The organism is Thalassobellus citreus, from assembly GCF_044385915.1.
Lineage (GTDB): Bacteria > Bacteroidota > Bacteroidia > Flavobacteriales > Flavobacteriaceae > Thalassobellus > Thalassobellus citreus.
This window is the reverse complement of sequence record NZ_JBISCC010000109.1, coordinates 1-57671: the sequence shown is the minus strand read 5'-3', so window position 1 is coordinate 57671 and position 57671 is coordinate 1. Positions and strand designations below refer to the sequence as shown.

47 protein-coding genes (1 of these 47 running past the window's edge) are annotated in these 57671 nt (G+C 31.1%); 25 read left to right on the top strand and 22 right to left on the bottom strand.

The window, feature by feature from the left end:
- The 4 genes from ACH5TX_RS01760 to rpsF form a co-directional block, all read right to left on the bottom strand.
- Positions 1-392: the 5' portion of a DUF6495 family protein gene (locus tag ACH5TX_RS01760; protein WP_439337839.1), read on the bottom strand. The gene continues 76 nt to the left of window position 1, outside the view; 392 of the gene's 468 nt are visible here — the first part of the coding sequence; it begins with the start codon at positions 390-392; the stop codon falls past the left edge of the window.
- A gap of 98 nt (positions 393-490) precedes the next feature.
- Entirely contained in the window at positions 491-937 is a 447-nt protein-coding gene (rplI, locus tag ACH5TX_RS01755) for a 50S ribosomal protein L9 (RefSeq protein WP_439334673.1), read from the bottom strand.
- A gap of 13 nt (positions 938-950) precedes the next feature.
- The gene (gene rpsR / locus ACH5TX_RS01750; RefSeq protein ID WP_204244201.1) at positions 951-1250 is read right to left on the bottom strand and encodes a 30S ribosomal protein S18; all 300 of its coding nucleotides are present in this window, start codon (positions 1248-1250) and stop codon (positions 951-953) included.
- A complete protein-coding gene (gene rpsF / locus ACH5TX_RS01745) occupies positions 1250-1588 on the bottom strand; it encodes a 30S ribosomal protein S6 (protein ID WP_439337838.1) in 339 nt (112 codons plus the stop codon). Before rpsF ends, rpsR begins: the two co-directional genes overlap by 1 nt.
- Before the next feature lie 280 nt (positions 1589-1868).
- On the opposite strand from rpsF, the gene ACH5TX_RS01740 reads away from it, so the two are divergent.
- Positions 1869-2564 (top strand): LytR/AlgR family response regulator transcription factor, encoded by a 696-nt coding sequence (locus ACH5TX_RS01740; RefSeq protein WP_439337837.1) that lies wholly within the window; start codon positions 1869-1871, stop codon positions 2562-2564.
- Between the two features lie 109 nt (positions 2565-2673).
- Here ACH5TX_RS01740 and priA read toward each other — a convergent pair whose 3' ends face one another.
- The 3 genes from priA to nadC all read right to left on the bottom strand — a co-directional run bounded on the left by priA (position 2674) and on the right by nadC (position 7009).
- The gene (priA, locus tag ACH5TX_RS01735; RefSeq protein ID WP_439337836.1) at positions 2674-5127 is read right to left on the bottom strand and encodes a replication restart helicase PriA; all 2454 of its coding nucleotides are present in this window, start codon (positions 5125-5127) and stop codon (positions 2674-2676) included.
- 3 nt (positions 5128-5130) lie between these two features.
- Positions 5131-6072 (bottom strand): YihY/virulence factor BrkB family protein, encoded by a 942-nt coding sequence (locus ACH5TX_RS01730; protein WP_439337835.1) that lies wholly within the window; start codon positions 6070-6072, stop codon positions 5131-5133.
- A gap of 76 nt (positions 6073-6148) precedes the next feature.
- On the bottom strand, positions 6149-7009 hold the full coding sequence (gene nadC / locus ACH5TX_RS01725) for a carboxylating nicotinate-nucleotide diphosphorylase (RefSeq protein WP_439337834.1): 861 nt from the start codon (positions 7007-7009) through the stop codon (positions 6149-6151).
- 131 nt (positions 7010-7140) lie between these two features.
- On the opposite strand from nadC, the gene rlmH reads away from it, so the two are divergent.
- Positions 7141-7614 (top strand): 23S rRNA (pseudouridine(1915)-N(3))-methyltransferase RlmH, encoded by a 474-nt coding sequence (gene rlmH, locus ACH5TX_RS01720; protein WP_439337833.1) that lies wholly within the window; start codon positions 7141-7143, stop codon positions 7612-7614.
- A 26-nt stretch (positions 7615-7640) separates the two neighbouring features.
- On the opposite strand, the gene hpf is transcribed toward rlmH, so the two are convergent.
- Positions 7641-7940, bottom strand: a complete 300-nt coding sequence (gene hpf, locus ACH5TX_RS01715) for a ribosome hibernation-promoting factor, HPF/YfiA family (RefSeq protein WP_439337832.1) — start codon at positions 7938-7940, stop codon at positions 7641-7643.
- Between the two features lie 167 nt (positions 7941-8107).
- Between hpf and ACH5TX_RS01710 the strand changes: the two genes are divergently transcribed.
- From ACH5TX_RS01710 to ACH5TX_RS01660, 11 genes are all read left to right on the top strand, one after another.
- The gene (locus tag ACH5TX_RS01710; RefSeq protein WP_439337831.1) at positions 8108-8680 is read left to right on the top strand and encodes a non-canonical purine NTP diphosphatase; all 573 of its coding nucleotides are present in this window, start codon (positions 8108-8110) and stop codon (positions 8678-8680) included.
- Positions 8681-8751: 71 nt separating this feature from the next.
- On the top strand, positions 8752-10971 hold the full coding sequence (locus tag ACH5TX_RS01705) for a RelA/SpoT family protein (protein WP_439337830.1): 2220 nt from the start codon (positions 8752-8754) through the stop codon (positions 10969-10971).
- Between the two features lie 26 nt (positions 10972-10997).
- Positions 10998-11450, top strand: a complete 453-nt coding sequence (locus tag ACH5TX_RS01700) for a Fur family transcriptional regulator (protein WP_439337829.1) — start codon at positions 10998-11000, stop codon at positions 11448-11450.
- 11 nt (positions 11451-11461) lie between these two features.
- Positions 11462-12745, top strand: coding sequence for an adenylosuccinate synthase (locus ACH5TX_RS01695; RefSeq protein WP_439337828.1), 1284 nt, complete (start codon positions 11462-11464; stop codon positions 12743-12745).
- A gap of 138 nt (positions 12746-12883) precedes the next feature.
- On the top strand, positions 12884-15037 hold the full coding sequence (locus ACH5TX_RS01690) for an OstA-like protein (RefSeq protein ID WP_439337827.1): 2154 nt from the start codon (positions 12884-12886) through the stop codon (positions 15035-15037).
- A gap of 7 nt (positions 15038-15044) precedes the next feature.
- The gene (locus ACH5TX_RS01685) at positions 15045-16220 is read left to right on the top strand and encodes an aspartate aminotransferase family protein (protein ID WP_439337826.1); all 1176 of its coding nucleotides are present in this window, start codon (positions 15045-15047) and stop codon (positions 16218-16220) included.
- Positions 16221-16386: 166 nt separating this feature from the next.
- On the top strand, positions 16387-17775 hold the full coding sequence (locus ACH5TX_RS01680; RefSeq protein ID WP_439337825.1) for a tetratricopeptide repeat protein: 1389 nt from the start codon (positions 16387-16389) through the stop codon (positions 17773-17775).
- 52 nt (positions 17776-17827) lie between these two features.
- Positions 17828-18748 carry a polyprenyl-phosphate transporter gene (locus tag ACH5TX_RS01675; protein WP_439337824.1) on the top strand — a complete coding sequence of 307 codons (921 nt, stop codon included), beginning with the start codon at positions 17828-17830 and terminating at the stop codon, positions 18746-18748.
- A complete protein-coding gene (locus ACH5TX_RS01670) occupies positions 18748-19764 on the top strand; it encodes a DUF368 domain-containing protein (RefSeq protein WP_439337823.1) in 1017 nt (338 codons plus the stop codon). Before ACH5TX_RS01675 ends, ACH5TX_RS01670 begins: the two co-directional genes overlap by 1 nt.
- Entirely contained in the window at positions 19761-20501 is a 741-nt protein-coding gene (locus ACH5TX_RS01665) for a shikimate dehydrogenase family protein (protein WP_439337822.1), read from the top strand. The genes ACH5TX_RS01670 and ACH5TX_RS01665 overlap by 4 nt, the downstream gene beginning before the upstream one ends.
- Positions 20502-20605: 104 nt before the next feature.
- Positions 20606-22666, top strand: coding sequence for a DUF349 domain-containing protein (locus tag ACH5TX_RS01660; RefSeq protein ID WP_439337821.1), 2061 nt, complete (start codon positions 20606-20608; stop codon positions 22664-22666).
- 69 nt (positions 22667-22735) lie between these two features.
- Here the strand turns inward: ACH5TX_RS01660 and ACH5TX_RS01655 are convergent, their stop codons facing one another.
- Both ACH5TX_RS01655 and mazG read right to left on the bottom strand, forming a co-directional pair.
- Positions 22736-25249, bottom strand: coding sequence for an FIDD domain-containing protein (locus ACH5TX_RS01655; protein ID WP_439337820.1), 2514 nt, complete (start codon positions 25247-25249; stop codon positions 22736-22738).
- 412 nt (positions 25250-25661) lie between these two features.
- The gene (gene mazG, locus ACH5TX_RS01650) at positions 25662-26441 is read right to left on the bottom strand and encodes a nucleoside triphosphate pyrophosphohydrolase (protein ID WP_439337819.1); all 780 of its coding nucleotides are present in this window, start codon (positions 26439-26441) and stop codon (positions 25662-25664) included.
- Positions 26442-26640: 199 nt separating this feature from the next.
- Here mazG and ACH5TX_RS01645 point away from each other — a divergent pair, with 199 nt between their 5' ends.
- The gene (locus tag ACH5TX_RS01645; protein WP_439337818.1) at positions 26641-29094 is read left to right on the top strand and encodes an FG-GAP-like repeat-containing protein; all 2454 of its coding nucleotides are present in this window, start codon (positions 26641-26643) and stop codon (positions 29092-29094) included.
- 447 nt (positions 29095-29541) lie between these two features.
- Here the strand turns inward: ACH5TX_RS01645 and ACH5TX_RS01640 are convergent, their stop codons facing one another.
- The 6 genes from ACH5TX_RS01640 to ACH5TX_RS01615 all read right to left on the bottom strand — a co-directional run bounded on the left by ACH5TX_RS01640 (position 29542) and on the right by ACH5TX_RS01615 (position 40385).
- On the bottom strand, positions 29542-31815 hold the full coding sequence (locus ACH5TX_RS01640) for an aconitate hydratase (protein ID WP_439337817.1): 2274 nt from the start codon (positions 31813-31815) through the stop codon (positions 29542-29544).
- Between the two features lie 171 nt (positions 31816-31986).
- A complete protein-coding gene (locus ACH5TX_RS01635; RefSeq protein WP_439337816.1) occupies positions 31987-34764 on the bottom strand; it encodes a bifunctional aconitate hydratase 2/2-methylisocitrate dehydratase in 2778 nt (925 codons plus the stop codon).
- 381 nt (positions 34765-35145) lie between these two features.
- Positions 35146-36099 (bottom strand): AAA family ATPase, encoded by a 954-nt coding sequence (locus tag ACH5TX_RS01630; protein ID WP_439337815.1) that lies wholly within the window; start codon positions 36097-36099, stop codon positions 35146-35148.
- A 4-nt stretch (positions 36100-36103) separates the two neighbouring features.
- Positions 36104-37615: a peptidylprolyl isomerase gene (locus tag ACH5TX_RS01625; protein WP_439337814.1), complete on the bottom strand. Its 1512-nt coding sequence runs from the start codon at positions 37613-37615 to the stop codon at positions 36104-36106.
- Complete coding sequence (locus tag ACH5TX_RS01620; RefSeq protein ID WP_439337813.1) at positions 37578-38429, bottom strand: peptidyl-prolyl cis-trans isomerase; 852 nt, start codon at positions 38427-38429, stop codon at positions 37578-37580. Before ACH5TX_RS01620 ends, ACH5TX_RS01625 begins: the two co-directional genes overlap by 38 nt.
- Positions 38430-40385 carry a peptidylprolyl isomerase gene (locus ACH5TX_RS01615; protein WP_439337812.1) on the bottom strand — a complete coding sequence of 652 codons (1956 nt, stop codon included), beginning with the start codon at positions 40383-40385 and terminating at the stop codon, positions 38430-38432.
- A gap of 135 nt (positions 40386-40520) precedes the next feature.
- On the opposite strand from ACH5TX_RS01615, the gene ACH5TX_RS01610 reads away from it, so the two are divergent.
- The 5 genes from ACH5TX_RS01610 to ACH5TX_RS01590 all read left to right on the top strand — a co-directional run bounded on the left by ACH5TX_RS01610 (position 40521) and on the right by ACH5TX_RS01590 (position 45740).
- The gene (locus tag ACH5TX_RS01610) at positions 40521-40757 is read left to right on the top strand and encodes a hypothetical protein (RefSeq protein WP_439337811.1); all 237 of its coding nucleotides are present in this window, start codon (positions 40521-40523) and stop codon (positions 40755-40757) included.
- A 133-nt stretch (positions 40758-40890) separates the two neighbouring features.
- Positions 40891-42327 carry a DUF1593 domain-containing protein gene (locus tag ACH5TX_RS01605; RefSeq protein WP_439337810.1) on the top strand — a complete coding sequence of 479 codons (1437 nt, stop codon included), beginning with the start codon at positions 40891-40893 and terminating at the stop codon, positions 42325-42327.
- A gap of 158 nt (positions 42328-42485) precedes the next feature.
- Positions 42486-43100: a fumarylacetoacetate hydrolase family protein gene (locus ACH5TX_RS01600; protein WP_439337809.1), complete on the top strand. Its 615-nt coding sequence runs from the start codon at positions 42486-42488 to the stop codon at positions 43098-43100.
- Between the two features lie 56 nt (positions 43101-43156).
- Entirely contained in the window at positions 43157-45076 is a 1920-nt protein-coding gene (locus tag ACH5TX_RS01595; RefSeq protein ID WP_439337808.1) for a DUF294 nucleotidyltransferase-like domain-containing protein, read from the top strand.
- 1 nt (position 45077) lies between these two features.
- Entirely contained in the window at positions 45078-45740 is a 663-nt protein-coding gene (locus ACH5TX_RS01590) for a 3'-5' exonuclease (protein ID WP_439337807.1), read from the top strand.
- Between the two features lie 47 nt (positions 45741-45787).
- Here the strand turns inward: ACH5TX_RS01590 and ACH5TX_RS01585 are convergent, their stop codons facing one another.
- From ACH5TX_RS01585 to ACH5TX_RS01570, 4 genes are all read right to left on the bottom strand, one after another.
- Positions 45788-46261 carry an OsmC family protein gene (locus ACH5TX_RS01585; protein ID WP_439337806.1) on the bottom strand — a complete coding sequence of 158 codons (474 nt, stop codon included), beginning with the start codon at positions 46259-46261 and terminating at the stop codon, positions 45788-45790.
- Between the two features lie 95 nt (positions 46262-46356).
- Positions 46357-48264, bottom strand: coding sequence for an acetate--CoA ligase (acs, locus tag ACH5TX_RS01580; protein ID WP_439337805.1), 1908 nt, complete (start codon positions 48262-48264; stop codon positions 46357-46359).
- 223 nt (positions 48265-48487) lie between these two features.
- Complete coding sequence (locus ACH5TX_RS01575) at positions 48488-50212, bottom strand: sodium:solute symporter family protein (RefSeq protein ID WP_439337804.1); 1725 nt, start codon at positions 50210-50212, stop codon at positions 48488-48490.
- Positions 50202-50456, bottom strand: coding sequence for a DUF4212 domain-containing protein (locus ACH5TX_RS01570; RefSeq protein WP_439337803.1), 255 nt, complete (start codon positions 50454-50456; stop codon positions 50202-50204). The genes ACH5TX_RS01575 and ACH5TX_RS01570 overlap by 11 nt, the downstream gene beginning before the upstream one ends.
- Positions 50457-50723: 267 nt before the next feature.
- Between ACH5TX_RS01570 and ACH5TX_RS01565 the strand changes: the two genes are divergently transcribed.
- The 4 genes from ACH5TX_RS01565 (at position 50724) to mnmL (ending at position 54525) form a co-directional block, all read left to right on the top strand.
- Positions 50724-51812 (top strand): heparan-alpha-glucosaminide N-acetyltransferase domain-containing protein, encoded by a 1089-nt coding sequence (locus ACH5TX_RS01565; protein WP_439337802.1) that lies wholly within the window; start codon positions 50724-50726, stop codon positions 51810-51812.
- 104 nt (positions 51813-51916) lie between these two features.
- Positions 51917-52711: a carbonic anhydrase gene (locus ACH5TX_RS01560; protein ID WP_439337801.1), complete on the top strand. Its 795-nt coding sequence runs from the start codon at positions 51917-51919 to the stop codon at positions 52709-52711.
- 16 nt (positions 52712-52727) lie between these two features.
- A complete protein-coding gene (locus ACH5TX_RS01555; protein WP_439337800.1) occupies positions 52728-53408 on the top strand; it encodes an HAD family hydrolase in 681 nt (226 codons plus the stop codon).
- A 175-nt stretch (positions 53409-53583) separates the two neighbouring features.
- A complete protein-coding gene (mnmL, locus tag ACH5TX_RS01550) occupies positions 53584-54525 on the top strand; it encodes a tRNA modification radical SAM protein MnmL/YtqA (protein ID WP_439337799.1) in 942 nt (313 codons plus the stop codon).
- A gap of 29 nt (positions 54526-54554) precedes the next feature.
- Here the strand turns inward: mnmL and ACH5TX_RS01545 are convergent, their stop codons facing one another.
- Positions 54555-55394, bottom strand: coding sequence for a hypothetical protein (locus ACH5TX_RS01545; RefSeq protein WP_439337798.1), 840 nt, complete (start codon positions 55392-55394; stop codon positions 54555-54557).
- 151 nt (positions 55395-55545) lie between these two features.
- Between ACH5TX_RS01545 and ACH5TX_RS01540 the strand changes: the two genes are divergently transcribed.
- Both ACH5TX_RS01540 and ACH5TX_RS01535 read left to right on the top strand, forming a co-directional pair.
- Positions 55546-56349 carry a helix-turn-helix domain-containing protein gene (locus ACH5TX_RS01540; protein WP_439337797.1) on the top strand — a complete coding sequence of 268 codons (804 nt, stop codon included), beginning with the start codon at positions 55546-55548 and terminating at the stop codon, positions 56347-56349.
- Between the two features lie 83 nt (positions 56350-56432).
- Positions 56433-56978, top strand: a complete 546-nt coding sequence (locus ACH5TX_RS01535; RefSeq protein WP_439337796.1) for a cupin domain-containing protein — start codon at positions 56433-56435, stop codon at positions 56976-56978.
- A gap of 84 nt (positions 56979-57062) precedes the next feature.
- Here the strand turns inward: ACH5TX_RS01535 and ACH5TX_RS01530 are convergent.
- Positions 57063-57671, bottom strand: a 609-nt coding sequence (locus tag ACH5TX_RS01530; protein WP_439337795.1) for a phosphoribosylaminoimidazolesuccinocarboxamide synthase, incomplete at its 5' end; no start/stop codon positions are given.

Here is a 57671-nt window from a genome sequence, read left to right as displayed (position 1 = left end):
TTATCTAAATTTTTATCATCGGTATAATCTTTATCGGCTTGTAAAAACTCAACACTATCATCCATCAAATTTTCACGTAACCAATTATAACCTTCATTTGTAGTAATATCTATGTCATTTTTTACGTTTACAACAATAGCATTCATTTTTTCTTCACCTAAACGAAATAAATACATGTGTTTTGGTGCAAAATGTTCTAAATATTCTGCTTTATTTAATGCACCTTCCCAAATTAAATCGCTAAAAACGTCGAGTTCCATTTCAGCCATTTCTGGTTTATTTTCTTTTAAGTTAGCCCACTCATCAGCAGTTATAGATTGTGTTGCCAAAAAGTTTATAAACTCTTGGTGCAATTCTTCAAATTGTTCTTTTGTAAGTCTACTATATTTCATTAAAAATTTGATTTACATTTCCGTAAAAACAGAAACCGTATAAATTTAATAAAAAAAGCCCCAACTAAGTTGAGGCTTTTATACTAAAATATTTGATATTAGCTTGCTTGTGCAATAACCTCAAATTCTAAATCTACAGATACAGATCTGTGTAAACGTACTACGGCAGTATATTTACCTAAACGTTTAACAGTTGTAACTGTGATGAATTTTTTATCAATAGCTTGACCTTCTTTTTCTAAAGCGGCAGCAACATCAATGTTGTTTACAGAACCAAATAATTTGTCTCCTGCACCTACTTTAGCAGCTATCTTAATTTCTAATGCTTTTAAAGCTTCAGCAATCTTGTTAGCATCATCAACTATTTTCTTTTCTTTAAAAGCTCTTTGCTTTAAGTTTTCTGCTAATACTTTCTTAGCAGACACTGTAGCTAATATAGCTTGTCCTTGAGGAATTAAAAAGTTTCTACCATAACCGTTCTTAACTGTTACAACATCGTCTTTAAATCCTAAATTTTCAACGTCTTGTTTTAATATAAGTTCCATTGTTATCGGTATTTTATTTTAATAAATCTGCTACATAAGGCATTAAAGCTAAGTGACGTGCTCTTTTTACAGCAACAGCAACTTTTCTTTGATACTTTAATGATGTACCTGTTAAACGTCTTGGTAAAATTTTACCTTGCTCGTTTATAAAGCGCATTAAAAAATCTGGATCTTTGTAATCAACATACTTGATTCCAGACTTTTGAAACATACAATATTTCTTAGCCTTATTAGTATCGATGTTAAGCGGAGTTAAATATCTAATTTCTCCGTCTTTTTTTCCTTTAGATTGTTGTTCTATTGATGACATAATTAAGCTTTTTGTTTAAGTTTAACTCTTCTTCTCTCTGCCCATGAAATAGCATGCTTATCTAACGATACTGTTAAATAACGCATAAAACGCTCATCACGTTTAAACTCTACTTCTAATTGGTTAATTACATCTCCAGGTACAGTGTACTCAAATAAATGGTAAAAACCACTTTTTTTGTTTTGAATAGGGTAAGCTAACTTTTTTAGTCCCCAATCCTCTTTTGATACCATCTTAGCGCCGTTAGAAACAAGAAAATCTTCGTATTTCTTTACTGTTTCCTTTATCTGATCTTCAGATAAAACGGGATTTAAGATGAAAACAGTTTCATAATGATTCATAAAAATCGTGTTTATTGTTAAAAATTGGGTGCAAAAGTAGCAAATACATATATATAAAACAACAATATATTCACCTTAATTTTTATCCATTTCACATTGTTAATATTTTATAATAAAATAATTATCAATATATATAGTTAAACAATATATTTGACTTGTTATACAAACCATTTACATGTGTTAAAATTTTGTTAATTAATGCATTTAAACGATGATTTTTGGTTTTTAGCCGAATTTTTTGTACTATTGTCGATATCTTAACCGAAATAATATAAATGTTATGACTTTAAACTGTGTAGTAGTAGACGATTCAGCAATACAACGTCTCTCTATTGTTAAGCTTGTGGAGAACCACCCATCTCTTAACTTAATAGCTGAGTATAGTAGTGCTATAGAAACAAAGAATGGTTTAAATACGCATCAAGTTGATTTAATTTTTTTAGACATTGAAATGCCAGTGCTAAATGGATTTGAACTTTTAGACGTATTAAACAACAAACCCCAAATTATTTTTGTAACCGGTAAAACCGAATATGCTTTTAAAGCATTTAATTACGATGCTACCGATTACTTACACAAACCAATTACAAGAGAACGTTTCAATACCTCTGTAGACAAAGCTTTAGAACAACACAAATTGACTTTAGACTTTAACGAAGAAGAAGGTGAACATATTTTTGTAAAAAGTAATCTTAAAAAACGTAAAGTTTACATTAAAGATATTAAATGGATTGAAGCACTTGGCGATTATGTAAAATTAGTAACCGAAGAAAATAGCTTAGTAGTTTTATCTACTATGAAATCTTTTGAAGCTGAATTACCTGAAGGCAAGTTTTTAAGAATCCACAAATCTTATATTGTAAACCTTGATAAAATTGACAGGTTTAATAGTAAAAATGTTGAAGTTGGTACTTATGAAATTCCTTTGAGTAGAAATAAGAAAACCCAACTAGTTGATGCTTTAAATAATATTTAGAAGCTTAGCTTTATTAAACTGAACTTGTTTCAGTTTCTCTTATACTTGATAAGATCCCGATTTTTACAAGGACTAGTTCAATTACGAAATTGAATAAATTTCTATTTCACTAGAAGTTATCGACATTTAAAATTACTTTAACTGACCGAAAATCTTTTACACTAAAGAAGCTGTTGTTTATTTTAACGATAGCTTCTTTTGTTTTTGATAAAGATTGCTTTTTAGGAATCTTTACCAATATGTTTTTATGAAACTGATTTCTAATTCTGGCTACAGGTGGCGACTCTGGTCCTAAAACCAAATCTCCAAAAACCTGTCGCAACGATTTAGCAAACCAAATAGAAGCCGTTTCTACCCTATTATAGTCTTTATGTTTTAAAGTAATTTTTATCTGTTTGTAAATTGGGGGATATTTAAAGTTATAACGATCATTCATTTGCTCGTTAAACATATCTACATAATTATTGGTAGATACTTGCTGTAATATATTATGATACGGATTATACGTTTGTATTAAAACCTTACCGCGTTCTTCGGTACGTCCTGCCCTACCCGCAACTTGCAACATGAGTTGAAAACTTCGTTCGTGTGCTCTAAAATCAGGAAAGTTCAACATATTATCGGCATTCATAATACCAACAAGCTTCACATTTCTAAAATCTAAGCCTTTGGTAAGCATTTGTGTTCCAACCAAAATATCAATCTCTTGCTGCTCTAATGCTGTAATAATTTTTTCGTAACCATATTTTCCACGTGTGGTATCTAAATCCATTCTTGCAACATTATGTTCTGGGAACAACAATTTTACCTCTGCTTCTATTTGCTCGGTGCCAAAACCTTTACTATCTATTTCACTACTTCCGCAAGCTTTACACGTTTTTAACATCGCTTCTACATACCCACAATAATGACAACGCAATTGATGCCTGTATTGATGATAGGTTAAACTCACATCACAATTAGGACACTGCGGAGACAAGCCACACGTATTACACTCTACTATAGGAGAAAACCCGCGTCTGTTTTGAAACAATATAATTTGATGCCCTTCTGCTAAAGTTTCAGTCATTTCTAAAATAAGCCGATCACTAAAATGCCCTTTCATGAGCTTTTTTTTCTGTTTCTCTTTAATATCTACCAATTCAATGTCTGGCATTAACACATCATTAAAGCGATGCATTAATTCAACAAAACCATATTTATTTTGTTTGGCATTAAAATAACTTTCTAAACTAGGTGTTGCCGATCCTAAAAGAATTTTTGCTTCGTGCATATAAGCTAATACAACCGCAGTATCTCTAGCATGATAACGAGGTGCTGGATCAAATTGCTTGAAGGATTGTTCATGTTCCTCGTCTACTATAATCAATCCTAAATTATCAAAAGGTAAAAATATAGAAGAACGTGCGCCTAATACTATTTTCGCTTTCGCGGAATGATCTAAAACGTTATTCCAAACCTCAACACGTTCATGCGTTGAATATTTAGAATGAAAAACCGCTACTTGTTCTCCAAAATAATTTTGAAGTCTAGTGACTAATTGTGTGGTAAGCGCAATTTCTGGTAACAAATACAAAACTTGCTTACCAGTACTTAAAACTTCTTCTATCAATTTTACATACACTTCGGTTTTACCAGATGAAGTAACACCATGCAACAACGAAACATTATGAGTTTTAAAAGATTCTTTTATTTCTTTTAATGCGGTTTCTTGATATGCATTAAGGTGTTTTGTATCCTCATTATCGTCTCCTGAATATTGTACACGGTCTGTTTGAATATGATATTCTTCAAAAACACCTTTATCTATTAATGTTTTTATAATGGATGTAGATGCATTACTTTCTGTTGATAAATCGGAAACTTTTACAGGTTTCTTTGTTGTTGCGGATACAGAAAACAAGGTCATAACTACCTGTTTCTGCTTAGGCGCTCTACTTAAATCATCTAACAATTGTTTAAGCGCTGTTTCTGAAGAAAAATTAGAATGTAATTTAACATACCTAACCAACTTAGGTTTATATTTTTCATACACCTCTTCTTCAACCGAAATTGCTTCTTTTTCTATCAAACGCTTAATAACAGGAAGCACATTCTTTTTATCAAGAATATTAGATATATCATGAATTTTTAATGATGACTGATGTTGCAAAGCTTCATAAACCAAAAACTCATCATCTTTTAAAACAGACTCATCTATAATATTAACACTATTCTTAGTAACTATTGTTTCACTTTCTAAAATAAAACCACTTGGTAAAGCAGCTCGCATAACATCGCCCAAAGTACACATGTAATAACTCGCTATCCACTGCCATAATTGTAATTGCTTAGCATTTACAATAGGTGTTTCATCTAAAATTTGTTGAATATCTTTAGATTCGTATGCCGTTGGTGCATCATTATGTATACTAAAAACAATGCCTGTATATATTTTAGATTTCCCAAAAGGTACCGCAACACGCATTCCTTGTTTTAAAAATTCAGCTTCAGAGGCTGTTATACCATAAGTAAATAGCTTTTTAAGCGGAACAGGGATAATTACATCTATAAAATACTGCATAAACTAACACCTTTTACGTAGTTTATTCAAAGATGCATTTAATTCGTAACCTAACAATAAAATATTAGCATTAAGCCACAAATAAAACAACAAAACTAAAAGCGCTCCAATAGATCCGTATAGCTTATTATACTGACCAAAATTTTCAATATAAACGCCAAATAAATATGAAGTTACTATAATAAGACAAGTGGTAAATAAAGCACCCACTGAAAAGAAATTAGAAAGCCTCCCTTCTTTTGTTCCAAAATAATACAATGTTGCTGTTGCCAAATATACCATCATTACAAAAAAGACGTATTTAGCAATATCTGTCCAAATAATACTCTGCGAACCTGTTTCATAACCTCGTGTTTCTAAAGCATCAATAACCCCTTCAACAACATAAATTTGAAAATATCCTAAAACCGCTATAGTAATAATAAGTAGGAACGCTAATATTAATGCAATCCCCAACGCATATAAATATTGCTTAATAACATTACGGGGTAATTGCTCATGATACGAATTTTCAAACCCAGAAAACACAGCATTAACACCATTTGCCATTAATGCTATTGATAAAACAAAAACGGAGGACAACAAGCCGCCTCTTTGAGAATTTTCAATGTTTTCAAAAATATTATGAAAGAAAAATTCGGAAGTAGTTGGTGGCAAAAAAGACTCCAAAAAGTCCATGAATTCTTTCTGAAAATTATCTATTGGTATTTCTGGAATAATTATTAAAACAAATAACAAAAAAGGAAACAAAGCCATGAAAAAGCTAAACGCAATAGCACTTGCTCTTGTAGTTAATGCACCTCTTACAATACCTGTTATATAAAGCTCTAACAAATCGTAAAACGACAACCCTTCAAGACCTGGTAATTTAAATTGTTTAAAAAACCGCACTAAGATATTAATTACAGGAATTTTATCTAGTTTGTCTTCAATAGGTTTTGTCATTAATAATTTGCTTTAAATTTATAGCAAAGTTATCAAAATAAAGAAGAATACAATTACTTACTACTTGTAAAACTAATTATTTTACTGCTTTTAAACTTAAGTCCATATTATGTACAGAATGCGTTAAAGCTCCTGATGAAATGTAGTTTACACCACATTCGGCATAATGACGTATAGTAGCTTCATTAATATTTCCTGAAGATTCGGTAAGACATTTATTACCTATCATTTTAACAGCTTTTCTTGTGTCTTCGTAATCAAAATTATCAATTAAAATTCTATAAACACCATCACTTTTCAAAATCTCTTCTACTTCAGCCAAATCTCTAGCTTCAACCATAATATCTAGATTTTTACCAGTTTCTTTTAAATAGGCTTTAGCCATATCTATCGCTTTTGTAATACCTCCAGCAAAATCTATATGATTATCTTTTAACATTATCATATCATATAAAGCAAATCTATGATTTTCACCTCCGCCAAGTTTAACAGCCCATTTTTCTAACACTCGAATACCTGGAGTTGTTTTACGCGTATCTAAAATTCTTGTTTTTGTACCTTCTAATAGATCTACAAACATTCTAGTTTTTGTAGCAATAGCACTCATACGTTGCATAGCATTCAAAACTGTTCGTTCTGCCTTTAAAATAGATTGGGAAGGTCCTTCAACATACATAACAATATCTCCAAAAGTCACTTCTGAACCATCTTCAATCAGCACATCTAATTTTAATCTTTTATCTACGTAAGCAAATACTTTTTTAGCAAAATTAACGCCACCTATAATCCCTTTATCTTTAACTAAAAGTTTAGCTCTTCCTCTTGCATTTTCAGGTATACAAGCTAATGAACTATGATCGCCGTCTCCTACATCTTCTCTAATTGCATTTGCAATTATCATTTTTATTTCGCTATCAAATTGTTCTTGTGTAATCATATTGTTTGGTTAGTTTGTTTTTAACAAAAATAAGAAATTGATTTACTTTTATAAATTTAAACTTATGAATTTCACAAATTATCACTATTTAAATTCATTTTTAACAAATATAAAATGCTAATTTTGCTATTATGACTATCAAATTACTCGCCATTGGCAAAACAGACAACAAAGAACTTTTGGCTTTAATTACTGAATACCAAAAGCGCTTAGGTTTTTATATTAATTTCTCTTTAGACATTATTCCTGATATAAAAAACGTAAAAAACTTAAGCGAAGCACAACAAAAGCAAAAAGAAGGTGAACTTATTTTAAAAAAGCTGAATAATACTGATATTTTAATTTTACTAGATGAAAACGGCAAACAATTAGATTCTGTTGGATTTTCGGCTTACTTACAAAAACATATGAATTCAGGTATCAAACAACTTGTTTTTGTTATTGGAGGACCTTATGGTTTTTCTGAAGACATTTATAAAAAAGCAAATGGGAAAATATCATTGTCTAAAATGACATTTTCCCATCAAATGGTTAGACTTTTTATTATAGAACAACTTTATAGAGGGTTTACTATTTTAAAAAACGAACCTTATCATCACAGGTAAAAAAAACACATTTTTAAGCTATTTAATTAATGTGTTTTATAAACTTGCTTACGCTTTTTTAATTGACGCTCTAAATCACTAATAGTTTCTCTTACTGACACTTCAAAATTACGCTCGTTAGAAGTTGCAAAAATTCTAGGTCCAGGAAGGCTTAATTCTATATTACAAATTTTACCTGCTTCATGCTCTTGTCCTTCTTGTTTAAAATGAACCGTTGCATTTATTAAAAATTCATATCTATTAAATAATTTATCTAATTTTTCTTCAGTGAAAGCTGAAAGTGTTTCACTTACATCTACGCCTACATATTCAAAATTTACAGTCATATTCAATTCTTTTTTTAGGTTAATAATTCTATCCTAAGATACAAAATTTAAAACAAATCTAAATAACAAAAATCATAAAATGGTTGTAAATTTTTCATTAGAAATTTAGCACTACCTTATTATTATAAATGATTATAATAGTACTTTTGCTTGATACATTTTATATTATGAAACTCGTTTTTGCAACAAACAACCTTAACAAACTTAAAGAAGTTCAATCTTTAATACCTAACTATATAAAACTTTTAAGCTTAAAAGACATTGGTTGCTTTGAAGATATTCCTGAAACACAAAAAACAATAGAAGGCAATGCTATTCAAAAAGCACAATATGTAAAAGAGCATTATGGTTACAATTGTTTTGCTGACGATACCGGTCTTGAAGTTGAAGCTCTAAATGGTGATCCTGGTGTTTATTCTGCACGTTATGCTGGAGAAAAACGCGATGCAAGTGAAAATATGGATTTGTTACTTAAAAACTTAAATGATTTAGACAATAGAAATGCCCAATTTAAAACTGTTGTTAGTTTAATAATAAACGACAAACAACATAATTTTACAGGTATTTGCGAAGGTGAAATAACGACTAATAAAAGCGGTAAAAAAGGTTTTGGCTACGACCCTATTTTTAAACCTAACGGCTACGAACAAACATTTGCCGAAATGGATTTGAGCCTAAAAAACAGTATCGGGCATCGCGGTAAAGCAATCACTCTACTTGTAGAATTTCTGAATTCATAAATCTTAAAAAAAATAACAACAAAAACTAAAATCCTGTTGGTTGTTAATTTTCTTTATGTTATTTTTAATTTATGACAGAGGATGATATAGAAAAAGAAAACGCAGCCATAACAAAAGCTTACAAAGAGTTATTAAAAGTTAGTTATACAACACTTACTGATGATGATAAAAAACTAATTAGAAAAGCTTTTGACACAGCCTTAGATGGCCATAAAAATCAACGCAGAAAATCTGGAGAAGCTTATATTTTCCACCCTATAGCGGTGGCAAAAATTGTAGCACAAGAAATTGGTTTAGATGCCACTTCTATAGCATCAGCATTACTTCATGATGTGGTTGAAGACAGTCCTGATTATGAAATTGAAGATATTGAAAAACTGTTTGGTAAGTCCGTTGCAACTATAGTTGGAGGACTTACCAAAATCTCATCATTAAGTAAAGAAAAAGACATGGATGTGTCTTTACAGGCTGAAAATTTCAGAAAAATGCTACTGACTCTTAATGATGATGTACGTGTTATTATTATTAAAATAGCCGATAGACTCCATAATATGCAAACTATGGATTCTATGCGCCCCGATAAGCAAGAAAAAATAGCATCGGAGACCTTATATATATACGCACCTTTAGCTCATAGAATAGGTCTTTATAATATAAAAACCGAATTAGAAGATTTAGCGCTTAGATATACTGAACCGGAAGTTTATTTCGATATTCTAAACAAGACAAAAGAAAGCAAAGAAGAACAAGATAAATACATTGAACAATTTAGCGATGTTATAAAAATTTCTTTAGATAAAGAACATTTTAATTACACTATTAAAGGACGCCCAAAATCAATTTTTTCAATAAGAAAGAAAATGATGAAACAAGGTGTTTCTTTTGATGAAGTCTATGATAAATTTGCAATTAGAATTATTTATAAAAGTGATGCTGCTAACGAAAAGTTTTTGGCTTGGAAAATCTATTCTATTGTAACAGACCATTTTAGACCTAACCCTATTAGACTTCGCGATTGGATCTCATCTCCAAAAGGCACGGGTTACGAAGCGTTACACATAACTGTAATGGGACCAAAAGGACGTTGGGTAGAAGTCCAAATACGTAGTGAGCGCATGAACGAAATTGCAGAAAAAGGCTATGCGGCACATTATAAATACAAACAAGAAAACGAAAAAGAAGATAATTTAGAAGGCTGGATAAACAGGCTACAAGAAGCTTTAGAAAACCCAGAAACAAATGCTGTAGATTTTGTTGAACAGTTTAAACTCAATTTATATTCAAAAGAAATATTTGTATTCACCCCTAATGGAGATTTAAAATCACTACCCAAAGGTGCTACTTCGTTAGATTTTGCCTTTAGTATTCATACAGAAGTTGGTATGAAAACTCGTGGCGCAAAAGTAAACGGTAAACTCGTTCCGCTAAGTCACGAGCTAAAAAGCGGCGATCAAGTAGACATATTAACCTCAGAAAGTGCAAAACCAAATGCCAATTGGCTAGATTATGCAACAACAGCAAGAGCAAGAACTAAAATTAAATCTGCTTTAAAAGAAGATAAAAAACGCATTGGAGAAGAAGGTAAAGAAATTTTAAGAAGAAAATTAAAACAACTTAAAATTACTTTAAATGAAAACTCTATTAACGAACTTGTTAATTATTTTAAACTCAATACCAGTTTAGATTTATTTTACAGGGTGGGACTTGGTACTATAGACAATACCATGATAAAAGACTATGCTTCCTCTAGGAATAATGCTTTAATGAGTTTTATTAAAAATAAAATAACTAGAAAAGCAAATGTTAAAAAAGAAGATTTAGAAAAAGATGAAATAACCGCAAAGTATGACTCGCTAGTATTTGGTAAAGAGGAAGAGAAATTAGATTATAAACTATCAAATTGTTGTAATCCTATTCCAGGTGATGGTGTTTTTGGTTTTTTAACAGTAACTGAAGGTATTAAAGTTCATAAAAAAAATTGTCCAAATGCCTTAACTTTACAATCTAACTATGCATATAGAATCATGCTTGCTAAATGGGTAGACTCTTCTCAACAAGAATTTGCCGCAAAAATTGCAATTACAGGAATTGACCATATTGGATTAGTAAATGATATTACTAAAATTATTTCTGGTAATATGCATGTGAATATGAAGAGCTTAAGTTTTGATAGTGATGACGGTTTATTCTCAGGAAAAATCAGTGTTGTTGTTAAAAATAAAACGCTTGTAAAAAAGCTAATTGAGAAGCTAAAAAAAATTAATGGTATAGATAAGGTTACTAGACTGTAAAAAAAGTGTAAATTTGCGACGAAATTATGAATGCAAAGACAGATACAAAAAATCAAGACATAGTAAAAAGTGTATTCACTAACTTTTTAGAAAACAACGGGCACCGAAAAACACCTGAACGTTACGCTATACTACAAGAAATTTACAATAGCACAGAGCATTTTGATATAGAATCGCTATATCTTAACATGAAAAACAAAAAATATCGTGTGTCTCGTGCAACTTTATACAACACTATAGAATTACTTTTAGAATGTGGTTTGGTAAGAAAACATCAATTTGGACAAAACCAAGCTCATTACGAAAAATCATATTTTGATAGACAACATGATCACGTGATACTAACCGATACAGGTGAAGTTATTGAGTTTTGTGATCCAAGAATTCAATCTATCAAAAAAACAATCGAAGAAGTTTTCGATATCGAAATTAACAATCATTCACTTTATTTCTACGGAAATAGAAAATCAACCAATTAACTAATTTTACAATGGCAGTAGATTTACTACTAGGATTACAATGGGGAGACGAAGGCAAAGGAAAAATTGTTGACGTACTTACCACTAACTACAATATTATTGCACGTTTTCAAGGAGGCCCAAACGCAGGACACACCCTTGTATTTAACGGAAAAAAACATGTTTTACATACCATTCCTTCAGGAATTTTCCACGAAGGCAAAACCAACTTAGTTGGAAATGGTGTGGTTATAGATCCTGTTATTTTTAAAGCTGAGTTAGACAAACTTGAAGAGCAAGATGTAGATTACAGAAAATCTTTAGTTATTTCTCGTAAAGCACATATTATTTTACCAACACACCGTTTACTTGATGCTGCTAGTGAAGCTTCAAAAGGTAAAGCAAAAATTGGTTCTACTTTAAAAGGTATAGGACCAACTTATATGGATAAAACCGGTAGAAATGGTATTCGTGTAGGCGATTTAGAATTAGCCGATTGGAAAGAACGCTATAGATCTTTAGCTGATAAGCATGAATCTATGATTGCGTTTTACGATGTAGATATTGAATATGATTTAAAAGAACTTGAAGCAGAATTCTTTAAAGCTATCGACGTTTTAAAATCGTTAAAGTTTATTGATTCTGAAGAATATGTGTATCAAGCACAAAAAACTGGAAAAACCATTCTTGCTGAAGGTGCTCAAGGATCATTATTAGATATTGATTTTGGAACCTACCCTTTTGTAACATCAAGTAATACAACAGCAGCAGGTGCTTGTACTGGTTTAGGAGTCGCTCCTAACCAAATAGGCGATGTTTTTGGTATCTTTAAAGCATATACAACTCGTGTGGGTTCTGGCCCATTCCCTACCGAATTATTTGATAAAGACGGACAAGAAATGGCTCGTATTGGTAACGAGTTTGGAGCAACAACAGGAAGACCTCGTCGTTGTGGTTGGTTAGATTTAGTAGCTTTAAAATACGCTTGTCAAGTTAATGGTGTAACACAATTAATGATGATGAAGGGTGACGTACTTTCTGGTTTTGAAACCTTAAAAGTATGTACTGCATACAAATATAAAGGAGAAGTTATAGAACACTTCCCTTATAATATTGAGCCAGAAAATGTAGAGCCAGTTTATACAGAATTTAATGGTTGGTCTGAAGATTTAACAGGTATGTCTGAAACATCTCAATTACCAAAAGCCTTAAATGAGTATATTGAGTTTTTAGAAAAAGAATTAGAAACGCCTATTACTATTGTATCTGTTGGACCAGACAGAAAACAAACTATTTTTAGACAACAATTAGTTTAAGAAATAAACTATTAAATATATTTAAACGCTCCAAATCATTTTTGGAGCGTTTTTTGTTTCAAACAAAATCACAAAAAAAAGCCAACAGATAATTAAACATCATATTAATCGTTATTTTTGTCACAAATCTTTTATATTTTGAATAGACTACCATCTATATTTTTTATAATATTATTTTGTTTTGTTTCAGTAACAAACATACAAGCTCAAGAAAAGAAGCAGATAAAAATTGAATATGCAGGTACAACAACCATTGATGAAGAAAAAGCTCCTGGTGCTATCACAATGACACGTGATGATTCGCAACAAGTTCACATAAAACATGGAAGCATTGATCTTTGGTGTGATAAAGCTATCCAATACAGAAAAGAAAAATTTATTGAGGCTTATGGTCATGTACGAATGATAGAAGGCGACACGATCAATATGACCTCAAAATATTTAGAATATAGTGGTGAAACGGAATTAGCGTTTGCTAGTGGCGAAGTAGTGTTAAAAGATCCAAATTCTACTATTACATCCGATACATTATATTATGACAAATTAAAACAACAATCCTTTTATAAAAATGGAGGAACGGTTGTTAAAGATTCATCAGGTACTATTACTAGTAAAATAGGTCGTTATTATATGAATCTTAAAAAGTATCAATTTGTAGAAAATGTGGTTCTTGTAAATAAAGACGTTACAATAAATTCTAACTTTTTCGATTTTTATTCAGAAACAGGTCTCGCCTTTTTATTTGGTCCATCAACAATTACAACAGAAACAAGTAAAACCTATTGCGAAAAAGGGTTTTATGATACCGAAAACAAAGTAGGCTATGCACTTAAAAATGCAAAAATAGATTATGATGATAGAGAAATTTTAGGCGATAGTTTATATTTTGACAATAATATTAATTTTGCCTCTGCTACCAACAACATAAAAGTAACAGATACTTTAAACCATAGTATTATAAAAGGACATTACGCTGAAGTTTTTAAAGAAAAAGACTCGCTTTTTATTACTAAACGAGCTTTAGCCATAACAGTTCAAGAAAATGATTCTATTTATATGCATGCCAATAAAATTATGGTAACAGGTAAACCAGAACATCGAATTGTAAAAGCGTATTATAATGCTAAACTTTATAAATCAGATATAAGTGCAAAGGCAGATTCTATTCATGCCGATCAAAAAACAGGATTAACACAATTAATTAATTTAGATCGTTTTGACTCTAGTGATGCCTTTTCTACAAAACGCAAACCCATTCTTTGGAATATAAAAAGCCAAATGACTGGAGACACAATACATCTAATTTCAAATCCAAAAACAGAAAAGCTAGATTCACTTTTGGTATACAACAATGCTTTTATTATAAACAAAGATACCCTGAGTGATAATGGTTATAGTCAAATTTATGGTATACACTTAAAAGGTTGGTTTAACAAAGAAAACACCTTACGAAAAATAAATATTAATAAAAATGCTGAATCTATTTTTTACCTTAGAAATGATAAAGATGAACTTATCGGGATAGATAAAGCTAAATCTGGAAGTATCTCCATGTTATTTGAAAATGGAGATATTGAAGAATACAATAGAATTAATCAAGCTGATGGAAAAACATATCCACAATCGCAATACCCTGAAAAAGAACAATTCCTAAAAGGTTTTGATTGGAGAGAAGATGAACGCCCACTAAGTGTTGAAGATTTATTTAAAGATGATAAACCTTTAGTTTTACCTATAATAAAAGGGCTAGATGATTATATTCCTCAAGATGCGTTTTTTGATAATGATTTACTTGAACGTATAGAATTAGCTCATAAAAACACTTCAATTTTTAACTATAGTAATATTATTACTAAAAAAGAAAATAACGCTACAAATTTATTAAAATCCAAGAATGAGATTGATAATGCTATTTGGGATAAAAGAAATGTTATTGTAAAACCAAATACCGTTATATCACCAAATGGCACTAAAACTGCTGATAAAATCTCATGTAAAACGACAGCTATAAACCCACATTTTTTTCAAACAATTTCTAAATTAAAAGGAGAGTTTAAATTAAATTTATGGTTAAAAGGAAAAGGTAATATAAATATTGCTCTTCAAGAGTTTGGTAACGATTTTACTCGTTACAAGAAAACCAAAATAAAATTAACCTCCAAATGGGTTCAACATACTATTAGTTGTCATAAAGAAATCGATGGAAATAAAATTCGAGTTGTAATCTATTTAACTAAACCAACTCAAAACATTGACATCTGGAATATTGAATTGTTTGAAGTGTTAGATTAAAAAAACAATGAAACAAGACTTCTTAAAATACCAAGCACAAACATCACCACACCCTTTAGCAATGGAAGTTTCACATGCCAAAGGAAGTTATATTTACAACACAAAAAACGAAGCATATCTTGATTTTGTTGCTGGCGTATCTGCTTGTCCACTAGGTCATAATCACCCAAAAGTAGTTAATGCTATTAAAGATCAGCTAGATAAATACATGCACGTCATGGTTTATGGTGAATATGCTCAAAAACCAGCTGTAGAACTAGCTAAACTATTAGCAGAAAACCTTCCTGATTCATTAAACAAAACCTATTTAACCAATTCTGGAACTGAAGCTATTGAAGGTGCTTTAAAATTAGCTAAACGCGCTACTGGACGAAGCGAAATCATTGCTGCAAACAAAGCTTATCATGGTAATACGATGGGGTCTTTAAGTATTATGGGACATGAAGAACGTAAACAAGCCTTTAGACCTTTACTTCCTGATGTTAAATTCATAGAATTCAATAACGAATACGATTTAAAACAAATTACAACAAAAACAGCATGTGTTATTTTAGAAACCATACAAGGTGGTGCTGGTTTTATTGTTCCTAAAAATGACTATTTAAAAAAAGTAAGACAACAATGTGATAAAGTTGGAGCCCTTTTAATTTTAGATGAAATTCAACCAGGGTTTGGTAGAACTGGAAACCTTTTTGGTTTTCAAAATTATAATTGTATTCCAGATATTTTAGTAACAGGTAAAGCTTTAGGTGGCGGTATGCCTATTGGAGCCTTTACAGCTTCTAGTAGCTTAATGGATTTACTTCAAGACAATCCTAAATTAGGACACATAACGACATTTGGAGGACATCCTGTTATTGCTGCTTCGGCTTTAGCAACGTTAAAAGAAATTACAACTAGTAATTTAATGCAGCAAGCCTTAGAAAAGGAACAACTATTTAGAAAACTTTTAGTACATCCTTTAATAAAAGAAATAAGAGGAGTTGGTCTTATGCTTGCAATCATTACACCTTCAGAATCTATAACAAATAGAATAGTTTTAGAAAGTCAAGACCAAGGTTTAATATTATTTTGGTTACTTTTTGAGCCTAAAGCTGTAAGAATCACACCGCCTTTAACCATATCAAACGATGAAATAGCTAAAGGTTGTGCTATAATTATTAATATTTTGAATAATATTTAGAATTAACAAAACTCTCCCATAGTTCTAAAAATCAACTAATAACACAAAAATCGGAACACTAAAAATCCAACTGTTCATTACTTTGTTGAAAACATTTATCTAATTAATCCCATAAAACAGAATAGAATCTTAAATTTATTCAGGTAGAAACCTTACAAATGTGCTTATGGAGTTTAGTCATAACGACAATAACAACTTGCCGCTTACTAAGTTTGAATCGATGTTAAAAACGAATCGTGTTTTATTCTTCGATTCAGAAGAATTTGAAAACATCATTCATCATTATCTAAATCAAGGTAAAATAGCATTAGCAAAAAAAGCTATAAAACTAGGTTTAGACCAACACCCTACCTCCATTAATTTAAGACTTTTTAAAGTAGAAATACATGTTTTTGAAGATAAACTTATTGAAGCCGACTCTCTTTTAAACGAGCTTTATAGTTTAGACCCCATGAATGAAGAAATTTTTATTCAAAAGGCAAATATTCTATCTAAAAAAGATGAGCACTTACAGGCTATTGAGGTTTTAAAAACAGCAATCGAACTTACGGAAGATGTTGTTGATTTATATTCTCTAATTGGTATGGAATATTTATTTCTAGACCAATTTGAAGATGCTAAAACATATTTCATGAAATGCTTAGAGAAAGATTTAGAAGATTACTCCGCGCTTTATAATATTATTTATTGCTTTGAATTTTTAAATCAGAATGAATCTGCTATAGAATATTTAAACCTATTTTTAGATAAAAATCCGTATTGTGAAGTAGCATGGCATCAATTAGGAAAACAATATTTTAATTTAAAAGAATATGAAAAAGCATTAACATCGTTTGATTTTGCTATTATTTCTGACGATACTTTTATTGGCGCCTATCTAGAACGTGGTAAAGTTCTTGAAAAATTAAAACGCTACGAAGAAGCTATAGAAAATTACAGTATTACTTTAAAATTAGATGACCCCACATCATTTGCGTTATTACATATAGGCTCTTGCTATGAAAAATTAAATAATGATGAGCTAGCGCTTCAGTATTATGATAGAACGGTACATGAAGACCCTTTACTAGATAAAGGTTGGATTGCAATCACTAAATATTATAACAAAAAAAAGAATTACAAAAAAGCTCTATACTATATTAATAAAGCTATAAATATTGATACTGAAAATGTTATATATTGGAAGCTATTCTCCCAAATTAATCAACGTTTAAACTTTTATGAAGAAGCTGAGCGCGGATTTAAAAAAACATTAGAACTAGGCAATTACGAATTAAACACATGGCTATCTCGAGGCGATTTATTAATTAAACTAGGTGAGCCAGAAGCCGCAGCTATTAATTTTGAACAAGCTTTAGAGTTTCACCCAGAAAGTGCCGAAGTAGTATATCGCTTAGCTGGATTGTATTTTTCTTTAAATGAAAATGACAAAGGCATATTTCATTTAAAAAATGGCTTAAAATATAATGAAGAATACGCTTTTATTATTGAAGAACTTTTTCCTGAAGTTTCTAACAAAATACTTGTTAAAAATCTACTAAAAACAAATCTATAATTAAACATCGTGTTAAAATACATATCTTTGATTTTCTTATAAAAATCAAAACATGCAAAGACGCTTTAAAGATTATTTAACTATTTCAATAAAAGGAGTCGCTATGGGAGCTGCTGATGCTGTACCTGGTGTTTCTGGTGGTACTATAGCTTTCATTTCTGGTATTTATGAAGAATTAATTTCTACAATTAGTAACGTAAAACCATCTCTTTTTAAAACACTTTTTAGTGAAGGCATAAAACCTTTTTGGAAAGCGCTAAACGGAAATTTTATTTTATCACTTCTAAGTGGTATTATCATTAGCTATATATCATTTATGAGGCTTGCCAAATATTTATTAGAAAACCATCCTGTTTTAATTTGGTCCTTCTTTTTTGGTCTTATAATAGCGAGTATTTATTTTGTTGGAAAACAAATTACCAAATGGAATATAACAGTTATTATAGCGTTAATTATTGGAGCCATTAGTGCTCATTACATTACATCCCTTCCTGCTCTAGCAAACAATGAAAGTTCTTTACACTTATTTATAGCTGGAGCTATTGCTATTTGCGCTATGATTTTACCTGGGATTTCTGGCTCTTTTATTCTCATCATTCTTGGTGCTTACAAAACCTTAAGTAATGCTTTTCATGATTTTGATATAAAAAAAATAATCATTTTTGCTACTGGTGCTGCCGTTGGTTTATTAAGTTTTAGTCATTTATTAAAATGGCTTTTTAAAAACTACCATAATGTCACTTTAGCAATACTTACAGGCTTTATTTTTGGCTCACTAAATAAAGTTTGGCCGTGGAAAAACACCTTATCCTGGTATACAGATTCAAAAGGTATAAAAACACCTTTATCACAAGAAAGCATCTCACCATTTGCTTTTAATGGAGATAATCAAATCGTTTTTGCAATAAGCTTAATGGTTATTGGATTTTTAACTATTTTTATTTTAGAAAGATTAGGCACTAAGAAACAGTAATGCAAGAAACCAGAACTTTAACCGATAAACTTTTTCTTATTCTAAAAGGATTAGGTATGGGGGCTGCGAATAAAGTTCCTGGGGTATCTGGTGGTGTTGTTGCATTTGTTGCTGGTTTTTATGAGGAATTTATTTATTCGTTAAAAAAGATTAACGGAAAAGCTTTTATGCTACTTATTAATGGGCGCTTTAAAAGCTTTTACAACTATATTAACGGACGCTTCTTAGGGTTGCTTTTCTTAGGTATGATAGTGAGTTACTTTAGCATTTCTAAAGTTTTAGATTATCTTATAATACATTATGAACTCTATGTTTGGAGTGTGTTTTTCGGAATGATTATAGGTTCTATTTATTATATAAATAAAGATTTTAAAGATTGGAATTATAAAACATCCTTTTCTCTAGCTATTGGAATTGCGCTAGGAATAAGTATTAGTTTTTTAAATCCTGCCACAGAAAACGACAACCTATGGTTTGTGTTTTTTTGTGGTATAATTAGTGTGTCTGGTATGACTCTTCCTGGTTTTTCAGGATCTTTCATTCTTATTCTTTTAGGAAACTATGTGCTGCTTCTAGTCGATTCTGTTAATGCTTTATACGATACTGCTTATGAAATTCTAGGAGGTGATTTTAGCTTTATTGAAAATACAGAACGTATAAGAATGCTAAAAGTTCTTATTGTCTTCACTCTAGGATCAATAACAGGGTTAGTTACTTTTTCACATGTACTAAGTTATATTTTAAAGCATTATAAAAGTATTACGCTTTCGGCTATTATAGGCTTTATAGTTGGCTCTTTAGGTGTTGTTTGGCCATGGAAAAAAACTATTTTCAAAATACATGAAAATGGTAGCTTTTTACTAGATTCAACAGGAAAAAAAATTATACAAAATTACGAACGCTACATCCCTGAATTAAATACAGAAACGTATTATGCTATTGCCTTTGTCTTTTTAGGAATTGCGATTGTTTTAGCATTAGAAATTTACGGGCAAAAAACAAGAATAAACAAATGAACAAATTAGGACTTTTAGGAAAAAATATATCATACTCATTTTCAAGATCATATTTTAAACAGAAATTTGAAGATGAAAATATTGAAAACACCACTTATGAAAATTTTGATATTGAATCTATTGATTTATTTCCGTCAATTGTAAAAAACACAGCAAACCTAAAAGGCCTAAACGTTACCATTCCTTATAAACAAGATGTCATGCTGTTTCTAGATAAGGTAAACAAAAAAGCTAAAGCTATTGGAGCCGTTAACACCATAAAAATCACAAAAAAAGGAAAATTAGTTGGTTATAATACAGATTGCTATGGATTTTCAAAATCTCTTGAACCATTGTTAAAACCACATCATAAAAAAGCTTTAATACTAGGTACAGGTGGCGCTAGTAAAGCTGTCGCCTATAGTTTAAAAAAACTAAAAATAGATTACAAATATGTTTCAAGAAAACAATCTGAAAGTATTAGCTATACCTATGAAACCCTAACAGAAACTGTTATTAAAGAACACCAAATAATAATAAACTGTACGCCTTTGGGTACCTTTCCTAATATTGACAATTGCCCAGACATTCCATATAACGGTATTACAAGTCATCACATTTTATTCGATTTAATTTATAATCCAGAAGAAACTACATTTCTAAAGCATGGAAGAGAACAAGGTGCTGTAATAGAAAACGGATTAAATATGCTAAAATTACAAGCTGAAAAAGCTTGGTCTATTTGGAACTTAGAGTAAAACTCTTTTTTATTTTATTAAAAGCCTCCTTCTCTTTTGTAAATAGTATACTTGTTAGTATCTTTAATGCGAAAGTAATTTGATGAACCTAAACATTTTTAAAAATGTCTGATAGTAATAAACTGCAAAAAGCAGAAGGAGTAGAAGAAACAGAAAACAATACAAACAAGTTAAACAATGATAACTTAGTTGACAACTCTTCAATTGAAACAGAAAAAACTCAAGAAGAAAATCCTGAAGTTGAAGAAACAACCATTGTTAATGAAGATGCTGTAGCAGATAATCATCAAGAATCTATAGAGCCTACAAAAGAAGAAACAGAACCTTGTGTTGAAGTTGCTTCTAATGTAACGCCATCAGATTCTGACGATGAAAAAGTTATTAATGAAATTGAAGAATCTAATGCAGAAGATGCAGAAGATGAAGGCAATAAAGAACGACATACTATTGAAGTAAAAGAGTATGATAACATGTCGTTAGAAGCCCTAGCCATCGAGTTAGAAAAACTGCTTAAAAACGAAAAAATTCAAGCTATAAAATCTCATGTAGATGGTATTAACAACGAATTTAAAACAAAATTCCAAGCGTTACTTGATGAGAAAAAAGAAGAATTTTTAAATGAAGGTGGTAATGAAATTGACTTTTTCTACTCGTCACCCATTCAAAAAAGATTTAAAGAAGCTTATAAAGATTATAGAACAAAACTAAACGACCATTATAAAAGTTTAGAAAAAAATCTAAAGCAAAATTTAGCCGATAAACTTCAAATTATAGAAGAATTAAAAGGGCTTTTAAACCTTGAAGAGAATATAAACACTACTTATAAGCACTTTAAAGAATTACAAGAACGTTGGAGAAATACAGGGCCTATTCCTAGAGACAAATACAATAATGCATGGAATAGTTACCACCACCATGTAGAAATGTTTTACGACTTTTTACATTTAAATAGAGACTTACGCGATTTAGATTTTAAACATAACTTAGAGAAAAAGACTAAAATTATTGAACGTGCTGAAGAGTTAGCACAAGACGATAATGTTATGCGCGCGTTTAGAGAGCTACAAGAACTTCATAAAATGTGGAAAGAAGAACTTGGACCTGTTGGAAGAGAGCATAGAGAAAAAATATGGGATCGTTTTAAAGCTGCTACTAAAATAATTAATGATAAACGTCAAGTTTATTATCAAGAAATTGACAAAGTTTACGAAAAAAATCTAGAGCACAAACTTGAAATAATAGCAAATATTGATGCTTTAAATGCTCAAGAAACCAATTCTCACGGTGGCTGGCAAAATAAAATAAAAGCTATTGAAGCGCTTAGAAATCAGTTTTTTAATGCTGGTAAAGTTCCTATAAAAGTAAACGAAGCTACTTGGGCTAAGTTTAAAGATGCTGTTAGAGTTTTTAATAGACAAAAAAACAGTTTTTATAAAGGACTTAAAAAAGACCAATACACCAATCTTCAGAAAAAACTAGAACTTATAAAAATAGCTGAAGACAATAAAGACAGTGAAGACTTTGAAGTAACCACTGCTTTAATGAAAAAAATACAAAGCGATTGGAAAAAAATTGGTCATGTACCTCGTAAAGATAGCGACAAAATATGGAAACAATTTAAAGGTGCTTGTAATTCTTATTTTGATAAACTTCATGCCAAAAGAAATGAAGCAAACAAAGAAGATTTAGAGATGTTTAATAAAAAATCTGTACTTCTTGATACTATTAAAGAGCTGAAACCTTCTGGAGATAAAGACAAAGATATTGAAGCTATAAAAGAACAGATTAATAATTGGAAAGCATTAGGAAGAGTACCTAATGACAAACGTTATATTGAAGGTAAATTCCAGAAGACTATAGACGGTTTATTGTCTAATTTAAAAATGGAAAAAAATGAAGTTGAAATGATTAAGTTTGAAAACAAACTTGACAGCATGAACACTTCTGAAGATAATAGAGATTTAGATAATGAACGCTCTTTTATTCGTAAAAAGATAGATGAAGTAAAAGGTCAAATAAATCAATTAGAAAACAACTTACAGTTTTTTACTAATGTTAAAGATGATAATCCGCTTGTAAAAGAAGTACATAGTAACATAAAAATTCATAAAGAATCTTTAGAACTATGGAAGAGCAAACTAAAAAAGATTAAAGAACTTTATTAATATTCTTTAATATAAAAACAAAAATAGCTTGGTATAAAATTACCAAGCTATTTTTGTTTTTAATACATTCTATCTAACCAAACTAAAATGCCCTCGATATATTCTAATTTCTCCTGTTAACTCAACTAATTCTGCCAAAAACCAATAATCTGAATCTGGTAATAATTGGCCATTAAAAGTACCATCCCAAGCACCGTTTTTAGACGTTAATTGCTTAATTAATTTACCATAACGATTGTAGATTTTAACTTTTGAAGCATTTGTATAGTCTGTTCCTAACCCCTTAATTTGCCAAGTATCGTTAACACCATCATTATTAGGAGTGAAAAATTTAGGGAATCCTAAAATAAAAACTTCTATATATTCTATACCACAGCCATTTTTATCCTGTATATAAACAATGTGAGATCCTGCTAATACGTTTTCAAAAAAAGATTCATCTTGATAAGGCCCACCAATATTATCTAAAGCAAATTCATAATCACCTATACCTAAATTATTGTTTTTATTATTAATTTTAATACTATTATTATCTGTTAATTCAATAATTTCTATATCATTACTTTCAATTCTAGCTATACTCGATTCTTCAACATTATATACAATAGGAAACGATTTACAACTAAAATTTGAAGTTGCAACAACCTCATAAGAACCACCTGAATCTATTGTTAATTCTGGTAAATTGCCAACAACCACTCCTGCACTATCCTTCCACTCATAAGTATAATTAGGATTAGATGTAAACAATGTAACGTCATCTCCATCAGAACAAAGCACTTTTGATTGTCCTACCTCAAATTCTGGTTTTGGATGTACTGCTAATTGTAAATGAGCCCCAATTCCAAAACAATCTCCATTATCATCACTTTCAACACGCACATATAGTGTTTGTAAAAAAGCATCTTTGTTTTCATAAACACCTAATATTTCATTTTGTTCTAATTGTGCATCATTTAAGTTTTCAAAATAATGAATGCTTAAATTTTCTCCTAAAGGAAGTTTATCAAGAAATGTTTGAGTAGCTTCTGTTAAATCGAACTCATAAAATCCATCAATATCATTATCTTCATCACAATAAGACAATATTTCAGAAAAATTAGAAGGTAAAGATGTTGTAGAAACTTCCAATGTAACTTCTGAAATAGCATAACAACCATCATTATTTTCAACACGAGCAAAAATTATGTTTGAAGTTACATTATTAAAAGGTATTGAAGTATCAATAGTATTTGAAGTTCCATTATATGCTTCATTAAAATCTGTATAGTATGATATATCTAATCCTGCCGAACTATTATTTGTTATAATATCATTTGCTTCATTCAAATTAAAATCAGTATATCCATCTGGATTACCATCTACATCACAATTTTTAAAAGTAATTGAAGGCTGTATCACAGGTATTTGATAAACGGATGCTACCACAGGTATTCGTTCATCATTTATACAGCCATTAAATGATGCTGAAACATAATAGGTTGTTGTTGCATTTAAAGTTGGTGTTATATATACCGAACCAGTAGCTATTGATGTACCTCCAGAAGGTGAATCAAACCATAACACATCGCCTTGTGAAACTGTTGCTTCTATAGTTATTGAACCACTACCACATATTGAATTTGATTTCGTGCTAACAATTGAAGTATTAATAGCTGTTACTTTGGTAAATGCTGAAATATTTAAAACAGGGTCTCCTGGTATTCCTCCATATTCAACAATATATCCTTTAGGATGGTACAACCCTGGAGGATCTCCTCCTACTCTTAAATCATTCCAAGCACCTTTAATTCCTATTGATGGGTCTGTTATATGCGCATAATCTTCGCCTCCATTAGCATCATTTGGCTCATTGTGATTCCAATTAGCATAATTAAGAGTAGAACCTGTTACTTTTCCATTCCAAAAAATAGTACCAGACTCTGGGCCCGTTACCCATTTCCACACGCCTTCTGTTTCCTCATCTGTCCCTCCAATCCAACCAGCTCCTGCTGCTTGTTCTCCTGTTAATTGAGCTTCTTCTGCAGAAGTAATGGTTACTAAATACCCCTTTAAACCAAAATAAGTTCTGTTTTCTGCTGCAGTTCTAGCCGCAGACCATGTAATACCGTAATCTGATACATATTCGTAATAATGATCTGTCTTAGGTAAATAGTTGGCATCACCAATAGTTATTGAAAATGTTTTGTTGTTCGGACTATTACTAGTGCTTTGGAAAACTACATTTTTTACCGCAGCTATTAAATCTACATAACTAACGGTTGCAGATGCTAAACCTGTTAAAGTTAATTTACCTTCTGAACTGTTCCATGAAGTTGTTATGTTTGGGTGTGCTCCTGCAAGCGATAAAGAATCTTCTCCTTGCACATAACCTGTAGAAATTTGTACATAAAGCGCTGCTATTTCTGTATCATCAGGATCGTCAATATTAAAATCGGTTACAATGTTAATCTGAGTTTTAGGACAATATAGCTGATCTCCTGTAGCTGTTAAAGTTGGTGCTATATTTTGAGACCAACAAAAACTATTTATAAGTAAAAAAAACACAATATAAAATATTGTGAATTCAGATTTATTATACATTGAATTTTAATAACTATTAATCAAATAAATATAAGACTAATTTTAATTTATTAATAAGTTAACAGTTAAAAATCTGTTCTTTAAGGTTTAAAAGCTTTTAAATCCCTCCCTTTTTAAAATTTGAAAATCACAGATTTTCCAATTCCTTATTTCGGCAATCGCTTTGCCTCTTCCCAATTTTTGAAATTTGAAAATCACAGATTTTCCAATTCCCTATTTAGGCAATCGCTTTGCTTCTTCCCTATTTTTGAAATTTGAAAATCGCAGATTTTCCAATTCCCTATTTAGGCAACCGCTTTGCTTCTTCTCTATTTTGAAATTTGAAAATCACAGATTTTCTAATTCCCTATTTAGGCAATCGCTTTGCTTCTTCTCTATTTTGAAATTTGAAAATCACAGATTTTCTAATTCCCTATTTAGGTAATCGCTTTGCCTCTTCCCAAAACACGTCCATTTGAGCGAGGGTCATGTCTTTTAATGGCTTGTTCATGGCTTTTGCTTTTTCTTCTAGGTACTGGAAACGTTTTGAGAATTTTTTATTAGTACGTTCTAATGCGTTTTCTGGATTTATATTTAAAAATCTTGCATAGTTTACCATAGAAAATAAAACATCGCCAAATTCGCTTTCCATAGCATCATCATCGCCTTTTTCTACTTCTACTTTAAATTCATTTAGTTCTTCTTCTACTTTTTCCCAAACCTGTTCTGGTTGTTCCCAATCAAACCCTACTCCTGCTACTTTTTCTTGAATTCTATTGGCTTTCACCAAGGCTGGCAAACTTTTTGGCACACCTTCTAAAACACTTGTCTTCCCTTCTTTTAATTTTAAATTTTCCCAATTTCTTTTTACATCATCTTCATTTTCCACCTTAACATCGCTATAAATATGTGGATGTCTATGAATTAACTTTTCGCAAATACCATTGCACACATCGGCAATATCAAAATCCTTAGTTTCACTTCCTATTTTAGAATAGAACACAATGTGTAATAACACATCGCCTAATTCCTTTTTAACCTCTTCTAAATCCTTATCTAAAATAGCATCACCAAGTTCATAAGTTTCTTCTATGGTTAAATGACGTAAGGTTTCCATAGTTTGTTTTTTATCCCACGGACATTGCTCGCGCAACTCATCCATGATGGTTAACAATCTATCAAATGCCTTTAGTTGTTCTGCTCTGGAATTCATTTTTAATGTTTTTGTAAAAATACAGTTTTGATTTATTTGAATTGAAAATTACTTTTAAATTTCTCAATTTACAAACACACTTGACTTTGTCAGAAAAAATAGCTAACTTCGTTTAACGTATGATATAAATCATTAAAACGATTTCATATCAACTTCATTACCAATTATATAACCACGTAGAACATCATAACAAATCAAAATGAAAGTAAGATTTTTTTATTTATTTATTTTTTTTTTAAGCTTTAAAGTATTTGCTCAAATTGGGTTTCAAGATCATATCATAATAGATAACTCCTTTGCTGCTGATGCTCCAATGTCTGTTTATGCTGCTGACATAGATGGAGATGGAGATATGGATATGATTTCTGCATCTTTCAATGATAGTAAAATAGCTTGGTATGAGAATATTGATGGACTTGGTAGTTTTAGTCTACCAAAAACTATTTCCTTAATTGCTAATGGAGCTTTGGTTGTATTTGCTAGTGACTTTGATGGAGACGGTGATATGGATGTGCTTTCTGCTTCTTCAAGTGATAATAAAATAGCTTGGTATGAAAATACTGATGGCTTGGGGGATTTTGGAGCACAACAAATCATTTCTTCAACTGCTTATGCAGTAAATTCTGTTTTCGCTAGTGATTTGGACGGCGACGGCGATAAGGATGTACTTTCTGCTACTTTAGGTGATAATAAAATAGCTTGGTATGAAAACACTGATGGCTTGGGGAATTTTGGAGCACAACAAATTATTATTTCAACTGCTTATGGAGCAAAGTCTGTTTTCGCTAGTGATTTAGATGGTGATGGTGATATGGATGTGCTTTCTGCATCCTCAAATGACAATAAAATAGCTTGGTATGAAAACACTAATGGGCTTGGTAGTTTCGGGCTTCAAAAAACTATTAATACTAATTCAAAAGGTGCAAATTCTGTTATCGCTAGTGATTTGGATGGAGATGGTGATATGGATGTAATATCTTCCTCTGATTCAATAAATTCTAATGATGAGATAATTTGGTATAAAAACATTGATGGATTTGGACTTTTTGAAATACAACAAACTGTATTGACAAATACTAAAAGACCACTTTCCATTTTTGCAGTAGATATTGATAATGATGGTGATAATGATTTGCTTTCGGCCACTTCATGGGGAGGTGCAATAGCTTGGTATGAAAATATTGATAGCCTTGGTGGGTTTGGTACTGAACAAATTATTTCATTTGACAGTGCTAATTCAGTATTTGCATCCGATATAGATAATGATGGTGATATGGATTTAGTTTCTGCTTCATCAAGTGATGATAAAGTAGCTTGGTTTAAAAACACTAATGGACTTGGTGATTTTGTTATTCAACAGATTCTAACACAAAATGCTGATGAACCCAGTTCTGTTTTATCCTATGATATTGATGGAGATGGAGATTTAGATGTAGTTTCAGCTTCCATAATTGATGATAAAATAGCTTGGTATGAAAATACAGATGGTTTAGGTAATTTTGGGACACAGAAAATTATAACTTCTTCTGCTAATGGCCCAAGTTCTATTAATGTCAGCGACATTGATGGAGATGGTGATATGGATGTGATTTCAGCTACCATATACACTAATGAAATTGCTTGGTATGAAAATACAGATGGTTTAGGCAATTTTAGCTCAAAAAAAACAATTACTACAAACGTATATACCCCTCAATCAGTTTGCACATCTGATTTAGACAATGATGGTGATTTAGATGTTATCTATGCATCTTTTGGAGATAGTAAAATAGCATGGCATGAAAACACAGATGGTTTAGGCAATTTCAGTGCTCAAAAAATTATTACTACAAGTGCAATTCAAGTAATATCAATATTTCTTGTAGATATAGATGGAGATAATGATGTAGATGTGATTTCTGCTTCTGCGGGTAATGGTACAATAGCATGGCATGAAAATATTGATGGGCTAGGAAATTTTAGTAATCAGAAAAATGTTTTTACAGACGGTTTTGATGCTTATTCGATATACGCTAGCGATTTAGATGGTGATGGCGACAATGACATAATTGCCTCTATTTCTTATGATTATAAAATTGTATGGTTCGAAAACACAAATGGACAAGGAAATTTTGGCACATCACAATTAATTACATCAGAAGTAGATGGAGCCCCTAAAGTTTACGCCATTGATTTAGATAGTGATGGAGATATGGATATACTTTCAGCCTCTTTAAATGACAATAAAATTGCATGGTATGAAAACTTGAATACTAAAGGAGAGTTTGGACCACAGCAAATTATTACAACAAATGCAAATGGTGCACGGTTTGTTTATGCCGCTGATATTGATGGAGATCAAGACATTGATGTCCTTTCTGCTTCAAAAAATGACTCAAAAATTGCTTGGTATGAAAATACATCTACACTATCAACTAATGAAAATATATTATTAAATTTTTATGTTTTTCCAAATCCAACTAAAGGTATTTTCAATATTAAATCTAGATCAACTGTATTTAAATTAGATATTTATAACATGTTTGGGCAATTTATTTCCACAAGTTATAATAAAAACACCATTGATATTAGGCATTTAAATTCAGGTTTGTACTTAGTTAAGATAATAGACAAAATGGGAGAACATGGAATTATTAAAATCATCAAAATCTAAAATACAATTGATAACAAAGTATATAAAAAATTGCTGTTTTTAGCTTAACCAATGTCAGTTGCTTTGTTTGCTTGCTTCAGATTTTCCTTCGGAAAATCCTCGTATACAAACACGCAAATTTCCATATACGTAACCGTTAAACGAACCTCTTCAAAATAATACAACTTTTATTAAAAAAATGATAAGCCAGCAAATAAGCGCGTTAAGGATTGCAGTGAAAAGCCCACGACGACGCTAGGAACGAGGACTTGTAATGGAAAGCCTGACCTTGGTCCTGAACTAAATTCAGGATAATGGTAACACTCAAAATATAATTCTAGAAATTAAAAAACCCAGCAAAAGTGCTGGGTTTTCATATAGATTCTCGTCTTCACGGGAATGACAATTTTAACGGAAATCTCAAGGCAAGGCCTAGAGAAATTTCTTTCCGCATAGATTTACTTCGAATTAAGAAGCAGCATTCTCTTTTTTAATTAAGTTTAATGCAGAACCTTCGTTATACCAATCTATTTGAGATTGATTGTATGTGTGGTTTACTTCAATAACATCTTTAGAACCATTTGCATGAACAAACTCTATGTTTAAAGTTTTTCCTGGACCAAAGGCATCTAAATCTAAAAAGTTAATGGTATCATCCTCTTGAATTTTATCGTAATCGGCTTCATTAACAAAGGTTAAACCAAGCATACCTTGTTTTTTAAGGTTTGTTTCGTGAATACGAGCAAACGATTTTACAATAACTGCAACCACACCTATATGTCTTGGTTCCATAGCCGCATGCTCTCGAGAAGAGCCTTCGCCGTAATTATGATCGCCAACCACTATAGACGGAATTCCGGCAGCTTTATAAGCCCTTGCTGTATCTGGTACACCTCCAAAATCGCCAGTTAATTGATTTTTAACAAAGTTTGTTTTTTTACCAAAGGCATTCACAGCTCCAATTAAACAATTGTTTGAAATATTATCTAAATGACCACGGAAACGTAACCAAGGTCCAGCCATAGAAATATGGTCTGTCGTACATTTTCCATAAGCTTTTATTAATAATTTAGCACCTGTAATGGAGTTTCCAATAGGTTCGAAAGGTGTTAACAATTGTAATCTTTCAGAATCATCGGCTACTTTTACTTGTACATGACTTCCGTCTGCTTCTGGTGCTAAATAGCCATTATCTTTAACTTCAAAACCTTTTGGAGGTAATTCCCATCCTGTTGGCTCATCGAACATCACTTTTTCCCCATTTTCATTAATTAAGCTATCTGTCATGGGATTAAAATCTAAACGACCTGCAATAGCAATAGCCGCTGTAATTTCTGGTGATGCTACAAAGGCATGCGTATTGGGGTTACCATCGGCACGCTTTGCAAAGTTTCTATTAAAAGAATGTACTATACTATTTTTTGGTGCGTTTTTAGGATCGCTATAACGCGCCCATTGCCCAATACATGGTCCGCAAGCATTGGTAAATATTTTAGCATCTAATTTTTCAAACACTTGAATAATACCATCGCGATCTGCTGTGTAACGTACTTGCTCTGAACCTGGATTAATCCCTAATTCTGATTTCATTTTAATGCCTTTATCTAAAGCTTGCTGCGCTATGGATGAGGCACGAGATAAATCTTCGTAAGAGGAATTGGTACAAGACCCTATTAACCCCCACTCTACTGTAATTGGCCAATCGTTAGATTTTGCTTTTTCATTCATATCTTTACCAACAGAAGTCGATAAATCTGGCGTAAAAGGACCGTTTAATAACGGGGTTAGTTCCGATAAATTGATTTCAATAACTTCATCAAAATATTGCTCTGGATTTGCGTATACTTCAGCATCACCTGTTAGGTATTCTTTTACTGTGTTTGCAGCGTCTGCGACATCCGCTCTATCTGTAGCTCGTAAATAACGTTCCATAGAATCATCATACCCAAAAGTAGATGTGGTTGCCCCAATTTCAGCTCCCATATTACAAATGGTTCCTTTACCTGTACAAGACATAGAAGTTGCGCCTTCTCCAAAATATTCAACAATAGCATCGGTTCCTCCTTTTACAGTAAGAATTTCGGCTACTTTTAAAATCACATCTTTTGGTGCAGTCCATCCAGATAATTTACCTGCTAACTTAACACCTATTAATTTAGGAAATTTCAATTCCCAAGCCATACCTGCCATTACATCTACAGCATCGGCACCTCCTACTCCAATAGCAACCATACCTAATCCACCAGCATTTACGGTATGCGAATCGGTACCAATCATCATACCTCCTGGGAATGCATAATTCTCTAAAACAACTTGGTGAATAATACCTGCGCCTGGTTTCCAGAAACCAATACCGTATTTATTAGACACGGACTCTAAAAAATTAAAGACTTCGCTACTAACACTATTTGCATTTTTTAAATCGGCAACAGCCCCTTCTTTTGCTTGAATTAAATGATCGCAATGTACCGTTGTAGGAACAGCTACTTTACTTTTTCCTGCTTGCATAAATTGCAATAACGCCATTTGTGCTGTTGCATCTTGACAAGCAATACGGTCTGGAGCAAAATCTACATAATCCTTACCTCTTGTAAAGGCTTTTGTAGATTCACCATCCCAAAGGTGAGAATATAATATCTTTTCAGAAAGTGTTAGTGGTTTGCCTACAACTTCTCGAGCTTTATCAACACGTTCTGCTATTTTGGTGTAAACACCTTTAATCATATCAATATCAAATGCCATATTATTTATTTTAATTATTCTTAGTTTTTTTAGTGCATGTAAGATACAAAAATAAGTACAGCATTTAAAGACAGAAGGTTGATCGATATGTTAAGATAATTTAATTTCTGTGCAAAAAAAAAGTCCGAATCTAAGATTCGGACTTTTAAAATATTATAAAATAACAAGAAGTTACATTACTAATTGTTTTTGAGATGGTTTAAACTTAGTTAACACAATACCATCAACAGCTTTTTCATATTCTTCCATAGTAGGAGTTCTTCCTAAAATGGTAGATAATACAACTACTGGTGTAGATGATAATAAAGACTCACCTTTTTTCTCACCAGAATCTTTAACAACACGTCCTTGGAATAAACGCGTTGAAGTAGCCATTACAGTATCACCTGGTTCTGCTTTTTCTTGATTACCCATACATAAGTTACATCCTGGGCGTTCTAAGTATAGCATGTTTTCATATTTAGTACGCGCTAATCCTTTTGGAGCACTGTCATCAAACTCAAAACCTGAATATTTTTGAAGTACTTCCCAATCGCCTTCAGCTTTTAACTCATCAACAATATTATACGTTGGAGGTGCTACAACAAGAGGTGCATTAAATTCAACTTTACCTTCTTGTTCCTCAATATTCTTTAATATTTGAGCTAAAATTTTCATATCTCCTTTATGAACCATACAAGATCCTACAAAGCCTAAATCTACTTTTTTAGTACCACCATAATACGATAATGGCCTAATAGTATCGTGTGTATAACGTTTAGAAACATCGTCATTATTTACATCTGGATCGGCAATCATTGGTTCAGCTATTTCATCTAAATCAATAACAACGTCTGCATAGTAATTAGCATTTGCATCTGGTCTTAAAGCTGGTTTTTCACCAGACTTCAATTCACTTATTCTAGTATTTGCTTTATCAACAAGACCTTTTAGTACTTGAGTTTCGTTATCCATACCCTTATCAATCATGATTTGGATACGGTCTCTAGAAATCTCTAATGATTCGATTAACGTTTCATCTTCTGAAATACAAATAGAAGCTTTCGCTTTCATTTCTGCAGTCCAATCTGTAAATGTAAAGGCTTGATCTGAAGTTAATGTTCCAATGTGAACCTCAATAATTCTTCCTTGGAATACGTTTTCTCCACCAAACTGTTTTAACATTTGTTGTTGTGTAGCATGTACCACATCACGGAAATCCATGTAAGACTTCATATTACCTTTAAACGTTACTTTAACCGATTCTGGAATTGGCATAGTAGCCTCACCTGTTGCTAATGCTAAAGCAACGGTTCCTGAATCTGCTCCAAAAGCAACACCTTTAGACATACGTGTATGAGAATCTCCACCAATAATGATGTCCCAATCTCCAACAGTAATATCATTCAATACTTTGTGAATAACATCGGTCATAGCGTGGTATTGACCTTTTGGATCACGCGCTGTAATTAATCCGAAGTCATTCATAAACTTCATTAATCTAGGAATATTAGCCTTAGACTTATCGTCCCAAACTGAAGCCGTATGACATCCAGATTGGTATGCACCATCAACAATAGGAGAAATAACCTTAGCAGCCATCATTTCTAATTCCTGAGACGTCATTAAACCTGTAGTATCTTGAGAACCCACAATGTTTACTTCCACTCTTACATCAGAACCTGCATGCAATGTTTTTCCTGGTGTATTACCAACGGCATTTTTATTGAATATTTTCTCTACTGCTGTTAAACCTTGTCCTTCAATAGAAATTTCTTTTGAATTAGCATACACTTGAGGAATCTCAATTCCTAAAATTCTAGCAGCAATTGTTTGTAATTTTTTACCGAAGACAACAGCATAAGATCCACCTGCTTTGATAAACTCCATTTTTTGTGGCGTTAATGCTGCAGAAATATCTTTTAATTCCTTATCTCCGTTATATAATTTTTTAGTTTTTGTGTTTATTGTAAGTACAGTACCTGTTTCAACAGAATATGTTTGCTCTAAAACTGGCTCTCCATCTGCATCAAAAATAGTGTTACCATCAGCATCTTTTTGTTTTACCCAGTTTTTTAAATCAATACCAATACCACCTGTTACTCCTACAGTTGTTAAGAAAATAGGTGAAATTCCGTTTGTTCCTGCAATTACAGGAGCTATATTTATAAATGGTACATAAGGGCTACCTGGTATACCTGTCCATAAAGCCACATTATTTACACCAGACATTCTTGACGAACCAACACCCATGGTACCTTTTTCTGCAATTAGCATCACACGCTTGTCTGGATGCTTTTCTTTCAATGCTGAAAGTTCGTTTTGCATTTCTTTATTGTGTTCGAATAAACACTGACCATGTAACTCACGATCTGATCTAGAATGTGCATCACCACCTGGAGACAATAAATCTGTTGAAATATCTCCTACTCCTGCAATAAAAGTAACGACTTCAATCTCTTCATCAATCTCTGGTAATTTTGTAAAAAATTCTGCTTGTGCGTAACTTTCTATAAGTTCTTTTGCTATTTCACTTCCGTTATTATAAGCTGCTTCTAAACGCTCTATATCTGCTTCGTATAAAAACACTTGTGTTTTTAAAACTGTAGCTGCTTGTTTAGCAATTGAAGCATCTTCTCCTAAAGCTAAATCAAGTAACACACCAATAGAAGGTCCACCCTTCATATGCGATAATTGTTCAAAAGCAAAAGCCATTGAAATTTCTTCTACAACAGATTCTCCAAGAATAATCTCTTTTAAAAATGCTGCTTTTACACCTGCAGCACTTGTTGTTCCTGGCAAGGTATTATAAATAAAAAACTTTAAAGAATCTTCTCTGTATGGATTAGAAGTATCTTTAATTTGAGCGATAATTTCGCTTAACAAATCGCCACCATCAATTGGCTTTGGATTAAGACCTTGAACTTTTCGTTCTTCAATCTCCTTGATGTAATCTTTATAGGTGTTCATATGAGATATATTTCAATATTAAATTAATTTGAGTAAGTAATAATAGCTAATTCATGAGATGTGAGAACAACACAATCTGTAATTAGAATTTTTGCTTAAACAAATTTATATGCGTTAAAAATTAAATTTTAAAAAGCGACGCAAAATACAAAATTAATGCAAAGATTTAAAAATATTAAAAAGAATACACAAAGGTTCTATATGAAATTATTATAGTGGTATTAAAAAATAAAATGACTAATCATTTATCATGAATTTAATACTAAAACTGAGGATTTAATAAGTTAGCTACAATAAAGCTTATTAATAAGTCAAGAATATCAAAAATTTATTATTGACTTTTATAATTGACAATAAAAATTTTATGAATAAGATAACTCTTTAAAATAGACTCTTAATAATATCTTCTTCAGAAACGCCTTCTGCCTCTGCTTTATAGTTTTTTATAATTCTGTGTCTAAGAATACTCTGAGCTACAGCTTGTACATTTTCAATATCTGGAGAAAATTTGCCATGTATTGCTGCATGCGTTTTTGCTGCCAAAATTAAGTTTTGTGACGCTCTTGGACCTGCTCCCCAATCAATATAAGTTTTTACTAAATCTGGAGCTGCATCACTATTTGGTCTTGTTTTTCCAACCATAGCAACGGCATATTCAATAACATTATCGGCTACTGGAATACGACGAATTAAATGCTGAAACTCTACAATTTCTTTTGCCGCAAATAATGCATTTACTTTTGCTGGCGCATCATTTGTTGTTGCTTTAACAACTTGTACTTCTTCTTCAAAAGAAGGATAATCTAAATTAATAGCAAACATAAAACGGTCTAACTGTGCTTCCGGTAACGGATATGTTCCTTCTTGCTCAATAGGGTTTTGCGTTGCTAAAACAAAATATGGTAATTCTAATTTATAATTATGTCCGGCTACTGTTACAGATCGCTCTTGCATAGCTTCCAATAAAGCTGCTTGTGTTTTTGGAGGTGTTCTGTTAATCTCGTCAGCTAAAATAATATTTGCAAAAATGGGCCCTTTTATAAATTTAAAATGACGGTCTTCATCTAAAATCTCACTTCCTAAAATATCACTAGGCATTAAATCTGGTGTAAACTGAATACGTTTAAAATCTAGACCTAAAGCTTGCGCAATGGTATTTACCATTAAAGTTTTAGCCAATCCTGGTACTCCAATAAGTAAAGAATGGCCTCCAGAAAATATAGAAATTAATATTTGATTTACAACTTCGTCTTGACCAATTATAACTTTTGCTATTTCGGTTTTTAAATCTTTATATTGCTTAACAAAATTTTCTATAGCAGCTACATCAGACATAACATTACTTTTTTAACCAGTTACTAGAAAATTCGCAATTTCTATACTCACCACTTACTTTAATATAAGTGTCTAATATTTTTTTCTTTTGCCATTCTTCAATGGTCTTTATCCTTTTTTCATCAAGAGCTAGACCTTTAATTTTTAAATAATCGCGCGCATAATCAGCCTCATGATCATCTATTCTATCTGTAACCATTAAAATTTTATACTTCTTATTTCCTTTTCTATCTTGTTCGGTTTGAATAAGACTAACCTCTCCATCTTTTAAATTTTGAATTTGGGAATATAATTCAGTTTCCATTTTAGTTAATTCAAAATTGTAATCTTGTGTACTAGGATTTATTAATTGTCCGCCATCTCCTTTAGTCTCTTTTTCATCACTAGCTTCTTTAGCCGCATCAGCAAAAGTAATATCGCCACTTACAATACGTTCTCTTATTTTATTAAGACGCTCTTTTGCTTCTTTTTCTGCTTCTATAGAAACTTTTGGCATCAAAAGAACATGACTAACCACATATTGTTGTCCTAATATTTTTTCTAAATGAATAATATGAAATCCATAATCTGTTTCAAAAGGATCAGACACTTCGCCTTCTTGAAGTGAAAAAGCTACCTGTCTAAATTCCTTAACCATTTTTGGTTTTTTTCTATCTAATATGTAATGGTAACCTGATTGTTTTATACCAGGATCTTCTCCATACAAAACAACTTTAGAACGAAAACTGGCACCATTTTCAACGACATCTTTTTTAAACCCCTTTAATCTATCTATAACCTTTTGCTTTTCTTCAGCAGACACTTTTGGTTCTGTAACAATTTGAGCAACTTTAAGTTCAGTTCCAAACCTTGGTCTTTCATCTTTAGGTATTTTATTAAAAAAGTCTCTTACTTCCTCTGGAGTAACTTCTACTTCTTCAACAATTTTAGCTTGCATTTTTTGTGCTAAATAATTACCTTTATTAACCTCAAACATTTCATCTCTTAAAGTCTTTTCATCTTCTTTTTTATATAACTTTAAAAGTCTATCCATATTACCATTCACTTGTTGTAAAAACTGTTGAATTTGGTAATCTACATTTTGACGAATTTCAGCATCGGAAACTGGTAAACTATCTTGAATAGCATGGTGTGCATATAGTTTATCTTCTAAAAGCTTACCAAATAATTCGCAGTCAGTTATGTTTTTTGCATCATATCCACTAGCTTCTAATTGCAATCTGTTTTTTTCTACATCAGAGTCTAAAACTATAAAATCGCCTACAACAGCAGCAACACCATCAACTTTAACAGCTCTATATGTTCTAATTGAATCTACTATTTTAGCATTAACAACAGCAGACAAAGAATCTACAGGTTTATCATTAGCTACATGAAGTGTATCTACCTTAACCTCCTTTGCATCTTCTATAATTTCCTGAGCAGACATAGCATTTACAACTAGTAATGATATGCTTAATAGTAATAGGTTTTTCAAATTAATTGTAAATTTCAAATTGTTTATTTTTAACAGCATCCTTAGTAATATCTTTTTCTAATTTTCTAATAAGTTCTAGCTTTCGCTTATTAATAACGATTTGATCTATCGTTGGCTTTACATACTCTAGAGGAGCCGTATCATTTCGTAACAAAACATCATTAATTTGCATCAAATATACTCCTAATGAATCTTTGAGTTGTACAAAATTAGATTTTTTTAACAGTTGATTTTTATTTTCGGCATTTAAAGCAGGTATTTTATCAATTACCTGATTAATTCGTATCCAAATAGAATCATTCAATGAATATGATTTAAACTGAATAGAAATAGAATCTAACTCCTTTTTATCTTCTTCATTAAACGATTTAAACTTCTTTTCAATATTCTTAAAATCAATAATATTCTCATCTACATGAATATATCGAAACTTTATAAGTTCTTCATTTAATTTAAACGCTTCTTTATTACCATTATAATAATCTTCGGCTTCTTGGATATTTACAATAGTATCTATACTTCTTCTTACCAAAGCATCTAGATAAGCTTTGGTATACAAATCGTTTTTATATTGGTCTACTAATTTATTAAAAGTTTGTTGCTTTGTTTCACTTAAATTAAGCAATGCTCCATCTAAAAACAGTTGCTGAGTGGCCCATTTATTAATAAAATTTTGAACTAAAAGCATACTGTCTTGTGATACTGTACCTTCAGGCACTATATCTTTTATATCTTCTTGATATAAATAAACATTATTAACTCTAGCCACTGGAACTCCTTCATCCGTTTTTTTTAAAAACTCGCAGGATGTTACAATAATAAGTAATAACAGAATGAGGGATTTTAAACGCACTTATTGGTTTTTTATTTGAGATTTCACCTTGTTTAAAGTCTCTTGATTAATAACTATTTTATATTTATTTGCTAAATCTTTAAGCCATTTTTCTTCTTTATATGCTTGATAATCTGAAATAACAGCGCCTTTTGCTTCGTCAAACGTTTTTTGTGTTTCTGGCAATATTTCTTTTACTTGAACGACTACAAAAGCATTATTATGAGTATATATTTTTGAAATTCCTTTTTCGAACAAAAACTCTTTTGGAAGCGCTTGATGAGTGTCATCCATAGTACCACTGGTAAAAATTACATCTACTTTATCATTACTGTTAACTAAAGATTTTATCTGATCTAAAGCCATGCCTTCTACTAATAACTTAGAAACTTTTTTAAGTGTTTTTTGTTTTGTTGAAGATGCTACTATCGCTTCAACTCTTTTAGGTAATGTATAATTACTTTTATAATTATTGTAATATTCTTGAACTTCAATAGTATCTGTTTTGGCAGAATTCCAGATGGTATTTTCCATTAAATCAAATAGTAACAAACCGTCTCTATATTCTTCTACAATATGAGCAAATTCTTCATTTTCATTTTCTAAATTATCTTCTTGATATTTAACTAAATTTTCATTTAAAAACGCTTCATATTGCTTTGAAACAATAGCATCAAAACTTAATTTAGCATCTACATCTCGTTGTTTTCTTAATAAAAATGCTCCAAAATCGTTGTAGTTAAATTGTTTGTCTCCAATTTTAATTAAAGGTGTTCTAGCATTAAAATCATTTGGAAGTTCCCAAGCTCTTTTAAAATAATCATCATTTAAAATAGATGAAAAATATTTTAATGCTGGTTGCTCAGTTGTAACATTATATTTTTCTTTTAATGAATTATACAACGCTTCATCAATTAATTTCGCTCTTGCATCACGCTTCACTTTTTGTTCTAACTCTAGTTTTATAACTTGAAATGAAGGAATAAGTTTTTTATTGTAAAGTTTAACTATATGCCAACCAAATTTAGTTTTAAATGGCTCAGAAACGTCTCCTTCATTATTTAATGCAAAAGCTACATCTTCAAATTCTTGAACACCAATTTGACCTCTTGAAAAAGGTGATAGCATACCTCCTTTTGAAGCCGTTGCTTTATCATCTGAAAACTGTTTAGCTAAGGCTTCAAAATCTTCACCTTGTTGTAACTTTTTATAAATATCTTGAATTCTATTCTCGGGTTTTTCTGCTAAAGAATCAGCCTCGTTTTTAGCAACCATTATATGAGCTACAGTTCGTTCGCCTAGAGATTTTCTTTTATCTTGAACATTTATAATATGGTAACCAAACCTAGTTCTAAAAGGTTGCGATATTTCTCCTACTGGCGTATTAAACGCAGCTGTTTCAAACTTATAAACCATTTTAAAACCTGAAAAATAACCTAATTCTTCTCCATAAACAGTTTTTCCGTTATGAACTTCTCTTCTAACAACCTCGAAACCTTCTTTTAAAGCTCTATTTCGTAATTTTATAATATTATTATAAGCTACCAAAGTATCTTTTGGACTTGCACTTTCATCAATTTTTATTAAAATATGATTAGCCTTTACATCGTAAGAAATTCTTTGATAAGCCTCCTCTATTAAAGCTTCAGTTACCTCTGTATCTGTAACAAAACTTTTAGCTAATTGTTTTCTATAATTTGATAATTCTCTAAGATAAGTTGGCTTTTTATCAAACTCTAAGGCCCTTGCCTCTTTTAACTTCAACTTATAATTAGTAAAAAGTTTTAAATATTCATCAACATCTTTTTGCGACTCATCTTGAACTAAATCTAAATTTTTATTATAAACTCTTATAAATTCTGAAGAATAAACAGCATTATCTCCAACAGTAAAAAGTACATCTCCTTGTGTAGTTTGAGCAGTAACTTTAGTAAAAAAAAGAATAAATAAAAATAATGAAAGTGACTTTAGTTGCATATGAAATTTTAATTTAATGGTTTTGACAAAAATACTAATATTAACCTATAATACAAGTTGCTTTAACAAACGCGTTAAAAACAAAATTATTTCGCATTTTAAACTATATTTGACTTGTTAATTTTCATTAAAAACATGAGACAATTAAAACTTATTTGGGATTTTCGCGGACCTGATTCGCTAAAAATTGCTGAACACCATGAAATTCATTTAAAAGAATATATAGCTATAAAAAAAACAGAGTTAAACATTACTGGTTTTAAACAACTCACACCTTTGCATAGTATTGCTTTTATGGTTGTTAATGATAATGAAATGAAACCTATACGAGATGCCTTAAAACCACATAGAGGACAAATATTTTCTAATTAGTTGAATCGAAATGTTTTATCAAACTTTTAACTTACCTTAAATTAGAAGGTGAATTCTTTTCTAATTTAAAATTTTATGTATTTTTACACTAACGCAACCGTTTGCTCTAATATAAAGAGGAATAAAAACCGCCATGCAATTACTTAAAAAAATCATCTACCTAAGCATTACTTTAATGTTATTTACAAATGTTATTTCATCACAAACAAAGCAAAAAAACAGAGTTATTATATTATCTGACATTGAAGCAGATCCAGATGACACACAATCCTTCGTTCGTTTATTTCTATACTCGAATCAAATAGACATTAAAGGTATTGTAGCTACAACCTCTTGTTGGCATCAAAACATGATAAACCCTACTTCTATAGAAAAAATTATTAGTGCCTATGATAAAATACAACCTAACCTATTAAAACATGAAGCTGATTTTCCTGCTGCACAAGATTTACTGTCTGCTCTAAAAGATGGTTTACCTGTTTATGGTATGAAAGGGGTTGGTAAAGGGAAAGATTCTGAAGGTTCTGAATGGATTATAAAAATCCTAGAAGAAAAAGATGATCGACCATTATGGATTTCAGTTTGGGGAGGTGTAAATACTTTAGCACAATCATTATATAAAATTAAGAAAACAAAAAGTAAAAGAGAAGCTAAAAGACTTATTTCAAAACTTAGAGTTTATACTATTTCTGATCAAGATGATAGTGGTATTTGGATACGGAATAATTTTCCCGAATTGTTTTATATAATAAGTCCTGGCGATGAATATAAAAATGCTACATGGACAGGTATTAACACATACATAAAAGGTATAGATAACACCACTATTAGTAATTCATGGCTAGAAAATAATATTCAACAAGATCACGGGCCGCTAGGAGCTATATATCCTGATGTAGCTTGGGGAGTTGAAGGTGATACTCCTGCATTTTTATCATTAATACCTAATGGATTAAACGAACCTGAACACCCAGAATGGGGAGCTTGGGGTGGACGTTATGAATTATATAAGCCAGATTTTTCTAAAACTGAAGATGGTAGCTCTATAGTACCAATTGAGCCTGAAACTAGAAAAATATGGACGAATGCCAATGATAATTATACGCCTTTTATACAAAAAGAATATGGCCGTACCATAGGTAGAGACACGCTTACATTTAACGACTTTAAAGCTACTTTATGGCGCTGGAGAGACGACTTTCAAAATGATTTTTCAGCACGTATGGATTGGTGTATAAAAAACTATGAAGACGCCAACCATCCTCCTGTACCTGTATTAATGCACCCCGAACAAATAACAGTAAAATCTGGTGAAGGTGTTAGTTTAGATGCTTTTGATTCCACAGATCCTGATGGTGATAATTTAAGCTTTTTATGGTTTAATTATGTTGAAGCTAGTTCTTATAAAAAAGAAATAAAAATAACAGCTCCAAATATCCATTCCGCTTACATTACAGCTCCTAAAGTTGATAAAAAAGAAACCATTCATTTCATTTTAAAATTAACAGACAAAGGAATCCCTAAACTATCAAGATACAAACGTGTAATTATAACTGTATTACCGAAATAGGTTGAAATTCATTTAAAATCACAATTTTCTTTCTTTACTTAAAATAATCACATATTTAATTCTTGGAAATATTTTACATGAAGAAGTTAAATATAGAACAATTATAACCATCATAATTTATTAAATTTACATTCTTAATTATAACTAAATAAAATAGAATGAAAATACTAGCTATAGGCAAAAACTATGTAACTAATAAAGAAGACATTAGCGCTAATAAAAGCGGAAAACAAATTATATTTTCTAAACCAGAATCTAGTCTTGTAAAAAACAATAACGATGTTATTTACCCAAGTTTTACTAACCAATTAAACTACGAAGTTGAATTAGTTATTAAAATAGGAAAGAAAGGAAAAGACATTACTCTCGCTGATGCAGCATCATACATTTCAGAAATTGGAGTAGGTATTGATTATACTGCCAAAGATGTATTTAATGCTTGTAGAGAAACAAAAGGCCCTTGGGATTTAGGCAAAGGATTTGATGGAGCAGCGCCTTTATCTAATTTTAAACCAGTTTCAAACTTTCCTGAACTTGATAATATCAATTTCAATTTACTTATTAACGGTGAAGAAAAACAGGTTGGAAATACGGCTTTTATGATTTATAACTTCAACGAAATTATTGCCTTTACATCTCAATACATGACCTTAGAACCTGGCGACTTAATTTTTACAGGAACACCTGCTGTTGGAGCTGGAGAGATTCATAAAGGAGACCACTTACAAGCAGCTATTGAAGGTGAATTGCTTTTAGATTTTAAAATGATTTAATAAATCATTCATAATTATTGGCTGTTATTTAAATTTAAAATAATAAAAATAAACCCTTGAAAAATTCTATAGCAGAACGTGTTAACGATTTTTTAAAAAGCTACCCCCCTTTCAATCTTTTAAAAAACAAAGATTTATTAGAAATTTCTACCCAAGTTTCTATTATCTATTTAGAAAAAGGAGACTCACTATTTAAAAAAGGTGATGGTTTTAACAATCATTTTTATATGGTTAGAAATGGAGGTATTGCCTTAATGCATTCTACTAAAAATAATGTTCAAGACATTATAAATATTAGTGATGCGGGCGATGTTTTTGGTGTAAGACCGCTTATTGCTAAAGAAAACTACAAACTAAGTGCTGTAGCTAACGAAGAGTCTATAGTTTATGCAATACCTATTAGCACCTTTGAAAAGGTTACTAATAATAACGCTAAGGTTTATAAGTTTTTAATAACAGCTTTTGCAACCAATGCTTACGACCCGTATACTGCTGAAGAAACAGGAAAAATATTTGGAGATTATCTACCTAATAATTCTCAAGACATTGTAAACTTTCAAACTGCTAACTATACAAAACATCCTATTACTTGTAAAATTGATTCATCTTTAAAAGATGCAGCAATTAAAATGAGTGTTAATAAAATTGGCTGTATTATTGTTGTTGACGATAGTAAAAACCCTGTTGGTATTATTACAAATAGTGATATAAAAAACAAGATTGCTACTGGGTTATTCCCTATTGAAACACCGGTTAGTAACATTATGAATTCGCCTGTTATAACTAGCAAAAAGAATTTAACTGTTGCCGATGGACAGCTTCAAATGATTAAACATAGCATTGGTCATTTATGCATTACAAAAGATGGTACTGTAAATTCTAAACTAATTGGTGTTTTAACCCATCATGATGTTTTGGTTACCTTAGGAAACAATCCTTCTGTTATTTTAAAAGAAATAAAACGAGCAAAACGGACTAAAAAACTTAGAGTAGCAAGGTTAAAAGCCAAAACATTAATTAAAAGTTATTTAGAACAGAATATTCCTTTATCTCATATTGTTAAATTAATTTCACAAATTAATGATGCCGTAACCGTTCGTGCTGTAGAAATTGCTTTAAAAAAAATGCCTACACCACCGCCTGTACCATTTTCATGGATGGCCATTGGTAGTCAAGGTAGAAAAGAACAATTGCTTTTTACAGATCAGGACAATGCTATTGTGTTTGAAGATGTAGATGAAGACAAATATGAAAAAACTCAAGCCTACTTTTTAGAATTGGCGAAGCATGTAACCAAATCGTTAAATAAAATAGGTTTTGAATATTGTGAAGCCGATATGATGGCGAGTAATAAAGAATGGTGTAAATCTATTTCAGAATGGAAATCACAATTTAGTAGTTGGATTTTAAATCCAGATGACAAAGCTATATTACTATCCTCTATCTTTTTTGATTTTAATTGTGTTTATGGTAATAAAGATTTAATTGAAGAGTTATCTAATTCTATTTTTAAAGCTCTTGATGAAACCTCTTTGTTTTTTAAATTCTTAGGAAGAGATGCTCTTAAAAACCCCTCACCTCTTGGACTTTTTAAGCAATTTGTATTTGAAAAAAACAATGAAGAAAAAGATCTTTTCAATATAAAAAGTAGAGCGCTCATGCCTTTAATTGACGCTGCTAGACTACTCATTTTAAGTAAAAAAATAAAAGGTATTAACAACACATCGCTTCGTTACGAAAAGTTAGCAGAATTAGAACCTAACAATAAGGAACTTTACGAATCGTGTTCTTATGCTTTTAAAGCCTTATCTAAATTTAAAACCAAACAAGGCTTACTTCATAATAATTCAGGGAAATTCATAAAAATAGAAACACTAACTAAAGAAGAACAATTAAAATTAAGGCGCTGCTTTAAACCTATAAGAGAAATTCAAGAAACCTTAAAGTTAAGATTCGATTTAAAAAACTTTATATAATATGAATTTTAATTGGCCTTTTAAAAAGCAAAAAGAATACCCCGATTTTTGGCTGGAATATCTTAATTATTTTAAGCATAAAAATAATGAAGATATTACCACATCGCGCTTTATAGCGTTTGATACTGAAACTACAGGTTTTGATAAAAAAGAAGATCGGGTTTTATCTATTGGAGCTGTATCTTTTATTGGAAAAACAATTGATGTAAACAAGAACCTAGAACTTTATTTAGAACAAGATGTTTTTAAAGCTGAAACCGTTAAAATACACGGTTTAATGAAAAAAGGAAAACTAAATAAAGTATCCGAGTTAAAGGCTATAAAAACCTTTTTGGCTTACATTAAAAATGATGTTTTAATTGCACATCATGCCAATTTTGATAGAACTATGATAAACGAAATGTTATTAAGACATGGTTTAGGAAAATTAAAAAACAAGTTTATAGACACCGGCGTTTTATACAAAAAATCATTACATATTATTTATCAAGATAACACGAAACCTTATACTTTAGACTATCTATGTAAGGAACTTAATGTGCCTACCGAAGATAGACATACTGCCACTGGAGACGCACTTATTACAGCATTTGTTTTTTTTAAAATTTTATCGCGACTTGATAAAAAGAAGCATTTAAGCTGGGGATATTTGTTGAATAGATAGTAATTTTCTTTTTTAAATAAGCTTTAAGAAGTATATAAAAAGTTACTTTATTTATCTTCAACTAAAACCTGAGCATTATGGGTAATAGGAAAATTACAAGAATTAGCAATAAAACACAAACTATTCGCTTTTTCGTGTAAACTTAAAGCTAGTTGCTTTTTTGTTTCATCTTTTATTGTAATTATTGGGTTTAAAATTGCCTTAGTAAAATGCCCACTACCTGATGCTTCTACTTCTAAAATAGCTTCAGCATTATCGGTATAAGACAAAACCTCAATACTGTTTTGCGAACACACATATAAATAAGACATCATATGACAAGAAGCTAATGCTGAAAGTAATAGATCTTCTGGGTTATAAAGCTCACTATCTCCTCTAAACATTTTTGCAGCCGACACCTTTAAGTCTGCAGTTTTATTATCTATTTTAACAACATGAGCTCTACTAAATGTTCTTGAATTAGTAGTTGTTTCATTCTTTGATGCTTCCCAATTTACCTGAGCTTTAAAAGTATGATTCATAAAACATTTTTTATTTATATAATTATTAATTAAAGAAAAACCGTATCACCACTAATTTATGGTAATACGGTTTAATATTTAATTGGTTTAATAACCTATTTTACATTATCTATAATTTCCTGAACTACTTCCGGATTTAAAAGTGTACTCGTATCACCTAAATTACTAGTATCATTACAAGCAATTTTTCGTAAAATACGACGCATAATTTTTCCTGAACGTGTTTTTGGTAGACCACTTGTAAACTGAATTTTATCTAATTTAGCAATAGGCCCTATATGTTCTGTAATAATTTGGTTAATTTCTTTACGTACATTATTATGGTCTCTAGTTTCACCAACATCTTTTAAAATAACATAACCGTATAATGCATTTCCTTTGATATCGTGAGGGAAACCTACAATAGCAGATTCTGCAACTGCTGGATGCTCGTTAATAGCATCTTCAATTGGTGCTGTTCCTAAATTATGTCCTGAAACAATAATAACATCATCTACACGACCTGTAATCCTGTAATATCCAACCTCATCGCGTAATGCACCATCACCTGTGAAATATTTATTTTCATAAGCTGAAAAATACGTGTCCTTATAACGTTGATGATTCCCCCAAATAGTTCGTGCCATACTTGGCCATGGGAACTTAATACATAAACGTCCGTCTACTTGATTACCTTTTAATTCTTTTCCGTTTTCGTCCATTAACGCTGGTTGTATACCTATAAAAGGTAAAGTTGCATAGGTTGGTTTTGTTGGTGTTACAAACGGAATTGGGCTAATCATTATACCGCCTGTTTCTGTTTGCCACCAAGTATCTACAATAGGACTTTTATTTTTCCCAATATTATCATTATACCAGTGCCACGCTTCCTCATTAATAGGTTCTCCTACAGAGCCTAATACTTTAAGTGATGACAAATCATATTTATCTACCAACTCCAATCCTTGTTTTGCTAAAGCTCTAATAGCGGTTGGTGCTGTGTAAAACTGATTTACTTTATGCTTTTCTACAACTTCCCAAAAACGTCCGAAATCTGGATAACTTGGCACCCCTTCAAACATCACGGTAGTAGCTCCGTTTGCTAAAGGTCCGTATAAAATATAACTATGTCCTGTAATCCAACCAATATCGGCAGTACACCAATACACATCATTTTCTCTGTATTGAAATACGTTTTTGAAAGTATAGGCTGTATACACCATATAACCTCCTGTTGTATGTACCATACCTTTTGGCTTTCCTGTAGAACCTGATGTATATAAAATAAACAATGGATCTTCAGCATTCATTGTTTCTGCGTCGCACTCTATAGAAGCATTATCTAAAAGCGGTTGCAACCATTGGTCTCGACCCGCTTCCATATTAATTTCTGTGTTAATTCGTTTTGCTACTAAAACAGATTGTACACCATCGCAACTTTCTAGTGCTTCATCTACAATACCTTTTAAATCGATAGTTTTTGCTCCTCTGTATGAACCATCAGATGTAATAACCATTTTACAATCGGAATCATTTATTCTAGTAGATAATGCTGTTGCAGAAAAACCTGCAAATACCACTGAATGTATAGCTCCTATTCTCGCACAAGCTAAAACAGAAACTGCCAATTCTGGAATCATTGGTAAATAGATACAAACACGATCTCCTTTTTCTATACCTTGATCTTTTAACACATTAGCAAACTGATTAACACGCTCGTGCAATTGCTTATATGTAATATGTTCTGCAGGATCTTTAGGATCGTTAGGTTCAAACAAAATGGCTGTTTTATTAGCACGTGTTGCTAAATGCCTATCAATACAGTTTTCTGTTATGTTTAATTCTGCTCCTTCAAACCATTTTACTTCTGGTTTTGAAAAATCCCAACTTAAAACATTATCCCATTTTTTTCGCCACATAAAATGTTCTTCGGCTACTTCTTCCCAAAAATTTTCTGGTTCTCTAACCGATTTTCTATAGACTTGATAGTATTCTTCTAAGTGTTTTATGTGATAATTACTCATGGTTTTATTTTGAAGTTTTTGTTGGTATTATGAATTTGTGTTCTAAAATAGTAAAATAATAATTTAATGTCGCCCTTTTTGGTGGAGAACATTAAGCTATTGATAATTACTGTTAACAGCGGTTAGCCCCGCGTTAGGGATTGACGTGAAAAGCCCACAGCGAGGTACGAGGGAGGACTTGCAACAGAAAGCCCGACCCTTGTGGTAACGCCCAAATTAAGCATTAATGTGTTGCCTCTCCTGCTCCACTTGGTATTCTTATGTTTTCTACAATTTCTTGTACGTCTTGTGGCGGATCTGGTGTGAATTTCATAATAACGATAGATACTATAAAATTTAAAACCATGGCAACAGTACCGAATCCTTCGGGAGAAATACCAAACCACCATTCGCTTTTGTCTGGTACAACATCATCAAACCAGCCTAATCTATATTTCACCATATATAACAACATGGCTACAATACCTACAACCATACCAGCTATAGCGCCTTCTTTATTCATTTTTTTGTAAAAAATTCCTAAAATAATGGCAGGAAAAAAGGATGCTGCGGCTAAACCAAAGGCTAAAGCAACTGTTGCTGCCACAAAGCCTGGTGGATTAATTCCGAAATAACCTGCAACACATACTGCTACTACTGCCGATAAACGTGCAGCTACTAGTTCTCCTTTTTCTGAAATATTAGGATTTACTATTTTCTTAATTAAATCATGAGAAACTGATGATGAAATTACTAATAATAATCCTGCTGCTGTTGATAAAGCTGCTGCCAATGCTCCTGCCGCTACTAAAGCTATTACCCAATTTGGTAGTTTTGCTATTTCAGGATTAGCCAAAACCATAATGTCTTTATCTATTTTTAATTCATTAACAGATTCATCGGCTACATACTGAATGATACCATCATTATTTTTATCGTTAAACACAATTAAACCCGTAGTTTCCCATTTTTTAAACCATTCTGGCATGTTAGCATAGGGTTGGTTAGAAACCGTTTCAATCATGTTTGTTCTAGCAAAAACAGATACTGCTGGAGCAGCTGTATACAAAATAACGATAAGTAATAATGCTAAGCCTGCCGATTTACGAGCATCTTTAACTTTCTTAACTGTAAAGAAACGCACAATAACATGTGGTAAACCTGCTGTACCAACCATTAAGGCAAATGTAATTGCAAAAATATCTATAGTAGATTTAGAACCTTCTGTATATTCAGCAAAACCAAGATCGGTACTTAAGCCATCTAATTTATCTAGTAAATAAGTACCTGAACCATCTGCCAATGTACTACCAAATCCTAATTGAGGTATTGGGTTTCCTGTCATTTGAATAGATATAAAAATAACGGGTACCATAAAAGCGAAAATTAATACACAGTATTGCGCTACTTGCGTATATGTGATACCTTTCATACCACCTAATACAGCATAAAATAATACAATTAACATACCTATAATAACACCTGTATTAATATCGACCTCTAAGAAACGAGAAAACACAAGTCCTACACCTCTCATTTGTCCTGCAACATACGTAAACGATACTAAAAGTGCACAAATAACACCTACTAGACGTGCGGTGTTAGAATAGTAACGATCTCCTATAAAATCGGGCACTGTAAATTTTCCAAACTTTCTTAAATATGGTGCTAATAATAATGCTAAAAGCACATAACCTCCTGTCCATCCCATAAGATACACAGCACCATCATAGCCATCAAAAGAAATGATTCCTGCCATAGAAATAAATGACGCAGCACTCATCCAATCGGCAGCTGTTGCCATTCCGTTAGCTAAAGGTGAAACACCACCTCCTGCAACATAAAATTCTTTGGTAGATCCTGCTCGGGTCCAGATAGCGATACCTATATAAATTGCAAATGTAACGCCTACTAAAATGTACGTCCAATTTTGCACACCTATGCCTTCAACTAATAAACTATGCATCATATCCGTATTTTTTATCAAGTTTATTCATTAAACGAACGTATACAAATATGAGAACAACAAAGACATACATAGAACCTTGTTGCGCAAACCAGAAACCTAGTTTAAACCCTCCAATTCTAATAGTGTTTAATGTGTCTTTAAATAAAATTCCTGCTCCGAAAGAGACTACAAACCATATTGCTAAAAGTATGAGAACATACCTTATGTTTTCTTTCCAATAGGCTTTTGCATTGCTTTTTGTCATTTTGGTAATTAGTTTAGTTGGTTATTCTAAAATTTAGTTTTGTAAATTTTCTATAATTTTAATAAATATTTTATCAAAAACTATCAAAAATCATATTTATAATATTAAAAAACACGTATAAGGTGGCTAATATAATATTAAAAATAATATATACTGTCATGTGCCTACATGTACTAAAATAAAATAATGTAGAGGTTTTAAACCTATATATTATTATAGCTATTTTAAATTTTAAAAGTATCTTTATCTCAACCAAACCAAATTGTATTGCATACCAACCGTTTATATTTTATTGATGCCGTAAGAGCATTTGCCATCTTAATGATGCTTCAGGGACACTTTATTGACACACTTATTGACCCTATTTACAAAGACACATCTAACACTGCTTTTCTTATATGGTCTTACTTTAGAGGTATTACAGCTCCTGTATTTTTTACTATTTCTGGTTTAATATTTACATATTTACTGCTAAGAGCTCATGCTAAAGGCAATGACCAACCCAGAATAAAAAAAGGACTCTTTAGGGGCTTACTACTTATTATTATTGGTTATAGTCTCAGGGTTAATTTAATGAGTTGGTTTTATGGACATTTTAATTCTTATTTTTTAGTAGTTGACGTATTGCAATGTATTGGCCTCTCTTTAATCATTTTAGTTTGTTTACATGTTCTATTAAAAAAATACAGCTACTTATTTTCCTGTGTCCTTTTAGTAATTGGATGTCTTTCCTTTTTGTCTGAACCCTTATACAGAAATTTAGTTATAGATAATTTACCGCTTATTATTGCCAACTATATGACCAAAATAAACGGCTCTGTTTTCACCATTTTACCTTGGCTAGGCTATTCTGCTTTTGGAGCTTTTATTTCTACCGTGTTTTTTAGACATGTGCATCGTAATCGTTTTAAAATAGTTACCATAGTTTCCTTTTTTACAATGGGGCTTTTACTTATGTTTTGTTCTACATGGTTTCTTTTAAAACTAAATAAATATACAGGTATTGAATTATTAAAATTAAGTGCCGATTATAATTACCTATTTACCCGATTTGGAAATGTGCTAATTCTCTTTGGTATTTTTTATTCTTTCGAAAAGTTTTTAAAACAATCTATTATTTCTAGAATAGGAGAAAAAACACTCTCCATTTACGTTATACACTTTATTATTCTTTTTGGAAGTTATACGGGGTATGGCTTAAAACGATTTTTAAATCAATCATTATCGCCTATTGAAGCAATTATTGGAGCTTTACTTTTTATAGCTACAGTCTGTTTTATTTCTTTTTATTATGTAAAAACAAATCATTTTGTTTACAATCTAGCCAGAAAACTAACAGATAAATTCAAAAAATAACACATTCACTAAAATATAAATAGCTAAGCTAACTTTTGTCAGTTTTCTTAGATCTTGCAATTACTATTTTTGATGTCTTAAAAAACATCTTCAATATTATTTATATGAATAGTAAAATCAACCTATTAGTGATATTTTGCTTCTTAATAACAGCTGTTTCATGCAAAAATGAAAAAAAAGAACATCTTGCTAATAATGCACAACACGAAACCGCAAAACACTGGAGTTACTCTGGAGAAACATCTCCCGAACATTGGCTAGAAATTGAAAAAAACTCAGATTGTGATGGCAACCATCAATCTCCTATTAACATTATACATAAAAACACAAATCAAGTAGCTTCAAAGGGCGATTTAAAAATATTATACACTCCAACAACACGTATTAGCGAAGTTGAAAACAATGGGCATTCTATACAGTTTGATTTTGAAACTGGCGACTCTATTAATTATAAAAATGAAACCTTTTACTTAAAGCAAATTCATTTTCACGAACCCTCAGAGCACAAAATAAACGGAATTATATACCCTATTGAAATGCATTTAGTACATGTAAGCAAAACGGGAAACATTACTGTTTTAGGCATTTTTGGAGAAGAAGGAGAAGACAGTCAGTTATTCGAATTCTTTGAAAGCTTTTTACCTCTTGAAAATGGCGCTACAAAAAAAATAAATCACAATATAGATCTATCTAGCTTATTTTTAAATGAAAAACATTATTACTCTTATGGTGGTTCGTTAACCACACCGCCTTGTACTGAAGGTGTTAATTGGATTGTATTTAAAGAACCAGTTATTCTATCTGTAACAGAAGTTTTGAAATTAAAAAACAATATGCCTATTAACAACTATCGCAATGAACAACCATTAAACGATAGAGAAGTTAAATTAAATTATTAACCTATATATTAATACCATGACCTACAAAGCAGTCATTTTCGATTTAGACGGAACATTAGTAAACCCTCTTGAAGACCTAGCAAATGCTATGAATAAAGCTCTTGAAATCTATAATTATCCTAAGCATAGTTATGAAGCCTATCAAGATTTTATTGGCAACGGCATTAGAAGTCTCGTTGCAAAAGCCTTACCAGAAATGTATCGTGATGAAGCACAAATTAAAAGAAGTACCGAATCTATGATAGAAATTTATCGTAACCATATTACCGATAAAACAAAACCTTACGATGGGATTATAGACTTATTAGAACACTTAAAATCTCAAAAACTTAAACTTAATGTATTATCTAATAAGGAACATAATCTTACAAAAAAAGTAGTCAAGACATTGCTACCACACTATTTTGAATATGTAGAAGGATTAAGCAAAGAAGCACACAAAAAACCAAACCCAATTAAAGCCCTTGAAATAAGTAAAAACTTAGGCATAAAACCCGAAGAAATTATTTATGTAGGCGATACCGGTATCGATATGGAAACGGCAAATAATGCCAATATGTTTGCTGTAGGCGTTTCTTGGGGTTTTAGAACAAAAAAGGAATTAATTGATAATGGAGCAAAACTCGTTATAAACCTTCCTTGGGAATTAAATGCTGTTTTAAAAAAGGCTGACATCATGGAGGAAGCTTTATTTTGAATTTTACCCCCTGCACAAACTAACTTTTGTCAATTTTCTTAGGCTTTACTATTAGTATTTTTGATGTCTAAAAAAATCAGATTCTGATGGTTATCATCAATTAATAATTATAGAAACGAATAACCAATAAATAACAGAAGGTTAAGCTAAACTATTCAAATTTTAAAGTTAATTAATGTTCGGTAACAATAACAAACGCTACAATGATTATAGTTCTTTTATTAAGAATAAATTTTCAGAACGTGTTCAAAAAATATCCTTAGACACAGGTTTTACTTGTCCGAACAGAGATGGCACAAAAGGTGTTGGCGGGTGTACCTATTGCAATAACAATACATTTAATCCTAAATATTGTAAACCAAGTAAAAGTATTAGTGAACAGTTAGATAGTGGTATTGCGTTTTTTTCTAAGAAATACAAAACACAACAATACCTAGCTTATTTTCAAGCATATACTAATACGTATGCCGATATCAATTTGGTAAAAGAATTATACCTAGAAGCAATTAATCATCCTAAAGTAATAGGGTTAGTAATAGGTACCAGACCAGATTGTATTAACGATGATCTTATTAGTTTTTTATCTGAATTATCTAATACCTACTATATTTCTTTAGAATTTGGTGTTGAAAGCACTTTAGATAGCACCTTAAAAATGGTGAACCGCTGCCATACGTTTAAAGAAACTGTTGATGCTTACCAACTCTCTAAAGACAAAGGAATACACTTGGGCGCTCATATGATTATTGGGTTACCAGGAGAAAGTAAAGACGACATTTTAAATCATGCTATCAAACTTTCAAAATTACCAATAAACACATTAAAACTACACCAATTACAAGTTGTAAAGCATACCATGATGGCTATTCAATTAAAAGAAAAACCTGAAATGTTTAGCTTGTATTCTGCAGAAGCTTATATTGATTTAGTGACTGATTTTATTGCGCTTTTAAGGCCTGAAATTATTATTGAACGCTTTATTAGCGAATCTCCTGCTCATTTATTAATTGCTCCAAAATGGAATGGTCTTAAGAATTTTGAGATCGTAGCTAAAATTGATAAAAAACTCATTGAAAAAGATTTATGGCAAGGGAAACATTATATTGAAAAACCATAATGCTTTAGTACTAATTACTATTTTAAAATTTACTTTTTTTCTAGTTCAAATCGCTTTATTCTAACAGCCATCTCTTTAAACAGTTTTGGAGTAGTTTCAGTATTAAATTTCTTAGTATCAAGATTTCGGTAAACCAATCTACTTTTTGTTTCTGCGGTTAGATTAATTGATTGAATAGTGTCTACAAGAATATTCTTAAGTCCAATAGGTTGTCTATCTTTATTCCAGCATTGCATATTTTTAATTGGCACTTCAATTCTCAACCACCTATCAGACAGTTCTCTTTTAAGTGTTACATTCATAGCCAATGTATTTTTACTTTTAGTATAAATCTGAATATCAAAATTAAATAATCCATTATCCCAATTCTCTATTTGGGTATCTGATAACAAATGTCCATAAACAGATTTTATTTTTTCTAAATTTGGAATGCTACTCAAATCAGAATCATAATATATATCTAGAATTATTTTGTTTAATGAAGCAATTGTAATGTTATTTTCTATAGGCTTTAATACATAACCATTAGCATGCTGATGCTCCCAATCTCCATACTTTTTAACAATAATACTATTAAAGGACTTTGAAAACACATTTCGTTTTTTACTAACATTATAATTACTTCCAGACTTAGTTATTCCTTTCCATTCATTATTAATATTATGAATATGATTCCAAGTCTCAAAAATATTGTTTACACTATCATTAATAAGTACAATGTTTTCAGGAGAAGTATCTAGTTTTAAATCAGGGTTTATAATTTGAAAACCTAATTTTTTTGAAGTAATAAATTGCTCTATACTATTTAACTCTTTACAAGAAACAAACACAAAAATGTAAATAAAAATTAAACAACGTGTTATGTACATTAAGAGTGTATTTTGTTTAAAGATGAAATATTTAATTGTGAATATAACATATTGATTTTGAAGCTAAAAATACTAACCTTAAAAAAAGTTTATAAAAAATTGCTATTTTTAGCTAAACAAAAGCTAACAAATATATTGGCATTAATACCAAATGAAAGTCGATTTTATTAATATCACAAAAATAATTAAAGAAACCACTTTAAAGCAAAACAGTAATGATTATGCTGTTTGTTGGATTAAAAATGAAGTAGAAGGTATTGAAATAGATAGTGTTTTATATAAAAATGTTTCAAACTCTATTTTCTTCCTCAATCCTAAATATCAATGGAAGATATTCAAAAAAAACAATTCAACATCTTCAGGTTATATCTTGTATTTACCTAGTGATGTTTTAAATAGTCCTATTTTAAGCAATCTTCACATTAATAAAATAAGGATTTTCAATTCAGGTGAAATACCTTTATTTAAATTAAGCCCAGGAATTGAGAAAAGAACACAAGCAATTTTGGAAATGATTGATGAGCTTTTAGGGTCACATCTTAACCATAAGGATGACGCTATACTATCGTTATTAAATACATTTTTTGTATACTGCGACGGACAGTGCAATATTAAATCAATAGTTTCAAACAACAACTCCAAAACTAATATTGTGTACAAATTTAAAACACTCGTTGATAAACACATTTTGAATAACCATGAAGTAACGTACTATGCTAAACTTCTTAATTTATCACCAAAATATTTAAATGAATGTGTACAAGAAGTATTAAATGTAAGCTCAAAAAGTATCATTATTGAACAATTATTGATGAGATCTAGGCATCAATTAAAATTTTCAAACAAATCTATTAAGGAGATAAGTTTTGATTTAGGTTTTTCTTCTCCAGATTATTTTAGCTACTTTTTTAAAACTCATACAGGAATTACACCTACATCTTTAAGAATAAATTAGTTTTTCCTAAATTCTAAGAATTTACCGTGATTATCACATTGCAACAATACAATTACCAATGTATTTTGCAAAAAACTTATATCATGGACAGAAAAAAATTTTTAAAAACTTCGGGGATTGGTTTAGGTTTGGCATTAATTCCAAGTATAATTCAATGTCAAAATCCAAAAACTAATAAACTTAACAAAACACATGCTCAACCAAAAATTGTTAAAGATTCTGATGGTGATATTTTAAACGTAATTGGAGATATACAAACTCATAAAATACTAGGTAGCGACACAGAAAACCAAATAGTTGAATGGGTAGATAATGTAGAACCAGGAGTTGGAATACCTCCACACATTCACACGAAAGAAGATGAAATATTTAGAGTCATTAAAGGGCAAATTGAAATAATGGTTGATGGAAAAACAACTATTTTAAATGAAGGAGATATTGCTTTTGCTCCAAAAGAAATCCCGCATTCATGGAAAGTTATAGGAACAGAAAAAGCTAAAATGATTACTTCTGCTTTCCCTGCTGGAATAGAGCATATGTTTAAAGAATTAGCAAAACTTCCTGATGGACCTCCTAATTTTGATAAAGTAGCTGAAATTTGTGCCAAACATGGAATTAGCTTTGTATAAGCACTAATAGTAACTAAAATAGTCTCAATAAAAAAGACCTTGTAAAAACAAGGTCTTTTTTATTATTTAAAGTTTTCTAAGTATTTATTTCAAATACTCCAAAACATTATCCTCAATACGCTCTTGAATATTTGAAACATCTGCCTTAACAAAAGTTTCTCCTGTAATGTTTTCATAAAGTTCAATATATCGTTCGCTTACAGATTGAATATACTCGTCGCTCATAAAAGGCACTGTTTGCCCTTCTAAACCTTGAAAGTCATTAGCTATTAACCATTGGCGCACAAACTCTTTAGATAGTTGCTTTTGAGCTTCTCCTCTATCTTGACGTTCTTGATAACCATCGGCGTAAAAATAACGCGATGAATCTGGTGTGTGTATTTCGTCTATTAAAACAATTTTACCGTCTTTGGTTTTTCCGAATTCATATTTGGTATCTACTAATATTAAACCACGAGATGCTGCAATTTCAGAACCACGTTGAAATAATTTACGGGTGTAATCTTCAAGAATAATGTAATCTGCTTCTGAAACAATACCACGTTTTAAAATGTCTTCACGAGAAATATCTTCATCATGATCGCCCATTTCTGCTTTTGTAGCTGGCGTGATTATTGGCTCTGGAAACGCATCGTTTTCCTTCATTCCTTCTGGCATGGGTACACCACAAAGCATGCGTTTTCCTAATTTATA

Excerpts from the sequence above, each read along its gene's own strand:
- rplI (WP_439334673.1), bottom strand. The coding sequence starts at position 937 with ATGGAACTTATATTAAAACAAGACGTTGAAAATTTAGGATTTAAAGAC.
- rpsF (WP_439337838.1), bottom strand. The coding sequence starts at position 1,588 with ATGAATCATTATGAAACTGTTTTCATCTTAAATCCCGTTTTATCTGAA.
- ACH5TX_RS01740 (WP_439337837.1), top strand. The coding sequence starts at position 1,869 with ATGACTTTAAACTGTGTAGTAGTAGACGATTCAGCAATACAACGTCTC.
- priA (WP_439337836.1), bottom strand. The coding sequence starts at position 5,127 with ATGCAGTATTTTATAGATGTAATTATCCCTGTTCCGCTTAAAAAGCTA.
- ACH5TX_RS01730 (WP_439337835.1), bottom strand. The coding sequence starts at position 6,072 with ATGACAAAACCTATTGAAGACAAACTAGATAAAATTCCTGTAATTAAT.
- nadC (WP_439337834.1), bottom strand. The coding sequence starts at position 7,009 with ATGATTACACAAGAACAATTTGATAGCGAAATAAAAATGATAATTGCA.
- rlmH (WP_439337833.1), top strand. The coding sequence starts at position 7,141 with ATGACTATCAAATTACTCGCCATTGGCAAAACAGACAACAAAGAACTT.
- hpf (WP_439337832.1), bottom strand. The coding sequence starts at position 7,940 with ATGACTGTAAATTTTGAATATGTAGGCGTAGATGTAAGTGAAACACTT.
- ACH5TX_RS01710 (WP_439337831.1), top strand. The coding sequence starts at position 8,108 with ATGAAACTCGTTTTTGCAACAAACAACCTTAACAAACTTAAAGAAGTT.
- ACH5TX_RS01705 (WP_439337830.1), top strand. The coding sequence starts at position 8,752 with ATGACAGAGGATGATATAGAAAAAGAAAACGCAGCCATAACAAAAGCT.
- ACH5TX_RS01700 (WP_439337829.1), top strand. The coding sequence starts at position 10,998 with ATGAATGCAAAGACAGATACAAAAAATCAAGACATAGTAAAAAGTGTA.
- ACH5TX_RS01695 (WP_439337828.1), top strand. The coding sequence starts at position 11,462 with ATGGCAGTAGATTTACTACTAGGATTACAATGGGGAGACGAAGGCAAA.
- ACH5TX_RS01685 (WP_439337826.1), top strand. The coding sequence starts at position 15,045 with ATGAAACAAGACTTCTTAAAATACCAAGCACAAACATCACCACACCCT.
- ACH5TX_RS01680 (WP_439337825.1), top strand. The coding sequence starts at position 16,387 with ATGGAGTTTAGTCATAACGACAATAACAACTTGCCGCTTACTAAGTTT.
- ACH5TX_RS01675 (WP_439337824.1), top strand. The coding sequence starts at position 17,828 with ATGCAAAGACGCTTTAAAGATTATTTAACTATTTCAATAAAAGGAGTC.
- ACH5TX_RS01670 (WP_439337823.1), top strand. The coding sequence starts at position 18,748 with ATGCAAGAAACCAGAACTTTAACCGATAAACTTTTTCTTATTCTAAAA.
- ACH5TX_RS01665 (WP_439337822.1), top strand. The coding sequence starts at position 19,761 with ATGAACAAATTAGGACTTTTAGGAAAAAATATATCATACTCATTTTCA.
- ACH5TX_RS01660 (WP_439337821.1), top strand. The coding sequence starts at position 20,606 with ATGTCTGATAGTAATAAACTGCAAAAAGCAGAAGGAGTAGAAGAAACA.
- ACH5TX_RS01655 (WP_439337820.1), bottom strand. The coding sequence starts at position 25,249 with ATGTATAATAAATCTGAATTCACAATATTTTATATTGTGTTTTTTTTA.
- mazG (WP_439337819.1), bottom strand. The coding sequence starts at position 26,441 with ATGAATTCCAGAGCAGAACAACTAAAGGCATTTGATAGATTGTTAACC.
- ACH5TX_RS01645 (WP_439337818.1), top strand. The coding sequence starts at position 26,641 with ATGAAAGTAAGATTTTTTTATTTATTTATTTTTTTTTTAAGCTTTAAA.
- ACH5TX_RS01640 (WP_439337817.1), bottom strand. The coding sequence starts at position 31,815 with ATGGCATTTGATATTGATATGATTAAAGGTGTTTACACCAAAATAGCA.
- ACH5TX_RS01635 (WP_439337816.1), bottom strand. The coding sequence starts at position 34,764 with ATGAACACCTATAAAGATTACATCAAGGAGATTGAAGAACGAAAAGTT.
- ACH5TX_RS01630 (WP_439337815.1), bottom strand. The coding sequence starts at position 36,099 with ATGTCTGATGTAGCTGCTATAGAAAATTTTGTTAAGCAATATAAAGAT.
- ACH5TX_RS01625 (WP_439337814.1), bottom strand. The coding sequence starts at position 37,615 with ATGCTGTTAAAAATAAACAATTTGAAATTTACAATTAATTTGAAAAAC.
- ACH5TX_RS01615 (WP_439337812.1), bottom strand. The coding sequence starts at position 40,385 with ATGCAACTAAAGTCACTTTCATTATTTTTATTTATTCTTTTTTTTACT.
- ACH5TX_RS01610 (WP_439337811.1), top strand. The coding sequence starts at position 40,521 with ATGAGACAATTAAAACTTATTTGGGATTTTCGCGGACCTGATTCGCTA.
- ACH5TX_RS01605 (WP_439337810.1), top strand. The coding sequence starts at position 40,891 with ATGCAATTACTTAAAAAAATCATCTACCTAAGCATTACTTTAATGTTA.
- ACH5TX_RS01600 (WP_439337809.1), top strand. The coding sequence starts at position 42,486 with ATGAAAATACTAGCTATAGGCAAAAACTATGTAACTAATAAAGAAGAC.
- ACH5TX_RS01590 (WP_439337807.1), top strand. The coding sequence starts at position 45,078 with ATGAATTTTAATTGGCCTTTTAAAAAGCAAAAAGAATACCCCGATTTT.
- ACH5TX_RS01585 (WP_439337806.1), bottom strand. The coding sequence starts at position 46,261 with ATGAATCATACTTTTAAAGCTCAGGTAAATTGGGAAGCATCAAAGAAT.
- acs (WP_439337805.1), bottom strand. The coding sequence starts at position 48,264 with ATGAGTAATTATCACATAAAACACTTAGAAGAATACTATCAAGTCTAT.
- ACH5TX_RS01575 (WP_439337804.1), bottom strand. The coding sequence starts at position 50,212 with ATGATGCATAGTTTATTAGTTGAAGGCATAGGTGTGCAAAATTGGACG.
- ACH5TX_RS01570 (WP_439337803.1), bottom strand. The coding sequence starts at position 50,456 with ATGACAAAAAGCAATGCAAAAGCCTATTGGAAAGAAAACATAAGGTAT.
- ACH5TX_RS01560 (WP_439337801.1), top strand. The coding sequence starts at position 51,917 with ATGAATAGTAAAATCAACCTATTAGTGATATTTTGCTTCTTAATAACA.
- ACH5TX_RS01555 (WP_439337800.1), top strand. The coding sequence starts at position 52,728 with ATGACCTACAAAGCAGTCATTTTCGATTTAGACGGAACATTAGTAAAC.
- mnmL (WP_439337799.1), top strand. The coding sequence starts at position 53,584 with ATGTTCGGTAACAATAACAAACGCTACAATGATTATAGTTCTTTTATT.
- ACH5TX_RS01545 (WP_439337798.1), bottom strand. The coding sequence starts at position 55,394 with ATGTACATAACACGTTGTTTAATTTTTATTTACATTTTTGTGTTTGTT.
- ACH5TX_RS01540 (WP_439337797.1), top strand. The coding sequence starts at position 55,546 with ATGAAAGTCGATTTTATTAATATCACAAAAATAATTAAAGAAACCACT.
- ACH5TX_RS01535 (WP_439337796.1), top strand. The coding sequence starts at position 56,433 with ATGGACAGAAAAAAATTTTTAAAAACTTCGGGGATTGGTTTAGGTTTG.